The 57,671-nt window shown below is 41.6% G+C and carries 34 protein-coding genes (2 of these 34 cut by a window edge); 25 read left to right on the top strand and 9 right to left on the bottom strand.

Annotation, left to right across the window (positions count from 1 at the left end; all coding sequences use genetic code 11):
- The 3 genes from BM294_RS08430 to BM294_RS08420 all read left to right on the top strand — a co-directional run.
- Positions 1–519, top strand: partial view of a chromate transporter gene (locus BM294_RS08430; protein WP_091206888.1) — the 3' portion only. 30 nt of this gene lie to the left of the window's left edge; only the last 519 of its 549 coding nucleotides appear in the window; the start codon falls outside the window, past its left edge; its stop codon occupies positions 517–519.
- A 126-nt stretch (positions 520–645) separates the two neighbouring features.
- Positions 646–1,305, top strand: a complete 660-nt coding sequence (gene tenA / locus BM294_RS08425; RefSeq protein ID WP_091206885.1) for a thiaminase II — start codon at positions 646–648, stop codon at positions 1,303–1,305.
- Between the two features lie 233 nt (positions 1,306–1,538).
- Positions 1,539–2,648 carry a KamA family radical SAM protein gene (locus tag BM294_RS08420; protein ID WP_091206882.1) on the top strand — a complete coding sequence of 370 codons (1,110 nt, stop codon included), beginning with the start codon at positions 1,539–1,541 and terminating at the stop codon, positions 2,646–2,648.
- A 44-nt stretch (positions 2,649–2,692) separates the two neighbouring features.
- Here the strand turns inward: BM294_RS08420 and BM294_RS08415 are convergent, their stop codons facing one another.
- Complete coding sequence (locus BM294_RS08415) at positions 2,693–3,928, bottom strand: cysteine desulfurase family protein (protein WP_091206938.1); 1,236 nt, start codon at positions 3,926–3,928, stop codon at positions 2,693–2,695.
- A gap of 385 nt (positions 3,929–4,313) precedes the next feature.
- Here BM294_RS08415 and BM294_RS08405 point away from each other — a divergent pair, with 385 nt between their 5' ends.
- The 6 genes from BM294_RS08405 to BM294_RS08380 all read left to right on the top strand — a co-directional run bounded on the left by BM294_RS08405 (position 4,314) and on the right by BM294_RS08380 (position 10,296).
- Positions 4,314–5,738, top strand: a complete 1,425-nt coding sequence (locus BM294_RS08405) for a hypothetical protein (RefSeq protein ID WP_091206877.1) — start codon at positions 4,314–4,316, stop codon at positions 5,736–5,738.
- Positions 5,739–5,853: 115 nt separating this feature from the next.
- Positions 5,854–6,420 carry a hypothetical protein gene (locus BM294_RS08400; protein WP_091206874.1) on the top strand — a complete coding sequence of 189 codons (567 nt, stop codon included), beginning with the start codon at positions 5,854–5,856 and terminating at the stop codon, positions 6,418–6,420.
- 39 nt (positions 6,421–6,459) lie between these two features.
- Positions 6,460–7,002 (top strand): hypothetical protein, encoded by a 543-nt coding sequence (locus tag BM294_RS08395; RefSeq protein WP_091206872.1) that lies wholly within the window; start codon positions 6,460–6,462, stop codon positions 7,000–7,002.
- Positions 7,003–7,146: 144 nt separating this feature from the next.
- On the top strand, positions 7,147–8,265 hold the full coding sequence (locus BM294_RS08390) for a DUF6765 family protein (protein WP_091206870.1): 1,119 nt from the start codon (positions 7,147–7,149) through the stop codon (positions 8,263–8,265).
- Between the two features lie 25 nt (positions 8,266–8,290).
- Entirely contained in the window at positions 8,291–8,827 is a 537-nt protein-coding gene (locus tag BM294_RS08385) for a DUF308 domain-containing protein (protein WP_091206867.1), read from the top strand.
- Positions 8,828–8,952: 125 nt separating this feature from the next.
- Positions 8,953–10,296 (top strand): metallophosphoesterase family protein, encoded by a 1,344-nt coding sequence (locus tag BM294_RS08380; RefSeq protein WP_175494602.1) that lies wholly within the window; start codon positions 8,953–8,955, stop codon positions 10,294–10,296.
- A gap of 109 nt (positions 10,297–10,405) precedes the next feature.
- Here BM294_RS08380 and BM294_RS08375 read toward each other — a convergent pair whose 3' ends face one another.
- Positions 10,406–12,490: a S41 family peptidase gene (locus BM294_RS08375; RefSeq protein ID WP_091206861.1), complete on the bottom strand. Its 2,085-nt coding sequence runs from the start codon at positions 12,488–12,490 to the stop codon at positions 10,406–10,408.
- Positions 12,491–12,854: 364 nt separating this feature from the next.
- A complete protein-coding gene (locus tag BM294_RS08370; protein WP_091206858.1) occupies positions 12,855–13,826 on the bottom strand; it encodes an AraC family transcriptional regulator in 972 nt (323 codons plus the stop codon).
- A 411-nt stretch (positions 13,827–14,237) separates the two neighbouring features.
- Here BM294_RS08370 and BM294_RS08365 point away from each other — a divergent pair, with 411 nt between their 5' ends.
- The 7 genes from BM294_RS08365 to BM294_RS08335 all read left to right on the top strand — a co-directional run bounded on the left by BM294_RS08365 (position 14,238) and on the right by BM294_RS08335 (position 22,357).
- Entirely contained in the window at positions 14,238–15,485 is a 1,248-nt protein-coding gene (locus BM294_RS08365) for an L-rhamnose isomerase (protein WP_091206855.1), read from the top strand.
- Positions 15,486–15,672: 187 nt separating this feature from the next.
- On the top strand, positions 15,673–16,530 hold the full coding sequence (gene rhaD, locus BM294_RS08360; RefSeq protein ID WP_091206853.1) for a rhamnulose-1-phosphate aldolase: 858 nt from the start codon (positions 15,673–15,675) through the stop codon (positions 16,528–16,530).
- Positions 16,531–16,706: 176 nt separating this feature from the next.
- A complete protein-coding gene (locus tag BM294_RS08355) occupies positions 16,707–18,356 on the top strand; it encodes a rhamnulokinase (protein WP_091206850.1) in 1,650 nt (549 codons plus the stop codon).
- Positions 18,357–18,505: 149 nt separating this feature from the next.
- On the top strand, positions 18,506–18,823 hold the full coding sequence (locus tag BM294_RS08350) for an L-rhamnose mutarotase (RefSeq protein WP_091206847.1): 318 nt from the start codon (positions 18,506–18,508) through the stop codon (positions 18,821–18,823).
- Positions 18,824–19,335: 512 nt separating this feature from the next.
- On the top strand, positions 19,336–20,358 hold the full coding sequence (locus BM294_RS08345; protein WP_091206845.1) for a TRAP transporter substrate-binding protein: 1,023 nt from the start codon (positions 19,336–19,338) through the stop codon (positions 20,356–20,358).
- 194 nt (positions 20,359–20,552) lie between these two features.
- Entirely contained in the window at positions 20,553–21,047 is a 495-nt protein-coding gene (locus BM294_RS08340) for a TRAP transporter small permease (protein WP_091206842.1), read from the top strand.
- A 2-nt stretch (positions 21,048–21,049) separates the two neighbouring features.
- Positions 21,050–22,357, top strand: a complete 1,308-nt coding sequence (locus tag BM294_RS08335; protein ID WP_091206936.1) for a TRAP transporter large permease — start codon at positions 21,050–21,052, stop codon at positions 22,355–22,357.
- 23 nt (positions 22,358–22,380) lie between these two features.
- Here the strand turns inward: BM294_RS08335 and BM294_RS08330 are convergent, their stop codons facing one another.
- Positions 22,381–23,298: an AraC family transcriptional regulator gene (locus tag BM294_RS08330; RefSeq protein WP_091206839.1), complete on the bottom strand. Its 918-nt coding sequence runs from the start codon at positions 23,296–23,298 to the stop codon at positions 22,381–22,383.
- A 345-nt stretch (positions 23,299–23,643) separates the two neighbouring features.
- Between BM294_RS08330 and BM294_RS08325 the strand changes: the two genes are divergently transcribed.
- The 3 genes from BM294_RS08325 to BM294_RS08315 all read left to right on the top strand — a co-directional run bounded on the left by BM294_RS08325 (position 23,644) and on the right by BM294_RS08315 (position 41,551).
- Positions 23,644–24,765: a glycoside hydrolase family 88/105 protein gene (locus BM294_RS08325; RefSeq protein WP_091206837.1), complete on the top strand. Its 1,122-nt coding sequence runs from the start codon at positions 23,644–23,646 to the stop codon at positions 24,763–24,765.
- A gap of 247 nt (positions 24,766–25,012) precedes the next feature.
- The gene (locus BM294_RS08320) at positions 25,013–27,613 is read left to right on the top strand and encodes a bifunctional diguanylate cyclase/phosphodiesterase (RefSeq protein ID WP_091206833.1); all 2,601 of its coding nucleotides are present in this window, start codon (positions 25,013–25,015) and stop codon (positions 27,611–27,613) included.
- Positions 27,614–27,925: 312 nt separating this feature from the next.
- Complete coding sequence (locus BM294_RS08315; RefSeq protein WP_091206832.1) at positions 27,926–41,551, top strand: Cna B-type domain-containing protein; 13,626 nt, start codon at positions 27,926–27,928, stop codon at positions 41,549–41,551.
- A gap of 73 nt (positions 41,552–41,624) precedes the next feature.
- Here BM294_RS08315 and BM294_RS08310 read toward each other — a convergent pair whose 3' ends face one another.
- A complete protein-coding gene (locus BM294_RS08310) occupies positions 41,625–42,920 on the bottom strand; it encodes a TFIIB-type zinc ribbon-containing protein (protein ID WP_091206830.1) in 1,296 nt (431 codons plus the stop codon).
- Between the two features lie 356 nt (positions 42,921–43,276).
- On the opposite strand from BM294_RS08310, the gene hcp reads away from it, so the two are divergent.
- The gene (hcp, locus tag BM294_RS08305) at positions 43,277–44,911 is read left to right on the top strand and encodes a hydroxylamine reductase (protein WP_091206827.1); all 1,635 of its coding nucleotides are present in this window, start codon (positions 43,277–43,279) and stop codon (positions 44,909–44,911) included.
- A 291-nt stretch (positions 44,912–45,202) separates the two neighbouring features.
- Here the strand turns inward: hcp and BM294_RS08300 are convergent, their stop codons facing one another.
- A complete protein-coding gene (locus tag BM294_RS08300) occupies positions 45,203–46,096 on the bottom strand; it encodes an AraC family transcriptional regulator (protein WP_091206825.1) in 894 nt (297 codons plus the stop codon).
- Between the two features lie 199 nt (positions 46,097–46,295).
- Positions 46,296–47,468: a GGDEF domain-containing protein gene (locus BM294_RS08295; RefSeq protein WP_091206822.1), complete on the bottom strand. Its 1,173-nt coding sequence runs from the start codon at positions 47,466–47,468 to the stop codon at positions 46,296–46,298.
- A gap of 624 nt (positions 47,469–48,092) precedes the next feature.
- Between BM294_RS08295 and BM294_RS08290 the strand changes: the two genes are divergently transcribed.
- The 3 genes from BM294_RS08290 (at position 48,093) to BM294_RS08280 (ending at position 52,390) form a co-directional block, all read left to right on the top strand.
- A complete protein-coding gene (locus tag BM294_RS08290; RefSeq protein WP_091206819.1) occupies positions 48,093–48,383 on the top strand; it encodes an STAS domain-containing protein in 291 nt (96 codons plus the stop codon).
- A 72-nt stretch (positions 48,384–48,455) separates the two neighbouring features.
- Positions 48,456–50,471: an ATP-binding SpoIIE family protein phosphatase gene (locus tag BM294_RS08285; protein WP_091206816.1), complete on the top strand. Its 2,016-nt coding sequence runs from the start codon at positions 48,456–48,458 to the stop codon at positions 50,469–50,471.
- A 125-nt stretch (positions 50,472–50,596) separates the two neighbouring features.
- Entirely contained in the window at positions 50,597–52,390 is a 1,794-nt protein-coding gene (locus BM294_RS08280) for an MATE family efflux transporter (RefSeq protein WP_091206813.1), read from the top strand.
- A 116-nt stretch (positions 52,391–52,506) separates the two neighbouring features.
- Here BM294_RS08280 and BM294_RS08275 read toward each other — a convergent pair whose 3' ends face one another.
- Both BM294_RS08275 and BM294_RS08270 read right to left on the bottom strand, forming a co-directional pair.
- Positions 52,507–53,571 (bottom strand): sensor histidine kinase, encoded by a 1,065-nt coding sequence (locus BM294_RS08275; RefSeq protein ID WP_091206810.1) that lies wholly within the window; start codon positions 53,569–53,571, stop codon positions 52,507–52,509.
- Positions 53,572–53,575: 4 nt separating this feature from the next.
- Complete coding sequence (locus BM294_RS08270; protein ID WP_091206809.1) at positions 53,576–54,259, bottom strand: response regulator transcription factor; 684 nt, start codon at positions 54,257–54,259, stop codon at positions 53,576–53,578.
- 281 nt (positions 54,260–54,540) lie between these two features.
- Between BM294_RS08270 and BM294_RS08265 the strand changes: the two genes are divergently transcribed.
- Entirely contained in the window at positions 54,541–55,635 is a 1,095-nt protein-coding gene (locus tag BM294_RS08265) for an efflux RND transporter periplasmic adaptor subunit (protein WP_091206806.1), read from the top strand.
- Positions 55,622–57,671, top strand: partial view of an efflux RND transporter permease subunit gene (locus tag BM294_RS08260; RefSeq protein WP_091206803.1) — the 5' portion only. The gene runs 1,013 nt beyond the window's last position; 2,050 of the gene's 3,063 nt are visible here — the first part of the coding sequence; it begins with the start codon at positions 55,622–55,624; the stop codon falls past the right edge of the window. Before BM294_RS08265 ends, BM294_RS08260 begins: the two co-directional genes overlap by 14 nt.

The following is a 57,671-nucleotide window of genomic DNA, read 5'->3' as shown; positions in this document are numbered from 1 at the left end:
TTACAGATAGGAATATTTGCTTTTGGCGGAGCCTATGGTGCTATTCCGCTTATACGTGATGTGGTCATGACATACGGATGGCTCAGTGAAGATCAGCTCACTTACATGATAGCTGTCAGCGAAAGCACGCCTGGACCCATCATGGTGAATATGGCAACCTACATCGGAAGCAGTCAGGCCGGAATCCCCGGAGCAGTCATAGCCACAACGGCTGTTGCTGTTCCATCATTTGTCATTATTCTGATAGTATCAACCATACTGAAGAATCTTACGGATAACCCGGCCTTTCAGGCCGTGCTTAGAGGAATAAAGCCATGTATAATCGGTATAATCATAGCTACCGGACTTTATATGATCATAAATAACTGTCGAATGGATAGCGGCCTGAATCCGGTGAATATACTGATAACGATCATACTCATAGTGTTTATGCTTATACATAAGCGCTTTCTCAAAAGAAAAGCGTCACCGATACATCTGATTATTTTTGCGGCAGTTTTGGGAATTATATTCGGTTAAACCGGAAATGCCTGTTTTCATGGCTTGATTCACTTGCGGCAGTGTCCGGAAATGAAGTCGTGTGAAAATGTAGCAGCATTATCGGAAACAATCCTGATTCACTGGGGATAGAGGAGGAAATAACGCATGAGTACAGTAGAAAAACTTCTTGATGCAACGAAAGATATATGGGCATGTTATTACAAACATCCTTTTGTCATGGGTATACAAAACGGAACACTTGATAGAGATAAGTTCCGCTTTTATATCATTCAGGACTATCTTTATCTCGAAGAATATGCCAAGACATATGCCATAGGTGTAGCCAAATCCAAAAATATAAAGATCGCGCAGATGTTCGCCAAAAGCATTGAAATCATGAATGGTGAAATGGATGTTCACAGTGGCTATATGGGTAAATTCGGTGTATCTCAGGAGGAGGCTGATTCAACAAAACGTTCTCTTGATAATCTATCCTATACATCCTATATGCTGCGGGTTGCCTACGAAGAAGGTGAAGCAGAGATAATCGCTGCAATTCTTTCCTGCGGATACAGCTACGAATTAATAGCAAAAAATATGATAAAAAACCGTCCGGAATGCATCAATGACGAGTTTTACGGAGACTGGATAAAGGGATATGCCTCCGAAGAATATGCTGAAAGCAACAGGATACTTTTCAGGGAGCTTGAGGAACTGACCGCGAATTATTCAGAGAAACAGATAAATCATTTGATAGATATATTTACTGTATGTTCAAGATATGAGCTTCTGTTCTGGGAAATGGCCTGGAATAAAAGCATCTGACATATTGAGAATCTGACAAGTCATAAAGCCTCCGGCGCCGGGGCACGAAATTTTAAAGAAAATATATGCGCGCGTTGAAAAAACAGTCAGGGAAACGCTTTAATCAGAGCTTTTTCTGTATAATACAGAATTTTAATTTATCCTCAATGAAAACCGTTCTCACAATTTACCTTCACTGATATAATCTTTCATAGGAGCAAAAGTGCGTGAAAGTTTACGAAAGGGGTATGAGAATGGAATGGCAGAAAGAACTGAAAAACTGTATCACAAATGCTGAAGAACTATGCGATAAGCTTGAACTTCCTGCTGAAGAGCGTGAGAAATATGAGAAGATCATATCGAAATTTCCCATGATGATCACGCCGTACTATTTCTCTCTCATTGATGTGAATGATCCTGACGACCCGATTGCAAAAATGTGTATACCGTCCGAAGCAGAGCTTTTGCAGGAGGGAAGTTTCGATACCAGTGGCGAAGGTGAAAACACAAAGTGGGAGGGTGTGCAGCATAAGTACACTCAGACGGCACTTATCCTTTCGACTAATGTGTGTGCCATGTACTGTCGTCACTGTTTCAGAAAGCGTCTTGTGGGGCTGTCAGATGCTGAACTTAATAAGAAAGTAGATGAAGCGGCGGCTTATGTAAAGGAGCATCCTGAGGTCACCAATGTTCTGATCACAGGCGGAGATGCCCTTATGAATCCTAATGCCATCATTTCCCGCTATCTTTCTGAGTTTACAGAGATAGAGAATCTCGATTTTATACGTTTCGGTTCCCGTGTTCCGGTGACGTTCCCTCAGAGAATATATGAGGATAATGAACTGCTTGATTTATTTGAAAAGTATGCGTCGGTAAAACCGATTTATGTTGTAACGCAGTTCAATCATCCAAGGGAAATTACACCGGAATCTATTCGTGCAGTAAAAGAACTTCAATCAAGAGGCATACAGGTAAGAAATCAGTCAGTGCTTCTCAAGGGAGTAAATGACGATCCGAATGTATTGGGAGAGTTATTACGTGGCCTCACAAGGCTGGAAGTGGTGCCTTATTACATTTTCCAATGTCGTCCGGTGACTGGGGTCAAGGGACACTTCCAGGTACCGCTCCGTAAGGGAGTAAAGATCGTGGACGAGGCAAAAGCATTGCAAAACGGGCTAGGTAAGAGCGTGCGATATGTCATGAGTCATCCACGGGGAAAGATTGAGATCCTTGGAGAATCAGAGGCAGACAAAATGCTTTTCAAGTTTCATCAGAATAAATATCCGGCGGATCGATCAAAGATTTTCATCACGGATATCAAAGATGATGCGACCTGGCTTGATTATGAACTTAATCCGGTATAAAAAAATTCCGGGGAAATACTTATCTAATGAGATGATTCGTGGACTCATCTCAAGCGTTCAACCAGCTCCTTCAAAACATCAACCACATGGTCGGCATCATCGAGACTTGTATCCTTACTGATGGTGAGCCTCAGACTTGATTTGGCTGCCTTGTTGTCAAGGCCTATAGCGCTCAGCACATGGCTTGGCTCAAGTGAACCGCTGGCACAGGCGGAGCCTGCACTGGCGTAAATGTTTCTTTCATTCAGGAGAAGCAGCAGGGTTTCGCTGTCGATGTCACGGAAGGAAACATTTATATTGTTAGGAAGTCTCCGGCTAATGTCACCGTTCAACGTAGTATCTGCGATTTCAGTTGTCAGTCTCTCTATCATATGATTTCTGATGGACAGCTCTTTTTCTGCAGTTTCGTTCATGTTGGCACAGGCAAGTTCTGCCGCTTTTGCAAATCCCACAACAGCTGAAACATTCTCGGTTCCTGCACGTTTTCCGCGCTCCTGAGCACCTCCGTGAATAAATGAAGGAAGCAATACACCCCGACGGACGAAGAGAAAACCGATGCCCTTCGGCCCGTTAAGTTTGTGTGCGCTTACAGACATGAGATCGAGATTAAGCTCCTCTACGCTTATCGGGATATGTCCGTAGGCCTGAACAGCATCTGAGTGGAACAGTATCTGTTGGCCGCTTTCTTTTCTGAAATCTCTGAGTCTTTCTCCGATTTCTTTTATGGGCTGCAAAGTGCCCACTTCATTGTTGGCAGTCATGATGCTGACAAGGAATGTATCGGGGCGGATCGCGGCAAAAACATCATCCGGATTCACAAGACCATTTTTATCCACATCAAGATATGTGATATCGACACCTTTTGCCTCCAGATATTCACAGGTATTCAATATGGCATGGTGCTCGATTCCGGTGGTGATGATGTGCCCCGGATTACTTTTTTCCGAAGTCGTATCGCTATACAGTTTTGGCTGTGAATCTGTATAGGCAGTTTTTTTAGAGCTCTGATGAAGAGAATCATATATTTCTTTACTGCCGACAAGTGCCCAGTTGTCGGATTCCGAACCTCCGCTTGTGAAATATATCTCCGAAGGTTTTGCGCCTATGGTGGCGGCTATGGTTCTTCTGCTTTTTTCGATTGCGCTTTTTGCATGCTGACCGATGGTGTATATGGCGGAGGCATTACCGAAATCATCTGTGAGAAAAGGCATCATGGCCTCAAATGCTTCCTTTGAAAGCGGTGTGGTGGCCGCATTATCCATGTAATAATAATCTTTCATTTCGTACTCTTTCTGAATAGTCATATGATGTAAGGATTCCTGCTCTATGCACACGAATGTGTGCGTTAGCGCTAATCAGTGAGTGGCAAATACTTATGGCACTTGTATCATTATATCAAAAACCTAGCAAAAGACTAGGAAATAAAACATTGTTTTTTAGATAAACCTATGAAGCCGGAACTATGAAGAGGCAAATCAAAAAATCTATGGAATCGGACCTTATTCTTATAGACGAACTTCAATCTGCCGATGAAATAAGTAGTGTGGATGATATAAGGTTATCTGCGCGTCGACGCTCCGCGCTTTCGGCAGATAATAAGGCATTCACCGTATGTAAGTTAAGGATTGAAGTATTTACATATAGTCAGGGATAGGATGGAGTGTTATGAAAAGGATTTCAGGTAAAGAACAGGTTTCCGGAGTGATACGTGGTGTTCTGCCACTTTTGATATTTACATTTCTCGTTTTCAATCTCTCAGGATGCGATCATAATGAAAATATTTCAGGCAAGGATGAGGGCCATGGAAGGATAGAGGCCAAAGGTGACGGGAAGGGAGTAAAGCTTTCGGCCTCGGAGGAGACTTTGGCAGAAGAGTTTTCGTCTAAATTAAAAACCATCCCCGGCATGGGAGAGTTCGAGCTCAGTGCTGAAAAAATCAGGGGCAGTTCAAATGATTTTGTACTCAGGGTTAAGAATAGAAACAGCTTTCCTGCGGGAGCATTTATTCTCTGTGTATTTAGAGATTCAGAAGGGAATGCTCTTGCTGCGGTATCCCGTGAAACGGAGATACTTATGGAAGGCGCAGAGGATATCCTTGGATTCAGCTTCGAAGATGATGCGCTTAAAGACAGCTATGAAAACCTTGAGATAACAGCCTATGCAAGAGAAAAATCTCATAATACAGTCATGATGATCGATAACTTCCCATCGTCAAAGATAAAACTCTATTCCGGAGAACCGGAAAAGGGAGGAATGTATGATGGCTGGCAGAAGGTGGACGTTAAGGTTGGTGCAACGGATACAGACATAGGGGATGTACACTCATTTTTCTATGACGTTGATGATCATCTGATCTACTATAGTCCGGTCTGGACCAGAGAAAATGAGTTTTCGGCATACTGCCCTGAGAATTTCGATCACTGTGAGATCCTGATTGAGAAGCTTGTGGATGGTGCGGTGAACCTTCCTGACAGTGTATATGATTCTTACAAATCAGAAGGATGTATCACAAACTGTGATGGAAGTGAAGTCTATGAAAGTCCGGAAGGAAAAGTGCAGTACGACTTTTTCAAAGCTGCAGATGGAACTATTCTTCTCCATGCTGTAAACATTTCAAATGAGAATGTGGACTGGAATATTAACAGTGCCATCATTTTCAGCGGCAGCAGGAATAATTCGGTTTATGATCTTTTCCTTGAACCGGGGGAAGAGATCATCTGGGATCCGGAATTTGAAAATGATACAGAATTCTGGCTTATGCCACCTGCGGCATGGACGACGGAAGGACGACTTCTCACAGCACCTGAAATTGTCATGAAGGACACAGAAACAGGCAGAGTACTGGAAGCGGATGCATCGGGAACCATGAACGGTCCCGGATTTGATGAATATAACACTGTAAGCTGCAGTGCTACGGTTGTTTATCGTAAAGGCGAAAAGACAGTCGGAGCTGAAGAGGTTTCTTTCAGTGAGGGAATGTTTAAGGATACACAGAAGGACTCAGCGAAACTGAAATTCGATGGTAAGTTTGATTCCTGTGATATCTATATTCAGTATGATCAGGTCAGATTCATGCAGGAAGGGTATTGATTTCCTTATAGTGACTGTACAAAACGTCGAGATAAGATAGTAGGGCTTCCACGTTAAATGACATGGGATCCCGGGCAAAGACACCCGCTTATATATGAAAAGGAGGTATCGTATCATGAAGAAGCTTTTGGCAGTAATGCTTACTTTCTGCATGCTGATGTGTAACATTGTTGCATTTGCGGATGAGGTTGTGGAGCTGAACTGGTCTGATGTTGTGGCACTGGATGAAGAGTCCGGTGATGATATCATTTCCAAGGGAAGATTCGTGAATTTTGATGAAGTTGACTGTAAGATGTGGATTCCCAACAGCATTAAAGAAGTAGAGTTGACAGCCGATGATAAGGAGGATGGATACATAGGGTACTATGAGTCTAAGAATCAGGATTGTGCTGTTGCAGTGGTATATGTGAATACCGGTCTTGATCTTGAAGAATACCTGGAGGCGCTGAAAAAGACTGATGGTGTTGAGTATGCAAACTATATTAAAGTGAATGGCAATACCGCAATCTCATATGATATGCCCGATGATGATACATCCTGTCTGGCGTTTGAAACAGAAAACGGATATATTCTGGAATTTTCTTTTGCACCTACAACAGGAGATAAGGTTCTTGAGACTATTGGATATATGGGATGCTCTATCATGCCGGGTGATGGAGATACTACAGGAAAGTCAAAATAGGCAGCATAGTCGTTTGCAGTGTATATTGATAGGAGGGCTGTGGCCGGTGCCACAGCCTTAAGTCTTTGGGCGAAGCGTAGAGATATGGAAGAGATTACAGTTAAAATCAGAAGATATAAAAAGAATATCGAGGTTAGCGGCAGAGCGATGCTTGCATTTGCAATCTGGTCAGTGCTGAAAGGAGTCATAACCATAGCACTGGGTGGAAAGACAGTCTGGGAACTGATGGAGGTCAGTGAAGCGGATAAAGAAGAGCTTGGGATGCTGCTTTTGATTGTGTATTTTATATTGATTTTGATCGCCTTCCTTTTGTTTGTGTATATTGGACGAAGAGCCATATCTTATGCAAGAGATAAACACAGAAAGAAAGGATTTCTCATTGCAGCGGCAATCCTTTTGATTCTGGATTTCATTGGCATTCCGGGATATTTCACAACGACAAAAGGCCTGGAAAATATTGATACGGCTATTGCTTCAGCGCTGGTAGACATCACCACCTGTTTTGCACTTTTCGATATGATCTATTCTGCGATACGGATCGAAAAACTGAGGGCAGATAATAAAGTGACAGATACGGTTTAATTGAAGTGAGTAATGTGAGACTGGTGACAGTGACAAAGGAACTTCCACGAAGTTTAAATACGGAGCATTCGGATATGGATTTGGACATGCGTATAAAGGAAATGCAGGTCTGTTTTACGGAGAAGAAAGAATAGAGTTACTGATATGCAGGAAGATTTTCATTATTATGCCACATATTGCGCGGCTTTTCTCGCCGGTTTTTCCCATGAAGAGAGTCTGGATATTTGCTATAGCGCCCAGTTTGTTGATCTTTGCTCACGGACACTTCTTTCGAAGATAGGTGGGCCTCTCAATGCTGCGACGACACAGCTTCAGCTTGAAATGATGGATGCCAGGACAGATATCATTGGTCTTCAGGATATAACGAGGATCTGGGCATCTTTTCATTTTCTGCCTGCGGATCTGTATGCGAAGAAGGAAAAACGCACGAAGAGATACATGGATAGATACAGGCTGATATGCGGCCCGAACGGAGACCTTCTGGTAAAAACGGTTGAGATTGCAAAGGGAAATGGCCTTCAGCATATAGGCATTGCCATGCATGTTCTTGCGGATACCTGGGCTCACAGATATTTCGCAGGGACCCCGTCCCTTGTGATAAACAATACAGATGATCATTTTTATGAGTTACGTGATGAATGGAGAAAGGTGAAGTTCAGACATAATCCTTCCGCACCGGATGATATTGAGAATGGACTTTACAGTAACAGTCTGTTTCAGAGCAGGGAAAACTCCATCATGAATCTGGGACACGGTCGGGCGGGACATTTCCCGGATTATTCATTTGCAACATACAAGTATCTTCCGGCATGGGGCGAGTATCAGGAAATCATAAAGGACAATCCTTCTGATTATAAAAAGGCTTTTTCGCAGATGATTTATGCCATGAAATATCTGAAGGGAAGCATCGATACATTTGAAAAGGGCAGATATGAAGATTCGGTGTTTGAAAAGTACGGAGACCGGATAGACAGTATATTGAGAAAGAGGCAGCTTAATGCGTGCAGTGACTGGAAGGCATTTGGAGAAGAACTGTCCGGTCATGAAATAGAGGATTTTGATATCGAAAAGTATCAGGAAGAGTATCAAAAGGCCGGGAAGAAAGAAAAAGACGGAACATATATCGGCGGATTCATAGTAGCTGCAAAGGCTCAGAAGGCAATGGTTACGGGAGAAATATTTAAATCCGGAAACAGACTTGCAGGTTTATCAAAAATTATTTCAAAGGGAAAGGGAATCCTGAAGCTTCTGAAGATTAAGTGATAGTGTATAGCGGAAAGAGGTTCTTATGACACAGTTTCAAAGAGTGAAAAGCATATTGTACGGGATCCTGCTGATCAGTATCGCCATTCTGATAATGAGTTTTCCTGCTGAATCATATACTTTTATACTTGCCTTGATCGGAACGGGATTTTTTCTGTCGGGTGTGAGTACACTGGTATACTATTTCACCATGTCCAGGTTCATGGTCGGGGGAAAAAGATCCCTTTACACCGGTGCTATCATGATTGATTTCGCACTTCTTACTTTGTCATTTAATGATGTTCCCAGGGTATATGTCCTTTTATATTTTGCAGTATTGCACGCCTTTACGGGACTCATAGAGATACTTAGGGCGAACGAGACCAGAAGAAACGGTTCAAAACATTTTAAACTGAAACTGAGCCATGGAATCATGGATGTCATGCTTGCACTAATCTGCATCATTTTTATAAAGGATACCATCATTGCGGTATTTATATATGGTTTCGGACTTGTGTATTCGGGGATAATGCATTTCATATCGGCATTCAGAAGAACAACCATGCTGCAGTATATACCGTGAGATTTTATGATGTAAGGGTCAAAAGTACCAAATCACGTGCTTGCACGTTGATTTGAGACTTTATGACCCGGCCACCGTTTCTTAAGAATCTCAAGGAGGAGATGATGAGATATAGAAGGATGACAATGAGAATCAGGTCTGAAGAAGCAATAAATGAATCATCTTTTCCCGGGAGTATTCTGCCGGTGAATCGTCTGGATAAGAACTTATCTGTTATAGTGAGATTTTTTGTGTTGGCGGTAATGTCAGCCATGCTTTTAACTGCCTGTGGATCAAACGGTGTTAGCGGACAGAATGTTTCAGGCAATGTTTCTGATTCGGTAGGCGATGCCTCTTTACACATGGGTTCTGACGAACCGCTTTTGAAGCAGGATTCATTATGGTCTGACGGGAACAGTCTTAAGGCTATGATCATATCGGATCTTCACTATACCGAATATAAAGAGGTGGATCATAAGAGTGTGCCCGGCATGGCGGTGGCAGAGGAGATTGCGGATACAATAGTTCAGGAAGTCATATCGAAACATCCTGATGTGTTCATAATGACAGGGGACAATACAAACAGCGGTTATTCCGGAGATGTTTCAGGGCTGATCGCTAAACTCAGGAAAATAAAGGACAGCGGGATTCCTGTTATTGTGACCACCGGCAATCATGACTTTGATCTGATGAATGAAGCAGAATATGAGGAGGCATATTCTGAACTGCCGGATCCTGTTGACAGAGATCCTTCATCACTTAGCTATACAGCGATAGTAAAGGATGTGGTATTTCTTGCCATGGACGATAAGGCTCTTCACATTGGAGCACAGGGAGAATTTTCAGATGAGACAATGAAGTGGCTAAGAGCAATGCTTGAAAAATATAAAGGCCGTAAGGTGGTATTCCTCTCACATCACAATGTCCTCTATGGAACAGGTGAAAAGGGTGAAGAGTCTCATGTGATACACAATAAAGAGCTTCCTCAGGTTCTCAGGGATGGAGGAGTTAAGCTGGTAATCACAGGTCATATGCATTCACAGTACATAACGGAAGCGGACGGACTGTGGGAGATCCTGAGCGGAATGCCGTATTCAGGAAAGCATCTCATGGGAAATCTGGCAGTTGGAGATGACCGGATGGTTTATTATGCAGAGCCTATAGATTTTGATACTTACGGGAGTTCGGTTGAGCCTGAACTTCAAAAGCTTGAAGCGGAAAGCTCGGATTTTCTGAAAGAGACATTGTCCGGTCTTTTAGAGGGTGAAGGTCTTCAGGGAGTGAAGAAGGAAAATGTTCTTAAGCTTATTGAGCGTTTCTTCCTTTACTACGAAGAAGGGTCTATAGCTGAACATAAAGAGGATCTAAAGAAAGATCCCAATTACAAAGATATGCTGAAAGCTCTCTGGAATCATAATTACGGGCCATGGATGGAATCCATGATTGAAAATACAAAGCACAGTGGACGGGAACTGGAAATAGTAATGTGAAAAGGTAGTTCCCGAACTATCTGTAAATATTAAAGGGCGGTTTCTGCAAAAGAACCGCCCATTAACATTTGATAAATCTTTTTTACATTTTAGAATGGCAAGAAGTTATTTAGAACAACCCGTTGATATACTTTGTAAGAGCCTTTCTGTCATAGAAATTCTTTTCGTCATCTATATAGAAATCAGGCTCTGCGCCCTGGTCGATGTCATAGAAGCTTCCGTTCTTCGTAAACGCCATACGAAGCGGGCCTGAAACCTGGAAAACAGTTCCCGTAGCTGACATACAGGGCAATACCATGCAGGAACCACCACCTGATGTCTGTCCCAAAAGAGTAACCTTATGAGAATTCTTGAAGACACTTGGAACCAGATTTCCGCATGAGAAACTATTGAAGGATTCCAGACAGTAAAGCTTATATCCCTGGAGAGAATCCTTTTCGTCAAACTTGTGATCAAGATTCAGATCCACATGAACATAGTCTGTCATCATAGCCCCTGTCATAGTGTTATGAATTGAGTACATTCCTGTGCCTAAAAATGTTCCGAGTACAAAACTTGCAGCATTGGAATCACCGCCGCCGTTGTTTGAAAGATCAAGAACAACATTCTCTATAGGACTACCGTCTCTTGTTATCTGTGCATAGGAATACAACATGAGACCGACAGTATCATCAGGATCTGCTTCTTTAGGAGGATTCTTGTAGTAGTCGGCATCTTCAGGAATAGGCTTGAATCCGTCAAAAGTGATATAGGCTGTGTTTCCAACTTCTTCATATCCGGGACAGCCATCAGGATAAGCTTCAGCCCTTGCAAGACCGAAGCGTTTCACTTCATCAATCATTATCGCTATTGAGCTTCCGTAACTATTCTCGATTTCAGCGTCTACACCGCTTTCGTAAGATGGCAGAATGAATCCGCTGTGTCCGTCATCCAGATTCTTATTGATAAATTCAGCAAGTGCACTGTCGCTAACCTTAGGGTCAGTGCTTAACAAACTGTACTTGGTTCCGGTCTGAAGGAACATACGGTCAAAAGAACTGATTCCATGAGTTTCCTTTAATCCATAATTATAATCCAGCATCATACACAGTTCATTATAATTAAAAACTGCCATGGAAGGGCTTATCTCTCCTGTATCGCCGGCATAATACAGTTCACCTATATCAGTGAGACTTCCATCCTCATTCTGAGATCCGCCATTTGTGAAAAGAATCTTGTTCTGAAGTCCGCCATATGTAAAAAGAATCACACTCTTGCCATTATAAACGAGCGGAATATAGAACCTGGTAAGGATAAAATCATTGATTATGGCAAGGGGCATATAATATTTATCCTTGTCTCTTATGAGATCAATTCCATAATCATCAAGATTCAGTATGAGAACATCTCCGTAACGTTCATAGGAATCACCGGTATGCTCAAACAGATCTCTTGATGATTCACTTGCCAATGCACGTTCGGATACAACATCCATCAGTGAATCCATATTAGAAGCTTTCAGGAAATCGTCATGATCCAGGAATGTGATGGTATTCTCATCGAAATCCAGCTTCATCCAGGTTCCGCTTTCTCTTGTCAATGTTGCAGTACGGCCGTCACTGGTGAGTTTAAGCTTATAATCTTTATCCTTTGCCTGAATAAGGTAAGCATTTTCAAGTACCATAGGAACATCTTCAAGAGAGATGTATGGCACGGACTCATCCGGATCAAAGAATGCCAGGGTTATCTTTTCCTTGGATTCAGCGGAATTGAAATAGATCGGTACTTCCTTAGTCTTCAGGTCACCTGCTTCGAATGCCTTTTGGAGAGGTCCGCCCTCTCTCAATCTTGTCAACTCACTTTCAAGCCATTCATTTAACTGTTCACTGTCAGCTTCAGATAAACCGGCTGTATCTTTATTATCGTTTTCGGCATTTTTGGAATCCGAATCGGATTTGTTGGATTCCTTTGAGTCAGCTTCTTTTGAGTCACCTGATTCTTCAGTTTCGGCAGAACTGGTTTCCTCCGCTTTTTCAGTTTCAACCGCACTGGTTTCTTCATTGGCGGATTCTGTGGCAGTTGCTTCGTCGGTTGCTTGGGTTTCAGTTGCTCCTCCTGAACCTATCTCAGGTGTTGAAGTAGCATTACATCCAGCCAGTATCATACTTGCTGTGATAACTGAAGCTAAAATACCATTGAACTTTGTTCTCTTCATTCATGACCTCCTTGAAGTTTTCACCATCAATTTGTAATGCGGAAAAAAGCAAAATATGATATAGCACATTGCACACGAATGTGTGCGTTGGCGCCAATCGGTGAGTGGCAAAGACTTTGACCCTCACGTCAAAATATCACTTAAGATTTTTTCACGTATATTTACATATTTCGACCACTTCAAACTGCTACATAACAGAAAAATGTCTTATTCATTACATTTTGATTACGAAAAGTATTGGCCTGTATTTTTGAGATTATGTTGTTTGGAAAAAGTAAAACCTTGATAATATAGTAATGACACCCAAAATTGATCCGTTTACCAGAACTCCGTGGTGATGACTAAAGTTCCGGGTGGTTCTCATTCACCCGGAAATCCTGAACTCTCTCGGGGACATTCCGTAAGTTTCCTTAAACAGACGGTGGAAATACGATGTGTTTTCATAACCCACATTATATGAGATGTCAACGGTTGAAAGTGCCGTATTCCTCAAAAGATAAGCAGCGGTTTTCATACGCTTATCCATAAGAAGGTCTTTAAATGTTTTACCCGTGTTTTTTTTGATGATGCGGCCCATAGTATAGATGTCGATGCTGTTCTTTTCGATAAATTCGGAGAGGGCAGCATTTTTATATTCTGTTTCAATGTAGTTAAAGAGCTTTATCATGAGTTCCTGTTCAAAGGAATTTTCCGGAAGGCAAATGTTTACATCCTGTGAAACCAGATGCTCGAAAAGCAGCGCCATAGACTGTTGGGCCAGGTTTCGTTTCTGTTCGGGATTTTTCAACATCAGCCAGATAAGGTTCTCCATGAGATTCTGAACCGGCAGCAGGTCATGCACCTGAAAATAAAGATAGTTTCCGCCCATGTCCTTGTCAGTGAGACAGCTTATAAGAAAATCTCTCAGAGGGTTGTGATCCCCCGACAATTTCGGAAGCACCGAATCAAAAAACTCAGGACGTATCATGAAGTTCACCGCTATATCATCTCTGGATGCAGGAAATATCTCCTGTGTGGCATGCTGGTTCATGAAAAGAAGATCTCCTTCCCGGAGAGTGATATCCTGTCCGTCAATGACATGCCTGGTAGAGCCCTCACACATATATACGAATTCGATATAGTTGTGACTGTGCTTCGGAAAATGTACAAATCTTGTGTGTGGGCGAATGTCAATGAGTTTTCCGTTATCCAGCACCTTTCGGTGGTCGATGACGGAATTTTTTTCGCCCTTTTCCGGAGCATAGTAAAGGGAACGGTCTATAGTCTGATGGCCGTTCAGCAGTTCCATTTCTTCCGATGTCAGATAAGAAAGCTGTTCAAGTATTTCAGGGTTCATAAATCTCCTTTTGACTGACTATATATATAACGGTTCAGCCGGTACACGTTTGAAGAGTCGGAGGGTAGCCATTCACGAACGGCTGCCCTCCGATTCTTCTCTGCATATGCTGCTGAACTATTACCTTAATATCTCTCAACAGTATACGATGACATGACTCACTTTGCAAATCAGGACGTAAAACACTTCAATTCATGACCTTAAACTGCAAATATGAACTATATATACTATACACATAAATGATGACGTTGGTTCTGAAAGCAATATTCGGATTAACTGATGGTTATAAGGTATTTATCAGAAAACAGATTACGGAATATTACATTACCGTTGATGCGATTCGAACTAAAAACTTGTTGAAATGAAGAAAACATAATTCAAAAAACGTCAATTGAGGGGAGATATAAGACAATGGATCAGAGATTTGAAACAGCAAAAGCAAAATATGAAGCGGTGGGAGTTGATGTGGAGAAGGCCATGAAGGAAGCCGAAAGGATAACATTATCCATGCACTGCTGGCAGGGGGATGATGTACGTGGATTCGATCAGAAGGGACCTCTTTCCGGAGGAATCCAGACAACAGGAAACTATCCTTACAGCGCACGTACACCGGAGGAGCTTTTTCAGGATATAGAGAAGGTTTTAAGCTACGTTCCGGGTAAGCAGCATAAGCTGAATCTTCACGCATGCTATGCGATCTTCGAGGATGGCGAGTGGGCAGACAGAAACAGACTTGAGCCGAAGCATTTCAAGAAGTGGGTTGAGCTTGCAAAGAAAAACGGACTTGGTCTTGATTTCAATCCTACATTCTTCAGTCATCCGCTTGCAGAAAGCGCAACTCTTTCTTCTGAAAATGAAGAAGTACGAAAGTTCTGGATTCAGCACGGCATACAGTCTCTTAAGATTTCTGAGTATCTGGCAACCGAGACAGGTATGCCTTGTCTCATGAACATCTGGATTCCTGATGGATTCAAGGACATCCCGGCTGACAGAAAGGGTCCTCGCGCAAGACTTAAGGACTCTCTCGATCAGATCCTCAGCACTCCTTATGACAAGGATAAGGTTAAGGTTTCCGTTGAGTCAAAGGTTTTCGGCATCGGAATGGAGTCAATGACAGTAGGTTCTCATGAGTTCTATATGAACTATGCATCACGTAATGACATCTACTGCCTCATCGATACCGGACACTTCCATCCTACAGAAAATGTTGCAGACAAGCTTTCATCAATGCTTCTTTTCGATGACAAGGTAGCACTTCACGTTTCCCGTCCTGTTCGCTGGGATTCAGATCATGTTGTTCTGTTCAATGATGACCTTCGTGAACTTGCACTTGAGATCGTACGTAACGGTGCTGAGAAGTTCTTCATCGGAATGGACTACTTTGATGCATCTATCAACAGAGTTTCAGCCTGGACAAACGGTATGAGAAATATGGAGAAGGCGCTTCTCTATGCTTGCCTTACCCCGAATGAGAAGCTTAAGGAGCTTCAGGATAAGCGTAACTTTACAGAACTTATGAGCCTTAGAGAAAGAGTGAAGACTCTTCCTTTTGGAGATATCTGGGACTGCTACTGCGAGAAGCAGGGGGTACTTAAAGAGGATGAGTGGTTCGAGGACTGCAGGAAATACGAATCTGAGGTTCTTTCAAAGAGAGGATGATTCGATTGGAAATAATGCCTGGCACCTTTGGCTTTTAATTTAAGGTACCGGGTGACTATGTGCTGATTTAAGAATAATGGCTTTTGTGGAGATATAAGTTTGAAAGTGAACGAACTTTCAAAGTTTGTAGGTGGGTCAGATACGGGCTCAGATGAATCCGGCTCGTGCCTGACCCAAGGAGGTAAAAATGAAAGTAACAGATTCAAAATTATTAAAAGGTTTCACAAGAATGTGTCAGGATGGATTCGATCAGGGCTGGCATGAGAGAAACGGCGGAAACTTAAGCTACAGAATGAAAGAGGAAGAAGTGAAGGCTCTTGAGGGTGAATTCAGTTTTGATGCAGAGTGGAAGGAACTTGGTACAGAGGTACCGGCTCTTAAGAATGAATACTTCATGGTTACAGGATCAGGAAAGTATATGAGAAACATGGAGACTTTTCCGGAGGAGAACCTTTGCATTATCCGTCTCGATGAAACCGGAACAAAGTATCAGATAGTCTGGGGTCTTGTGGATGGAGGAAAGCCGACTTCCGAGCTGCCGACACATCTCATGAATCTTGAAGTTTGCAAGAAGAGAGATGAGAACATCAGAGTAGTTTATCATTGCCATCCGACCAATGTCATCGCTCTTACCTATGTGCTTCCTCTCAACGACAGAGTGTTCACCAGAGAGATATTTGAGATGGCTACCGAGTGCCCTGTTGTGTTCCCTAAGGGAATCGGCGTCATCCCATGGCTTCTCTGCGGCGGAAAGCTCATTGGTGAGGCTACCGCGAAGGTTATGGAGACAAAGGACTTTGCGGTTTGGGCACATCACGGAGCATTTGCATGCGGAACGGACTTTGACATTACTTTCGGTCTCATGCATACGGTTGAGAAGGCTGCGGAGGTACTTGTAAAGGTAATGTCTATGACGGACAGAAAATTAAACACCATTACACCTCAACAGTTCAGAGAGCTCAATGAGCCCTTCGGAATTGAGATTGACGAGCAGTTCCTGTATGAGAGAAAGACCGGATTTATCGGAGAAATGCCGCAGGATTAAATCAGGTTAATGCAAACTTGGCGTTGGCTCCCTATTGATCCCGGAGCCGACGTTTTTTGATATATCGGGAGATACACAAAGACTTACGAAAAACCTGAAAGTAAGCATCAGAACGAATAATGTGTCAGATACGAGTCCGGATGAATATGACTTGTGCCTGGCTCATGGAGGTGAAAATGAACGAAGAAAGAATTTACTATCTGGCGGTGGACATCGGTGCTTCCAGCGGAAGACATATCCTTGCCCATCTTGAAGACGGAAAGATAGTGCTGGAAGAGATATACAGATTCCTGAACGGCATGGATGAAGAGAATGGACATAAGGTATGGGATACGGAAAGACTTTTCCGTGAGATAAAGACCGGTATGAAGAAGTGCTGTGAGGCAGGAAAGATTCCTTATTCCATGGCCATCGATACATGGGCGGTGGACTATGTGCTTCTCGATGAAAACAACGAAAAACTTGGTCCCTGTTTTGCCTATAGAGACAGTCGTACCGAGGGACAGGATTCGGAAGTGTATAAAGTGATTTCCGAAAAAGAGCTTTATGATCGCACAGGCATACAGAAGGCCACATTCAATACCATCTATCAGCTTAATGCGGTTAAAGAACAGCGTCCTGAATGGCTCCGGAAGGCCGGTAGTTTTCTCATGGTGCCGGATTATCTAAACTTCCTTCTTACGGGCGTAAAGAAGCAGGAGTATACCAATGCTTCAACCACTCAGCTTTTGGATGCCGTTAGCTGTGACTGGGACAGGGAGCTGATAAAGAAGCTGGGATTTCCTGATAAGCTGTTCGGTGAACTGTCCATGCCGGGAACTGTTGTAAAGGAGAAGTCTCGTGATCAGTCCGGGGAGACAACATGTGTAGGCACCGGAAATCTGAAAGAAACACCTGATTCCGAAAGCCGGGGAAAGTGTGGATGTCTTCTTCCGGAAGTCATCGAAGAGGTTGGCTTTGACTGTAAGGTCATCCTTCCTGCCACTCACGACACCGGTTCAGCTGTTATGAGCGTGCCTTCAACTTCTGAAGATGTGCTTTATATCTCATCAGGAACCTGGTCACTTCTCGGAACAGAACTTCTCAGTCCTGAACGTTCTCACGAGGCTCATGATGCCAACTTCACCAACGAAGGCGGCTTCGATCACAGATTCCGTTTCCTTAAAAACATCATGGGACTTTGGATGATACAGTCAGTTCAGAAAGAGCTGATTGCTGATTACGATTTATATATTGAAAAAGCTTATGAGGTATCAGACCCTAAGATGCAGGATAAGCGGGAGACCGCAGGAGAATCCCATAAGTCGGACGATATATGCGGAGAAACAGAAGAAATAAACATAGAAGATGCAAAGAAATATTTCAGCTTTGCAAATCTATGCTCAAAAGCCAAAGAGGCTTCCATCAACTCTGTAGTCGATGCCAATGACTCAAGATTCCTTGCCCCCAAATCTATGATAGAAGAGGTGAAAGCGGCCTGCCGTGAGTCAGGGCAGCAGGTGCCGGAAACCCCATGGGAGATTGCCAGAGTCATATATCATTCACTCGCTGTCTGCTACAGAAAGGCAGTACAGGAAATTGAAGGTATAACAAAAAAACGGTATGAGACTATTCATATCGTAGGTGGCGGTTCCAATGCAGAGTGGCTGAATGAGCTTACTGCAAAAGAGACCAGACTTAAGGTAATTGCAGGTCCCGGAGAGGCCACAGCCATCGGAAATATCGGAGCCCAAATGATAGCGGCAGGGGTATATGAAGACCTCTGGATGTTTAGAAAAGCTGTGTCAGAATCATTTGATGTAAAGTGTTACAAACCGGAAGAATGAAATACTGACGGGGAATTTCAGCACCTTAAAAGTATAGAATTTAAAAATTGAAATAAAAGTATAAATCAACGTTAATACCGGACGCAGAACACATGTTGTTGTATCTATGTCCGGATATAAGCATTTGCATAAAACAGAAAGGTGAAAAAATGGAAAGAATGGCATGGCGAGGCCGCATCAAACCGGGATGCAAGGCAGAATATATAAAGAGACACAACGAAATCTGGCCGGAGATGGTGGAGGTTCTGAAGAAAGCAGGAATCGTAAACTACACCATATTTGCAGACGGAGACGAACTTTTCGGATACTATGAGTGCGAAAAAGGGGTAACCTACGCCGAGAAGACCCAGGCGGAAAGTGCTGTGGTTGACAGATGGAACGAGTATATGAAGGATATCCTCGAATTGGTCATGGATCCTGTTACCGGTGCACAACCAAAGCTTGAACCGGTATTCAGGCTGGATTGAGTTCTGATCAGAACCAGAGGGCATCAATAAAAACGTTAAGCTAGGGCTTAAAAAATCAAAAAAGCTCCCCTTAGAACAACTTGGAGATTTTATCCTTGATCCCATCGGCAATTCTGAGTTTTCATCAGGAAAACTCAGAAACTGCCGATGGCGTAGTGGTTCTTAGGGGGCTTTTTCGGATTTTTTTGCCGAAGCGCCCCGTTTTTTGATTGATGCCCTCTGGTGGAAACTAACACAATCCCTGCCTGAACTGCTACCGCAATTTTGTTTGAAAAATCATCAAAATTTGCAATTAAAAAAGATTAATCAAAATGCAAAAATGCTACTATATCTACAGTTAAAAGAAGCAACGAAACAACAGAATTTAATATGAGGATGTGCTGCATTGAACATATAAGTGCATACGGCGCATCATTAGTAAGCGGCAAATACATGTGCTCCTTACATCATAGAATTGGCCAATCAAAATCTGTAATATTTCGTATCAATTGTTTTCTGCCAGGAGGTAGTTTATGAAAAAGATTGTCGGTCGCATAGGAGCTGCATTTACAGCCTGTGCGCTTGTGGTGGCAGGCGGAACCTTCATAAGTGTGAAGGCTTCGGACTTTAGCGGAAATACTCAGCTTAAACTTGCTCATAATCAGCAGGACGGTTCCGAGATTGCGGATACCATTGCAAAATTCAGTGATTTTACAGAAAAAGATTCAGGCGGAGACCTCAGCATCAAGATATATCCAAGCGGACAGCTGGGATCCGAGACGGAAGAGGTTGAGATGGTTCAGGCAGGAATTCTTGATATGGCGAAAGTCAGCTCCAACACTCTCGGTCAGTTCGATAACAGATATGCGATATTTGCATTACCTTATCTATTTACAAGTCAGGAACATTACTATGAGGCCATGGAAAAAAGCGAGGCTGTAAAAAAGCTTTTTGAATCCACTGCAGATCAGGGATTTATCGCTATAGGTTATTACGCAAACGGTTCAAGAAACTACTATCTCAAGAAGGATGTCTGTGTAGATGACCCTTCAGATCTTCAGGGCATGAAGATCCGTTCCATGGTCAGCACAACCTCCATGGGCATGATAGAGGCCATGGGCGCAACTCCGGTGCCCATGTCTTCCAGCGAAACCTATTCGGCTCTTCAGCAGGGAATCGTTGACGGAGCTGAAAACACAGAGCTTGCGCTCACAGTAAACGGACATGAAGATCTCGTGAGTTCATACACCTACACTGAGCACCAGTATTCTCCGGACATATACATTATCAGCACAAAGACCTGGAATTCTCTTTCAGAAGATGAACAGAAAGCTCTTCAAAAGGCACTTTCCGAGACCAATGACAACTTCAAGGCAGTTTACAATGACATGATGGATTCCGCCATTGAAGAAGCAAAGGAACATGGAGTCAATATCTACAAGGATATCGATAAGACTGCATTCATCGAAGCTGTTCAGCCTATACATGAAGAGTACAAGTCACAGGGCAGCGAATATAAAGAGCTCTACGATGATATCGAGCTTTACAGAAGCTGATATTTCTTGTGCATCCTAAGTCTGTATAGGTTCTGATTGGTCTCTATGTTCTATGGAGGCTGAAACCCGAAGAACAGAAAAAACAGCTTTTACAGAGTAAACAGAATTCCGGAAACAATTAGGCGGAATATTGAAAACGGGCTTTAGATATCGATGTAAAACAGGTCGTGATATCACGGCGGAATGGAGAAAAAATGACTAAGACAGTAAATCGGATTATCGAAACAATCATGGCTGTCCTTATAGTATGCATGGTCGGAGCCAATTTCTGGCAGATATTCACCAGATTTGTTCTTAACCACGCAGCTGACTGGACAGAGGAATTTATGAGATACGCACTTATCTGGCTCACGATGCTTGGTGTGCCTTACGCATACGGAAAGAATCAGCACATCGCAATTGAGTTCATCGTTGATACATTCTCGAAAAAAGGAAAGAAACTCAATGCTATCTTCGTGGAGACTCTGATTCTGATACTGAGCGTGTCAGTGTTTATCGTTGGTGGCATCATGGTAACACTTAATGCAAGAGGACAGTTATCAGCAGCACTTCAGATGCCTATGGAGTTCTATTATATGGGTGTTCCAGTGGCGGGCTTCCTTATGGTGTTCTATACGGTGCCGAGGATTCTCGAACTGGTCAGGCACATAAAAGATGAGTCCAATGAGACAGAAAGGAAGGCAGCGTGATGATGCAGGCACAGGCAGCGATAGTTCTATTGGTAGTGTTTTTCTTCCTTCTATTTATGAAGGTTCCGATCTCCTTCAGTATCATTTCTTCCGCACTGGTGACCATAATAATGTTTATGGACCCACGCTTTGGAATGTTTATTTCAGCTCAGAAAATGGCAAGCGGAATAGATTCCTTCTCACTTCTGGCGGTTCCTTTCTTTATCCTTGCGGGAACTCTCATGAGTAACGGCGGAATCGCACAGAGAATCATCGATCTCGCCATGCTGGTGCTTGGAAGAGTTCCGGGCTCACTGGCTCTTACAAACATCGCGGGAAACACGGTTTTCGGATCACTTTCAGGTTCAGGAATCGCGGCAGCCACTGCCATAGGAGGAGTGATGAATCCTCTTGAGAAGGAGCAGGGCTATGACGAGGCATTTGCGGCAGCAACCAATATCGCAACGGCGCCTGTCGGTCAGCTGATACCTCCGACCAATGCTTTCATCGTGTACTCGGCGGCAGCCGGCGGAACTTCTGTGGCAGCGCTTCTCATGGCAGGCTGGATACCCGGACTTCTCTGGGCAGTACTTTGCGGAGTGGTAGCATTTGCCTATGCGGCAAAGAACGGATATGTAGTCAAGAGAACAGAAAAGATCACACTTAAGGAAGCATGGAGCACATTCTGGCGCGCGGTTCCTTCACTTCTCATGATAGTTATCATCATCGGCGGTATTCTCTCCGGACTTTTCTCGCCGACTGAGGCAGCAGGTGTTGCGGTTATTTATGCATTTATACTGGCATTCTTCATTTACAGAAGCATCGGACTTAATGACATCTACAAGGTTCTCGTTGATGCCGGAACCATGACTACCATCGTTATGCTCATCATCGGAGCATCTCAGGTTCTCAGCTTCGTACTTTCTTTCACAGGACTTCCGCAGGCCATCAGTGCACTGCTTCTCTCGGTGTCAGACAACAGGATAGTGATTCTCCTCATCATAAACATTATCCTGCTCATCGTTGGAACCTTCATGGATATGGCTCCGGCCCTCATGATCTTCACACCGATATTCCTCCCGGTGGCGAAGAGTGTGGGCATGGATGAGATCCAGTTCGGCGTTATGATGGTAATGAATCTGGCCATCGGCACAGTCACTCCGCCTGTTGGAAGCGTACTTTTCGTTGGCTGCTCAGTGGCAAAACTGAAGGTGGAAAATGTCATAAAGAGACTTGTACCGTACTTTGCGGTTATCGTAACAGCGCTTTTGTTCGTGACATTTGTTCCTGCAATCTCTGAGTGGCTGCCGAAGACACTCGGACTTATCTAAAGTACATACAGTTGTCGGAATCATCATGTCAGATGATTCATCACAGGTATCATGCTGACGTAGACATTACGTTGCTTACGATACTTCAAAGGTGAGACATTCATATAGGACTTGAATATCTTCTCGAAGTGGGTTGCCGAATGGTAGCCCACCTTCGAAGCCACTGAATCAATGCTTTCATCAGTTTCTTCCAGAAGCTGCTTGGCCGCGCGGATGCGGTAAATATTTATGTATTCGCGAATGTTATAGCCCGTGACTTCACGGAAGGTGCGGCACAGGTAGTACTTACTGAGATAGAAGTTCTTTGCAAGAAAATCAAGATCGATGTCATCCCGGAAATGTTCTGAGAGATAATCTGCGATTTCGTAGGCATGCTGATAGTTTTTACTGTCATGACAGTGCTCGTCAAAAGTGTCGGTGCGTTTCAGATCTCTAGTCATATGAAGCAGCAGTTCCATAACTGCAAATTCCATGGAAAGCTGATAGTTCGGCATTTTCTCCTGATATTCCCTTTTGAATCTGTAGTAGAAATCCATGAAGTTGTTTTGCTGTTCTTCATTGAGATGATATACACCGTAGTTGGCTCTGAAAAACCGTGTCAGGTTAAGGGACGGAAATGCCGATTCAATAGACTTCATGCGATCCGGCGTGATATAGAGAATGATTCTGTTATGTCCGAAATCATCTTCGCCGGTGGATGTGGTCATATGAATGAGGTTTGAATCGATAAGAATCAGATCTCCCTTTGATGCATGATGTACACGGTTGTCGAAAAAGAAATCACGCTGCCCGTCAAGGATGTAGAAGATTTCATATTCCGGGTGGAAATGCTTAACTCTCATATCGTACTGACCGTAGCGTACTTTGTGTTCAACGGCGAGACCGTCAATGGAGCAGAAGAGAGTGAGTTTTTCGTTGGCTTCGATGATGGGTTCAAGCATGATGATTTAGTTCCTTGAATAGTGATAGAGAGTCAGAACCGGTAGAACTGATTGAAATTAATGTTCATTTGTTTCAGAAGTTCGAACTCCATCATTATTATAAAATCCACCGGGAAAACTGTAAACCGGTTTAATGATGAACAATCATATGTATTACACCAAATATAAGTTCTGAGTATCAAATACTTTTGACACTCACGTCATGACATGTGTTTGTCTTAAGTTTGCCATAAAACCACACTGTACAACCGGTATCTCACCTTTATCTAAAGGAATTTAAAAATGACGATATACTGATACAGAACTTATACAGTAAAACTAAAATAGCAGGAGAATAATTTTCAGATGGAAATCAACAAAACTGAAATAAAGAATAAACTGGAACTAGTGATTCAGAAACTAATGAATCTTGACGGACCGGATAATGAGTCCGAACTTAAGGATAAAGGAGAGTCCATCGGATACTTCAAAAGAGATTTCGGAATAAGCGAGTGGGATTGGCCGCAGGGGGTCGGTCTTTATGGACTTATCAATAAGATGGAAATAGACGGAAGCGACGAGTATACAGCATTTCTTAAGGCCTGGTTCGACAGGAATATAGAATCAGGACTTCCGTCAAGAAACATTAATACTACAACGCCGCTTCTGACTCTTTCAGAACTTAACCGGAATCTCAATGACAAGAATTACGAAAAGCTCTGCCTGAGTTGGGCAGACTGGCTCATGAACTGTCTGCCAAGGACAAAGGAGGGAGGATTCCAGCATGTCACTAGCGCAAATGGTGATCGTCAGGGAGTTCGTCTCAATGAAAATGAGATGTGGATCGACACCATCTTTATGACAGTGCTCTTCCTTAACAGGATGGGACAGAAGTATCAGAATGAAACCTGGATAAATGAGGGGATACATCAGGTACTTATGCATATAAAGTATCTCTATGATAAGAAAACAGGACTATTCTATCATGGCTGGACATTCAATGAAAACAACAATTTCGGTGAAGTGTTCTGGTGCCGTGGCAACAGCTGGTTCACATTGGGAATCCTCGACTATCTGGAGGAATTCAGGAACCCCCTCAATTCCGGTGTGAAGAGCTTCATACTTGATTGCTACAAGGCGCAGGTCTCAGCACTTAAGAATCTTCAGGCCAAAAGCGGACTTTGGCACACAGTCCTTGATGATGCAGACAGCTACGAAGAGGTTTCCGGATCTGCAGCCATTACAGCGGGTATACTCAAGGGGCTTAGACTGGGTATTCTGGATGACTCCTATAAAGCATGTGTAAAACAAGCAATCAGGGGAATACTCGACAATATCGCAGAAGATGGCACTGTGCTTAATGTCTCAGGCGGAACAGGTATGGGCATGAACAAAGATCATTACAAGAATATACTCATTGCCCCCATGGCCTATGGCCAGTCGCTTACCATACTGGCACTGGTTGAAGCACTGAGATGTTTTAAATAGTAAATAATTAGAAAGAATGGACAATTCAGCCGGTATGATAAGCAATCATGAACCTTATCATACCGGTTTCTTCGCAACTCATGTCAGAATGTATACACTACATTTGTCTTTGTATATTTTCCCTTAAATATGTATAATAACGTTATGCGCTCTGACGGTGTGGATGAGGGCGCATTTAAGTTACGTCACTTGAGTCAATCGATTGACATATATCGGGTGAAACGCTGCTTTAGGGGAGATTATTGGGATGGGACAAATATTTGAAGCCGATTTATCAAAAAGCTATCTTTTAGAAGGGCTTTCTGCTATTGATAGCGGCTTTTTTATATATAGAGCGGACAATACCGGGGAATTGGTATTTGCCAATGCTTCGGTTCTGAATATATATGACTGTGAGAGTGAAGAGGACTTTCGTGAGCTGACTGACGGTACTTTCAAGGGGATGATATTCCCTGCGGATCTGAGAATCACAGAGGCCAACATTTCGTCTCAGATGGCGGAAAAACAGGGCTTCAGCAAAGTCAGTTTCAGAATCAGAAGCCATTCCGGAATCATAAAGTACGTTGATATTCAGGGCAGGTTTTATAACTCAAAAAAAGAGGGACAGTTGGTAGTAGTAACTATGAACGTCAACAGGACAGATCTGAAGGCTGTTGATCTGGGCGTGGCAGGAATGAATCTTGAACTGTCCGGAAGAGAGTATGTGCTCAATACCATTGATCAGGCAGTGAGAGATAACTATATCAAGATCTACTATCAGCCTAAGTTCATCACAACTTCAGGGAAACTTTGCGGATATGAAGCTTTGTCCAGATGGGTGGATCCAAAGTACGGCATGCTTCTGCCGGGACAGTTTGTACCTATTCTTGAGGAATATAAGCTTACATACATTCTGGATAGATTCGTGATGAGACAGATTGCCAGAGACATCGTATCAGGCAAGATAGACTGTAGCAATAAGGCACCGATATCGTTCAATCTTTCTCACAATGATTTCCTGACCTTTGACCCTTGCGAGGAGCTTATCAGGATTACAGAGGAGTACAGTCTTCCAAGAGACTATTTCTTTATAGAGATAAGTGAGACAACATTGAACTCGGATCCTGAGCTGTTTAAACGTGAGATAAGACGTCTTAGAGACAATGGCTTCCATATTCTGATAGATGATTTCGGTAATGAGCATTCTTCACTCAATACTATGCGTGAATATGAATTCGATGGCTTGCTTATAGATATAGGATATATGGAGAACTTCGATATCAAGTCTCGAAGCATGTTGAAGCCTATTATCAATATGAGTAAAAGCCTTGGTATTCATACTCTTGCCAAGGGAATTGAGACCGAAGAACAGTTGGAATTTTTAAAGTCTGTAGGTTGCGAGATTATTCAGGGATACTACTATGATTATGGAAAGCCGTCGGATCATACGCCTGTGGAAGTATCTCACGATCTTGATGATACATACGCAGATAAGAGTACATTGGAGGCAGACGTTAGAAAATTTGATAAGTACGAAACCTTCACCGATGATGAGGACCTGACAGAAGAACAGAAAACATTTTATGCAATTTCTTCTATATATAATAGTATCTATCTGCTTGATCTTTCGACAGATAGTTATAAAGAACTTAAGACAACTTATGCGCTTCACAGATTTTTGGGAGAGTCAGGGCGCATAAGCGATGTGATGCCCGCTATTATGCGTACATTCACAACTTCAGAATATATGTCTGCCATCATGAATTTCACCAATCCGGCGACATTGATAGAACGCCTGGCGGATAAAGACTATATTGAGATGGATTTTGTGGGAGCCATGAACGGATGGACCACTGCGGCTTTCTTTACGCTGAGCCGTGATCATGATGGTCATGCGGATAAAGTTCTTTATACTACACGAATCATCGATAAGAGTAAAAAGACTGAGATGGAGTATAAGGACGTACTTTTTGATATGTCAAAGATATATTTCGGCCTTATACATATCATATTTAAGAATCATGAATTCATTCCGCTTATCATGACAGATTACATGAAGGATATGTTGGGGATGAATCAACAGCCCTATGAACTTGCCAAAGAGATGTTTATCAAGACCTACGTTTCCGAAGAATATCAGGAAAAGGTCAATCATTTCATGGACGTAGCTACTATGCCGGACAGAATGAAGGGCAATACCTTCATTTCCATGGAGTATCTGGGAAGTGACAAAAAGTGGTTCCGTATTCTTATTGCAGCATCAAAGACAGATGAGAACGGAAATGCTCTCAGAGCTTCTCTTGCGATTGAAGATATCAACAGAGAGAAGAATGAACAGGCGATACTGCAGTTTAAGATTGAACATGATGCGCTTACAGGCGTACTTAATCGTACTGCTTATGATAAGTACACTGAGATTCTGAAGAACACAGACATGGCCATAGCATATATTCTTCTTGATGTGGACAGGTTCAAACAGATTAACGATACTTACGGTCATGGCATGGGAGATCTGGTGCTGAAGTGGCTTGCATCGTATCTCAGAAAGGAATTCCGTTTGTCCGATCATATCATCCGTATGGGAGGCGATGAATTCTGTATCATCATGACAGGTATAGAAGATAAGGATACTCAGATGCTGGTGGACAAGATATGTGCTATCAATCAGGCATTGAAGAATCCGGATTCGGATATTCCAAAGGTTTCCATAAGCGCCGGTATAGCATTTTCACCACAGGGATTCACCAATGATTTGTATGAGAAAGCTGATATAGCGCTTTATCATACAAAGAATACGACAAGAGACGGATACACTATATATGATGACTGTCTTGAACCTGACTATGTATTCAGGAATGGACAGGCATGAGGAATCCGGTTCAGATAAAGAGTCAGTAATGATAAGTTAAATAAGGAAGAGTGTGGCTTAAAAACCACGCTCTTTTTTTGCGTTTTAAATAGAGCCATAAAAATCTCTATATGATAGTGATAATATCGCAAATGCTTAAAAAATTACATTTTGCTACGAAATTTAGTAATTTTGTTTACAAAAGTTTGAATTTTCCTAATTTAATTCATTAAAAATAATTGCTGCTATGATTATTTTGGTGCTAAAATTTTAACTAGTATAAGATAGTATATCTTATAGGGTATAGAATTTATTTATGAGTGGGGAAAGCAAATGAATAAGCTAACGAAGCAATTACTTTCACTGGTATTGTGCGTACTTATGGTTATTGAGTCCGGCTTTAATGCCGGTCTTTCCGGCTATGCGATGGAAAGCTCGGCAGTGCATACCATATCGAGTTACGCAGTAAAGGTATTGGCCGATCTGCCGGAGGATGTGGCATATCAGGCCGTGGAATTTGGTACGCCAAAGTCAAAGATTGAACTGCCAAAGACCATGTATGCCCTGGCCTGTGATGCAGAAGCGGAGATCGATGAAGACGCAGACGTCAATACAGAGAATGCGTCTGCGAGTGAGGTCGATGATGAAGAGATTTCAACCGCAAGTACTGCAACGAGATCAATCATAAGCAAGAGCATTGATTTCATTACAGATGATCAGAAGGAAGCGGTTAAGAAGCTTCTCTCGGGTGAAGAAAAACCATCGATCAGGGAAATAGAAGATGAAACAGGCCTTGATCTTACGGGATACACTGTTATCAAGCTCCCTCTTTCATGGGAGAGTGATGAAAGCTTCGGTGGAGAGTACAATCCGAAGGAAGCAGGTGTATATCGCTTTGCGGCTATAGTTAAGAATGAAACAAAGTATGTTCTGTTCGATTCTGAACTTCCGACAATAAGCGTAGAGGTGATGGACGAGGATGCTCAGGAGTTTTCGGCTACATGGTCAGATGATGATGTAGAGATCACCGTTAAGGCACCCGCAGGAGTATTTCCTAATGACAGTAGTCTCAAGGTTGAGAAGATCACAAAGGACAGTAACAACTTAAAGATCGATGAAGCAGTTGGAAAGGCTCTCGATGATAACAAGATCATCGACAATACTTTTTCATATGACATCAAGGTTGTGAATGCTGATAATGAGGAACTTGATCCTGTTACCGAAGGCGACAGAAAAGTAAATATCACTTTTAAGTCAAAAGCGATCCTCGATGTTGCTGAGTCAGAGGACAAGTATGTATCTGTATATCACTTCAAGGATATTGATAAGGAAGATGTCGAAAAGGCAGCCAAGGCTGATGACGATAAGGATACATGGATAGAGAATGTAGTTGATTCGATGGCTTCTTTCTTCGGACAGGATGAGTCAGAGGAGAAGCTTGAGGTTCCTGAGCTTATCAAGGCAGAAGAACCTGACGAGGCATCTGTCGTTGATGAGAAGCCTGAAGACGCTCCTGAGTCAGATGACAGTATCAATGTATCAGCTGACGGTGAACTCAGTGTAAACACAGAGGACTTCTCTGTATATACGATTGCTTTCTATTCAGATAAAGCTAATGTAAAGGGATACTATGTAGATCTCTCAAGTGAATCATTTAGCGTTCAGGATGGAGATTTACTTACAGTAGAGCTTTCTGATTCCAACGGTTCAATTGAGGACGTAAGAATCGCTGCAAAGAATCTTGATATTGATGAGGACCAGTTCAAGAGTTATGTAGATACTCTTTCGGGTAACAGAGCAGAGCTTGAAGCATTTTTAACTTCAAACAAGAAAGATTCTGCAAATTTTGATGTTCCGGCTGATACAGCACTTGGTCTTGTTTCGGATTCAGACGGAATATCTCTTTCAGTAAATAAGCTTAAGAGAAACGGAAAAGAGTACAGTGTATCATCAACTATTGAGGATGGTGAAAAAAGTGAAAACGCAACGCATAAGAGCGTATATTGGTCACTTAATGATACTTTCTATGTTGAGCAGACAACAACAGACCTTACCGGCGATGTTACATATGAGCTTTCAGGATTTGGAAGCAATGGTGGTAAGGCTACTATCGTCATCACTGATAAGGATGGCAATGCAAGTGAGCCGCTTATCATTACTTCAGAGAATGATGAAAAGAAGGAATTCAGCGTTGCTGCCAGCGCTAAGTCATTTACAGTAGTATCAACTGACATTCTGTCCATCAGTCCTAAGGAATACCAAAATCCGGATTATACAATCGTCTCTGATACAGGTGATGTAGCAGGACAGGTTATGTCCAATATTTCTACTGCTCCTACAAAGTTTGATATCACTAACGTAAAGACATATGCATACAGTGTTGGTCAGAACATAACAAAGGGTGGAGAAACTTTTGTACCTGCTGACAATGATGATATCGTTTATTCATTAGAAGGCCTTAATGCTAACGAACAGGTTATCGTTAGAACAGAGGACGGAGATAATCCATACCCTGCTAACGATAAAGGTGAAGTGGACATCACAGTTCCTGCTAAGATTGCAAGCTTTAGTATCATCACAAAGAGTGAGGAGGCTAAGATTGCAAGCGCAGCTGCTGATAAGGAAGTTAATAACATAGTCCTTGCAACAGACATCACAGATGAAAAAAATCTTTCAGCTGATCAGAAGCTTAATGTTGACTATATTGTTCCGGCTTTAACTGTAAAGATAATTGATGAAAAGGGTAAGGATATTGAAGAGTACACTTCTAATAACGTAAGTCTTAATGATCCTGATAATCCTGTTTCGGTATCCGGACTTTATAATGTAAACGGACACAGATATATAAAAGCAAGTTTAAAGATAGGCAACCAAACAGTTGAGGATGTAAGTCTAATCAGTGACTTTAATTATAAGACAACTGATGGTACAGGTGCAGAACTAACAGGTGATGCTGAGCTTATACTAGTTTATGCAGAGATGATCTCATATCCTATATATCTTAAGGTGGAGAATGTTGCTGCAAATCAGTATATAAAGTTCAAGGTAGATGGACTTGACACCAATAAGGTTCTTGAGGCATATCTTCTTGATTCAAAGGGAACAGAATCTAAAAGAGATGTAGGAAGCAAGAACACATTTACTGTAAAGGTTAAGGCAGATCAGACTGATTACTATCTTGTTGTCAAGTCCGATGATGAAGATCTGAGCATGTACATCGTTGCAGATGGGACAAAGTATCAGATCAGAACAGGTATCGGTGTTGATAATGCTGTTAACCTTTTAAGAAAACAGGAAAATTCTGATAAGAAAGAAAATCAGTACTATGTAGAAGGCAGATCTACAAACGAAACCGTTAAAAAGCTTTGGGAAGACGGCGGAGAGACTTATGACGAGAAAAAGAAAGTCGTAGACGGGCAAGATGTACATAGCCTTATGTATCTTGAGTACTATCTCGATGATGCTGAGATACCGGGTGGACGTACATGGAAAAAGCTTGATTCTGATGCAATGCAGACAGTACTTGGATATACTGCAGCACAGTCTGTAACAGTTCCGGCACCTTCAGCGACAAATGCTAACACTTCAAGTCCGACAGAATACATTTACACCTTTGCAAGCGATTTATTTGCAAACTATGTTGAAGTAAAAGTAAGAGACGGCGGTAAGGGTAGTGAGATAGGTAAGACAGTGCCTATCAAGTATCGTCTGGCTGAAGAGGATGAACTTAAGAAGCATTACTTCAGTAGGTATGAGGATGAGAATGGAAACGAGGATTCAAATGGAACGATTCTTCGTAACTATAAGATCCAAACCTTCACTGCAACAATACAGTGGAATGATATAGATGCACTTAAGGATGAAGGTGGTAACAACGTCGACAGACCATCTATTGATAAGTGGTACGATTACGTAGAACTTTACAAGGTAGTAAAGGGAGACGACAAACATCCTGCAACTTTGTCATTTATCTGGAAAGATAAAGAAGAAACCGATTATGTGGTTACAGACTTTGAGGAAACAGCGGCTTCAGTTGTAGATAATCACAATGGAACATGGACCATCAAGGTAAAGGGTTATGCATACTCTGATGGCAATTACAATGTTCATTACTATTTAAAGCAGAAAAATATTGAGCTTCTTGCAGAAGACGTAGGTGTAGATGGAAATACAATAACCAATCGTCGTTATGAGCCTATATATAATAATGTAGGAAATGCTTCCAACAAGATCAATGGTGTGTACGATGGTGGAACGCTCGTAAACATTCTTGCCGGTGATACACAGTATGTTATGTATAAGTTGTGGAAGGATGAAGCAACTGATGAAATCATCAATAACAGACCTACACCTAGTGTTCTCATCTACAGATATGCGAGAACCAATGAAGACAGATGGACCTACAGAGCGCCTATCCAGGATCAGGTCTATGAAGTGATTTCTGAGCAGATTGGAGAAGGTGATGACGAATATAAGCAAGCTCTTCTCGCAAGCGGAGCACTTGCTGCTTATGATAACGATGTAACAAACAGAGTTTACAAACTCGTTCTACCAAAGAGCGGAGTACTGTCAGCTTATAACGGTGACGGTGTTCAGCTTGTTTATATAGGTAAAGAACACACAGAGGGTGGTTCTAACAGATATGTAAGAAGTCTTATCAGAAGAGCTAATAGTGAGAATCCAAACGATACTAAGCTCCATGGCGGACAGTTCATACTTAATGGTGAGACTCTTATAAACCTCATCACGGATCAGGTTACTGTTAAGGCGACCAAGACATGGCAGGCGACTGCAAGACAGGATGTTGATGCGGAGGTTGAACTTAAACTTTACAGCACATTAAATTCTGAAGTTTGTCAGAGATGTGATGCAGATGATCCGTCTGTTAATCTGGTAGCGACTGAAGTTCTCAAGGGATTCTCATCGGAGCAGAAGTCAAGGAGCCATAGTTGGTCTATGGATAAGTATGATGCAGAAGGCAGAAGACTTTATTACTTCGTAAAAGAGGGTTTTGTAAGAACCAAGGTTGGTAGTGATTTCGAGAATGCCACTGAGGAAAAACCGAAGGTGGACGGCCCGACATATTATCTGACTGATGATGGATACAGATATGTGCAGGAGGTTACAACAAATCAAAATACTGATGGCAATGTAGATATCAGCATCACTAACAGACTTGTTGGTAATGCGCAGATTAAGGTAACCAAGAGATTCAAAGGCGGTATTTCACAAATAGATGCTGATAATGGTGAAGCTAAGGTTAATTTTGATGTATTCCAAAATAACAATAAAATAGGTGTTATCAGTAAAACATATAAAGAGGGAAGTGTTATATGCAGAATTGGTGATGATGGTCAGATGATCTACACGCCGATAACAGACCTCGCTCAGTTAAAAACAGATTTTACTGATGTAATCATTGTTGACAGGTATGATGATGACAATGATGCCATGACGCTTACTCAAGATTTCAGTTCATTTACAGATCTGCTTCCCAGATATGATCCTAATGGAGCAGAATATACATACTCTGTATTTGAGCATCGTGATGAAGCCGAGGCTCATGGATATTATCCGACATATCAGAATAAGATCACTGAAGCGGTTTATACAACTGAGACAAGTGACACTGATATTCGTCCGCATATAAAAGGAAGAGATAAATACCTTATAGACGAAATTAAGATAGAGAACGGTACCGGAGCAGATAATTACATCACGGTATATAAGGAATGGCTTGATGGAGAAGAGTCTGAGAAGAGACAATCTGTAAGTTTTGTTCTCCAGCATAAGAAAGAAGGAGAAAATGCTTGGGTAACAGTAAGTACACCATCAACCATTGACCCGACTGCTAAGGAATATTCCAAGTATTCGTTCATGGAGATACCTGAGTCGGTGAAGAAAGAATTCATTGATTGGAGAGGAGATAACAGAAAGGAAGGAGAAAAATACAGTCCATATAATGGATCAGGTGATTTCCGCGTTATAGAAACTCACGTGGGAAAAAATGAGGTGCATTATTATACTGGAAAAGTTAAAAATACTGTTGTCGATGACGTTATTGAAAACTGCGATAATGACCGTGAGAAATATTCGTTAGATTACGAAGACTACTACTTAGGGCATGACTGGAATCAATATAATGGCGTTAAAGCTTCATTTTCAGATCTTCAGAAAGTTGTAGATGAAGACGGCAATAAGTATGAAGACGATGACTACGGTTTCGTACAGGGTGACTACTTTGATTACGATGTACTGATCTGTAACAGTAAGTCGGCTAAAGGCAGATATGTTAACTATCAGTACACTGAAGATGGCAATGTCATCGGAAACAGAAACTTTGACTTTGCAATCTCTAATGTAAGAGTCGGTGTTATATACATCGATATCGAGAAGGAATGGGTTGACGGTCGTATGGCAGGAACTGCAAGACCTGATTCCTTAAAGCTTCAGATCAAGATCGGAGAGAAAACTAAGTACGAAGAAACAAAGACAGTAGAATTGACTTCTCCTGCTACCGGTTCCAATATTTGGACAGCCAAACTCGGACCATTACGTAAATACGATGAGAAGGGAAAACTAATAAACTATAATCCTCATCTTGTTGCGAACTCGGGTAAGTATGAGGAATTCATTTACAATGCAGGCAGAGAGGAGGAAAGAGACAAGTACACAAACGCTTATGTAATGAGCGGTGATACTACAGCTGAATTTAAACCTGGACATGATCACCATACGGGTGACAGATATTCATTCGCAATCAAGAATACTCTCGCAGGAACTATAACTCCGATAGTTAACAAGTTCTGGGAGGACTATGATTACGATGAAAATGATAATTACAAACAGAATAAAAGGCCTGATATCTATGTAAATCTCTATCGTAGATATACAGATGGTAGTAAGGATAGTAATGGTAATCCAATATGGCATTGTGAAACTCTTGATAAGGTTAGTTACATCGACTATGACTGGGAGACTATATTTGATATAAAGACTCATAACTGGTGGCAGGTAAGATATAATCCTCAGTCAAGATTTACATCTGACTTCTATGAGTATGAATACTATATCGGTGAGACCTATGCTTCAGAGAATACCAACGAATATGCAGAGATAGGTGCATTCCAGGGATCGCCAAAGTATACAGATGATACACACAATGTGGCTATTTTCCCATATGAGGATGAGGATCATCGTTTTAAGCCTGTTGAGATTGATGGCAAGACTGTAGTTGCAGCCAGGGTTGCTCTTGATGAGGATAATGCGGGAACACTTGTAAACAGACCTAGAAACAAGCGTACAGTCAAGGGCGTTAAGATCTATGAGCTTCTTCCTACGGGATACAGCAATAAGAATCTTCCTGATATAGAGCTTGAACTTTGGAGAAGACCTTATGGAGAACCTAAAGGAAGCAATAAGGAAGAGAAGGTTCCTGAGTATGACATAACAACAGATCTTATGGGTCAGGAGGATCTTGAAAAGAAGGAAGGCACAAACCTTGTAGCTGTACTTAAGGGTGCTAACGAACTTTATAAGAGAAACTTCACATTCTATAAAGGAAACAAAACGGAAGATGATTCCGATAAGGTTCAGGCTTATGTACCGAAGTATGATGATACCGGACGTCCGTATACATATTTTGTAAAGGAAGCGGATACATATTCCATACTCGGCGCGAAAGGAGATGCAGATACAGAAGAAAGAATAAAGGTATTACATGCGACATACGACTTTGAAGTAGTACCTGATGATACATTGACAAACGGTATCAAGGCTGTAAATAAGTACAAGGAGACCAGAAACTACTCAGTCAAGTTCTATAAGAAGTGGGATGGATTTGATCCTGAAAACGACTATGACAAGAAGTATTTGAATGCTGTACACGGTAATGAGAAGCCTCAAATTATAGTCCGTCTCTATAGATACCTTCAGGATTCTGATGGCAATATTATAAATGGTACAGGAGAACTTATTGATGAAGATGGAGTTCTTGTTAATAAGAATCTCAAGAGAGTGGATGAAAATGGAAAAGAGATAGGAGATTATACAGAGAAGACATTATATTATGATTCTAATAAACTGACAGAACAAGATTGGTCTAATCTGGTTTACTACGCACCAAACCTTAATCCATATAAGTATGTGGTATCTGAAAAGGCAGAGGAAGAATATATTAGTAATCCAAAGGAATTTCCGTATACGAGACCTTATGATGTATATAGAGCAACAGTGGAAACTAATGGTAGTAGTGTAGACCTTAAAGAGGCTAAGATAAATAGTCAGGACGACAAACCTAAACCTATAAAAACTGGAGAGAAACCGAAGGTAACCTTTGATGATACAACTACTAAGGATGGTAAGAGTACCATGGATCAGAGAACGGTTGTTCGGCATGATTCAAAATGGTATGGATATGATGTCGAGGTAGATGGAAGCTATAATTTAGTTACTCATCAAGGCAACGGCAATGCAGGTATCATTAATAAATACAGAAAAGATCGTTTTCCTCTTAAAATTTTAAAGGTTTGGTCACCAGAAAAGAGCGATTATGATGGAATCGAGATCATTCCGAATGAAATCGAGTTTACTCTTTATCGCTTATATGATAAGGGAAGTCTTTCAGATAAAGAGAAAATACATACATTTAAGCTTAAAGGCGACGAATGGATTGCTACTACGAGCCAGCTGCTAAAGTATGAACCAACAAGAGGCTTGTACTATAGATACTACGTTGAGGAAGAAAAACGAAGTTCATGGAATGGAATTGAGCCGTTTGTTATTGAAACAGAGGATAATCATTTCTGGAATAGTGGTAAGTCGAAGGATGGTTCAAAGAAGGGAGTCGTATATCCTGATGGTGGTGTTGATGGAACAAATCCGAAAAGTGGTGTTTTTGTTGATGAGAATAACAATGTAATCACAGTTACCGGTCGAAAGAACGTATTCAAGACCATTGATCTTCATGCGGTCAAGAAATTCAAGAACGGTAATAACGGTGAAGAGATTTCTCCGGATAATCTTAAGGATCTTTATAAGAAAAATGCGATTCCGAAATCTATCACATACCGAATTTATTATCAGATTCAGGATGGTAAACAAACCGGTTGGACATTGCTTACAAAGGGTGGAACACCGGTAAGTATGGATTCAGATTCTTTATTTAATCCGGATGATGGAACATACAGTCTTGCAACTAAGACCGGACTTTTACCGTATGCCTATGACAGTGAAAACGATACTTATCGTGAGATAAAGTATCGTGCTGTAGAGTATTCGGTTAAGTATCCGGGTGGTGAAGAGATTACAAGAACTGAACCGAGCATTGCCAATGAGTTGAGCGGTAAGATTGACAAGACAACAGGCTTTAGCGAATTCAGTAAGATTGAATCTGTTTATGATGTAAAGGGAGATATCAAGGATAAAGATGGTAAGATCGTTGAAAAGAATCCTTATTACTTCGAAACAACCGTAACCAACACACTTGATCTTGCAAGACTTGACGTTACAAAGGTTTGGGATAAGGAAGTTCGCGGATTTAATACAAAGGTTAATTCTGTCACATTCAAGCTTCAGAGAAAGACCGATGAAGTAAATGCAAAGTGGGAAGATGTTTACAGCGGAACAAGTCTTATGGAACAGACCATAGAACATGACGCTACTGAACATACTGCATCATTTACCTACTTACCTGCTAAGGATAAGAAGGGTAATGCATACACCTACAGAGCAGTGGAAACAAAGGTTACTTTGAAGAACGGAACAGTGAAGGATGTTAGCTCGGATACTACTGCTGACGGAATCAACCAGACCGGTGGAATGGTATCTTACAAGTACACCGCAGTAAACGGTACGGATAAAGCCGAAGGAGTATATTCGGAAGTCATTACAACAAAGGCTACCAATACATACAGACTCGGAAATATTTCCGTAACTAAGAACTGGGAGGATACAAATAATAAGTACAAGATGAGACCTAAAGAGATTTGGGTTAAGCTTATTGCATCGGTTCCTATGAAGGACGATGGTGGTAATCTGAACCAGAACTCAGAGGGTTATACACTTGAGTCGATGCCTCTTAACAAGACAAATAACTGGAAGGCATCCTGGAGTGAGCTTCCAATCTGTGATGCAGATGGCGGCAAGATCACTTACACCTTGAAGGAGTATGTGATTGATAAAAACAACCAGGAAGTTATTATCAATTCTTATGATGCAACCAGCCTTATCGAGGTTGAAGGCGAAACAGAGAAGCAAGGTAATGAGTCAAATCCGGTAACTGTTGTTGAGGATGGTACAACGCAGGTTAAGTTTACAAATACAATCGCCACAACATCATATCTGGTAGAGAAGTACTGGGATACAGACGTTACTGATCCGACCAGAGCATTTGATGATGGAGTGAAGAGAAAAGTAACTGTAGCACTTAATAAGTATCAGAAGGGACAAGGTACACTTGATGATCCGGATTGGGTTCAGGTATGTACTTATACAGACGATGACACAAATGGCACACCTGTAACTGCTGTCCTTGAAGAAAGCAATAAGTACAAGTATGAGTGGACTGATCTTCCTGCAAGAAATGAAGACGGATCTCTCTGCAGATACAAGGCAGTTGAGCAGATAGTTGATCTGATAGCAACATCTAGCACACTGTGTTATGTAGCAAACAGGGCTGTCAATGAAATCGATGGTATAAAATTTAAGGAAACCGGTGTAGTAGGAGGATTCAATTACGAAGCCGAGGAACTTAAAACAGAAAATAAGTCAGTTCTCAAGAACATTCTCAAGAAGGGAGACTTCTCCGTTACAAAGATGTGGGATGATGACAAGAACCGTGACGGCATCCGTCCGGATAAGGTGACATTCCACTTACAGCGTAAGCTTAAGTCAGATCCAAATGAGGAAAAGTACTGGGTAACATTACCTGAGAAGACATTCGACAGAACTATAGAAAATCAGTTACAGGCCGGTGAGGGAAACTGGACAACAGCAACCTGGTCAAACCTTCCTGTACAAAATGCTTATGGCGAGAATTTTGTTTACAGAGTGGTGGAAGACAATGCCGATGGATACGTTCTGAGACTCTACAATGGAGAGTACAGCGTGGTTCAGAGGATAATCAATGCGATTAAGGAATTCACAGAACCTGTAAGAGCATTCTTCTACAAGCTGATAACAGGAAAGGATATGGCGGATTATGTTGACAAGGGAACCGAACTTACGGAAGGTGAAGCTGTTAATGTTAAGTACGTAAACATCCATGATCTTGAAACCGTAGATGCGGAAGTATCCAAGGTTTGGACGGATCAGAATGATAAGTACGGAGAGAGACCTCTTACACTTGAGGTTACTCTTTATGCCGAGTATCTGAATCCTGATACAAAGGCAACAGAAAGCGAAATCGTTAAGAGCTTTGAACTTGCCGATGGAAAGACAGTGAAACTTGATAATCCGGTTACACTTAATGAGAAAAACGGCTGGAAGGCTTCCTGGAGCAATCTTCCAAAGTATAAGCGCGGATTTAGACAGACAGAGATTACATATGTTGTTAAGGAAAGGAAGGTGAACGGATACACCGAAGAGAAGTCTGAGACAGTTCCTGTTAATGTGAATACAGAGACTGGTAAGACAGTAAGATTCGATACTCTGATAGAGAATAAGGTATCTACAACTTCTGTCATTGCCAGAAAGTACTGGGATACAGATGAAACAGATAAGACTGACGCAAACAGTGAGTTTAAGCGTTTCGTCAATGTTGCACTTCAGTACACAAGCGATGGAAATAATTGGAAGGCTGTTAAGAACTATCTTGTTGACGGTAAGCGTGTAAGCTCCGGAACAGATATGACAGCAGTTCTTTCAAAGGACAATGACTACAGCTTCCTTTGGGATGATCTTCCTGTATACGATAAGGATGGCAAGAAACTTACTTACAGAGCAGTTGAGACATCTATCGAGACAGTTAAGATTGTAGACGGAAAGGAAGTCAGAAAAGTAAACAAGCTTGATGCAGAGACACATGTGGTCGGTGGTTATAACTACCACTTCGAACCGATAACTGCAGAGAATGGAACATTTGTTGCATCTCTCAGCAATATCCTTAAGAAGGGTGATTACACCATCACAAAGGTATGGGATGATGACGATGACCGTGACAATGATCGTCCGGATACAGTTACATTCCACCTGCAGCGTAAGATTGATTCAGATGCGGACTGGAAGACATTGGATACAAACAAGTTTGACAGAACCATCAAAAATCAGAAGGGAGTAAAGACAGGAGCATGGTCAATCGCGACCTGGTCAGATCTTCCTGTTGAGAATGCAGAGGGCGATGCATACAGCTACAGAGCAGTTGAGGATGCGGTAACATTCTATACACCTGGCGTACATGATGCAGCTACCGGAAAGGTTGTGGATGCAGCTAACGACAAGGGTACAAATCTTTCAGAGAAGAATACAGTTATCAGCACTTACTCCAACATTCACAAGCTTCGTACAGTGGATATCACTGCTGCAAAGAAGTGGGATGATTCGGATGATAAGTATGGTGACAGACCTAAGAACGTAACAGTTACTCTTTATGCAAGATATACCGGCGCAGACGGTAAGGCGGTTGAAGAGGCTGTTAAGAACATTGAGCTTGCAGACGGTAATGACGTTAAGTTCAATAACGATGTAGTTCTCAGTGCTTCGAACAACTGGACAGTGACATGGACAGGACTTCCGGAGTACAAGAGAGGCCTTAAGGGCGCTAAGATAACTTACGTTGTTAAGGAGAAGGCAGTAGACGGATACACAGTAAGTATCGCAGATAAGCATACAGATGGTGTTTACGGCAAGACTCCTTCGAAGTTCGAGTTCGTTATCACAAACAAGCTTAATCCTGTAGACATCGTCGTACGTAAGAACTGGGCGAACGAGTTTGCCGGAATCGGAAAGGGCGTAACAGGAGCCGAAGTTGTTCTCCAGAGAAAGACCGGAGCAACTGACTGGACAAATGTTTACGAGACTGTCAATGGACAGAGTTCACTGATGATCCATGTGATCAACAAGACAGATTCAAGCTGGACCGTAACGGATCTTCCTCAGTATGACAGTGACGGCAATAAGTACAGCTATCGTGCAGTTGAGAGCAGAATCATTCTCGCTGACGGAAGCAGAGTTAATGTAAATGATGATAATCTTGTTAAGGGAACCGTAGGTGGTTATGTTTATACATCAACTACTGAAGCAACCAATACAGGATTCCGTACAGATATCACAAACCGTATGGAAACTGCATCACTCAAGGTTTCAAAGATCTGGGATGATGAGAATAACAAGAGCGGCAAGCGTCCGAATGAAATCAAGGTAAATCTCAAGACATTGATTGTTGTTAACGGCAATACAAAGGAGATAAGCATTGATGGAATCGTGACAAATGTAACATTATCAGCAAACAATAACTGGACGGATACAACAACATGGGCTGATGTTCCGGTATTCACAGCAGAAGGAAAGCGTATTTACTATGTTCTTTCCGAGGAGAATATAAGCGGCTACAATGCTTCATATTCATCAAAGACCTATGGTCAGAGTGCTATCACCGGAAGTGGAATCGAAGCAACAAGCGTATATCTTGAAAGCGGACAGACATCAGAGGTTGAGTTTACGAACTACAACAGAACAGGCGGCGGAAACAGCGGTGGAGGAAGCAGCAGAAGCAGCAGTAGTGGCGGCTCTGATTCTTCAAACGACTCTACACCACCTGATGATGGAAGAGTTCTCGGTGTTGACAGAGATGCTCCTGATGGACCGGATGAACCTAGAGTTCTCGGAGCCAACAGAACACCTGCGAAGACCGGAGACATGTCCAACATGATGATTTACGGAATTGTTTCCATCTTCTCACTTGCAGTACTTGGTGTTTGGTATCATGTCTACAAGAAAAAGGAAAAGCATAATACGGTTTAAACCGTGAAAAGGAACAAGGTCATGAGCAATTGCTCATGACCTTGTTTAATGCTAATGGCATTTGCATTAGCTGCTATTTCTTTGTCGTTTTCTCTTTCTTTTCTGTTTTATGATAAAGGAAGAGGTCAAGCTTGTTGCCAAACTTTAAGGAGTTGTCTTTCATATAGCCTGCAGCGGTTTTCTTTATGGCGATGGTATTCATTGCGCTCTTGAGACTGTTTGCGTAGATCCATCCGATAAGAAGTGAGATACCGGCTGCAATCAGTTCGCCCTTTAGTGTGATACCTCCGGAGATAAACAGGAAAGACAATGCTGAGAGAATGATAAATGCTATCACAAATGCAATTGTCATGTATTTATAATATTTACCTTTATCTATCGGAAGGCTTCCGACCATTTTGCCGGTCTGGCCGTTTATGCCGAAGGTATAGGAGTTTCCCTCATATTTTGTTGTCATCATCCATACCGGCAGCATGGCGTATTCAGCTTTGGCATCAGATAGTTTGATACTCTCGCTTTTCTGGGAAACCTCTGTATAGCCGGTCACAGCATCACGCATTTTGTTTCGGAAAGTATTCTGGACTCTTTCATTGGCTCTTGGCTGAGCGTCACTTTCCTGTACATCATATCTGTCAGCAAGATATCCTGAGAAGTAAGCAGCATCATATTCGGTCGCTTTACCGAAATCAAACGGTTCCAATGAGTCCATAGTGGCATCATCCATTTGCGTTGAGGCATCTACAGGAATTCTGTTGAAGTCCATCTCGCCGGATCTTGTGATATGGTAATAGTCCTTTTTTACATAGGTGTAGTTGGCATCTTCCCAGGTTTTTGACTTTACTCCTTCAAAGGAAACAGAACCTTTTGCGTGACAACTGTAGAGCCAGAATGGTACATAGATTCCCGTGATCTTGTCTATACGATTTCCTGCTGTAAAGGAATCCGGAAGGAGTTTCTTTCCTTTAGTGAATTCCTTGAGTTTCTCGCATGCCTGATTTTTGCCTATGGCAAACGGGATCATCAGATTCGGACGATACAAGCCTTCAAAGGATTGCGGTATGATGGATGGATTACCGCAATACGGACATTCGGTTGCCGCAGTGTGTTCGTCAGCAACCATTTCGGCTCCGCAGGATTGACATCTGTAACCCTGTACTTTTCCGTTTTCGTCGCTGATAATCTGCTGATTTGGAGTATTCCATACCAGATTATTGCCCCCGGCATCTTCTTTTAGAGATTCCTCAGCGGCTTTTACCTGCTCCATGCTGAATTGTGAACCGCAATACTCACATGCCATTTCCTGTACCTGTCCGCTGTAGACCAGCTTCGCGCCACAGCATGGACACTTAAAGTTCATTACATTACCCATATACACCCCTCTTTCATAGGTTTTGTTAATGCTTATAGTTTCACAGTTTTAAATGATACCGGATCGCTTTAAAACAAAGCGTTCCGTATCAGATTTCACAGACTTGTCTATATCTAATTGTATTATTTTTTCTCTGAATGAGGAATAAATTTGAAGAAAAAACGTGAAGGAAAAATTTGAAATAATGAGTAATAAATAAAAATACGTGTAAATTCAAAAATCTGCGAATGGATTTCCTGAAGACAAGATGTTAATTATACATATCAAATATTGTTGCGTTCGCAACAGTATTTTGATGCTTTCTGCATTATTATCTTCCTCGAACAACATTAAAGTTTCGTTTAGGAGGTTTTACCATGGATAATAAAATGTTCTGCTATCAGTGTCAGGAAACAGCAGGTTGCAAGGGATGCACAATGGTTGGTGTATGCGGTAAAAAGCCTGAGGTTGCAAATCTTCAGGATCTTCTCGTATATGTAACAAAAGGAATCAGTGCTGTTACCACACAGCTTCGTAAGGAAGGCAAAAAGGTTAATGAGGATATAAATCATCTTATTACCGTAAATCTTTTCTCCACCATAACAAATGCAAATTTTGATTATGAAAAGATTGCGGGCAGAATTGAAGAGACTCTCAAAGTAAAGGCAGAGATCATTGATCAGGTTTCAGCAAAGGAAGATCTTCCGGAAGCATCTCTTTGGAACGGAGCCAGATGCGACTATGATGAAAATGCAAAGCATGTTGGCGTTCTTTCAACAGAGAATGAGGATATCAGATCTCTCAGAGAGCTGATCACATACGGACTTAAGGGTCTTGCGGCATACTCAAAGCATGCCAATGCTCTTCTTAAGAATAATGAAGCAGTAGACAGTTTTCTTCAGTACGCACTTGCAAAATCCCTTGATGATTCACTTTCTGTTGATGATTATGTAGCTCTTACTCTTGAAACCGGAAGGTACGGAGTAGACGGAATGGCTCTTCTTGATGAGGCCAATACTTCCGCGTATGGCAATCCTGAAATCTCAAAGGTTGATATCGGTGTAAGAAATAATCCGGGAATTCTCATTTCAGGTCATGACTTAAAAGACCTTGAGATGCTTCTTGAGCAGACACAGGGAACAGGAGTAGATGTTTATACTCATTCAGAAATGTTACCTGCTCACTATTATCCATTCTTTAAAAAGTATGATAACTTTGCCGGTAACTATGGTAATGCATGGTGGAAGCAGAAGGAAGAGTTTGAAAGCTTTAACGGACCTATCCTTATGACAACCAACTGTATCGTTCCTCCTGCTGAGTCATATAAGAACAGACTCTTCACAACAGGTGCGACAGGATATCCGGGATGCAGACATATCGATGGAAAGTACGGAGAGAAGAAGGATTTCTCTGAGATTATCGAACTTGCAAAGACATGTAAGGCACCTACAGAGATTGAGAAGGGTGAAATCGTAGGAGGTTTTGCTCATGCACAGGTATTTGCATTGGCAGACAAGGTTGTTGATGCTGTTAAATCCGGAGCTATAAAGAAGTTTGTTGTTATGGCCGGTTGTGACGGACGTGCAAAGTCAAGAGAGTACTATACAGAATTTGCCAAGGCACTTCCAAAGGATACTGTGATTCTGACAGCAGGCTGCGCTAAGTATAAGTACAATAAGCTGAATCTCGGAGACATCGACGGAATCCCAAGAGTTCTTGATGCCGGTCAGTGTAATGATTCATATTCGCTTGCGCTCATCGCTCTTAAACTCAAGGAGGCATTTGGCCTTGATGATATAAATGAGTTGCCGATAGTTTACAACATTTCCTGGTATGAGCAGAAAGCGGTTATCGTACTTCTTGCACTTCTTTATCTTGGAGTCAAGAACATACATCTCGGACCTACACTTCCTGCATTCCTTTCACCGAATGTAGCAAAGGTGCTTGTAGACAGTTTCGGTATAGGTTCCATCACTAATGTAGATGATGATATAAAGATGTTTTTCAATTAATCTTTTAGACGGTTAGTCAATTGGCTTCTGTTAACAGAAACAGTGTTTGTATATTCCTTGTAAGTTTTTTAGGATACAGCTGTGATAATTCCGCCTGAACCGGCTTGTCGTCAATTGGATATCGCAGAAATCAAATAACCACTGATGGGTGATCATCAATCCTGTCAGTGGTTTTTAAATTTGGTCTTTTGATAAAGATAGGATGGAGAAATCTGTTTTAGTGTTCAAATTGAAGTAACTGCTATAAATTCAATAGATGCTTAGGGAAATGCTGATATAATCAGTGTTTCCTCAGTTTTTTCTCTTTACCGGAATCCAGATTGCGCTGTGGTAATCCGGGTCAGACATTTTTCCGTTAACACAGTCATACCACTCTGCTGTAGCATTTCCGCAGAGTTCATACTCCGGATTGCCAGGGAGCCATTCCTTAAAGATGCGCGTATTCACGTTTTGCAGGGCTTCGGGGACAGGGCCTATACAGTCGAAAACCGCCCAGTCACCTCTTGGAAATTCATATACCACCATCCCTTCCGGAACTTCGCCACCTGTGTATTTACCTGCCACCATATAACGGAACTTCCCTGATCCGATATCATCGATGCAGACTCCGTACTCACCGATGCAGTTATCTACGATGGCTCTTTCATAGGCATTGACCGGCTCATTTCCGGCATAAACATTGGCAGCATACTTCTCGATGATCTCATTCCAGAACTTCGGTATCTCCTGATAAGCGGTTTCATCATCGAATATCTTCTGAAAACCTATAACCTTGAATTGAAACATAGGTGTTATCTTTACATCCATCTGATCGCCTCCCTGAATCTGAACTTTGATAGTCAAAGGAAGAAATGTCCTTACAGGAGCTCCGTCACGAGCCTCTGTCGGGGTTACTCCATGGAAACGTGAAAATGCTTTTGAGAAGCTTTCCGGTGTTTCATAGCAATATGTGCAGGCTATATCTATAACCTTTGCATCCGTATTCTTCAGGTCCATCGCTGCATTATAAAGCCTTCTGTTTCTGATATACTCCCCGATGCCATAACCGGTCATCAGAGAGAATCCCTTCTGAAGAAAAAATGATGAGAGATACACATGTTCCGCCACATCCTGCGCACTGATGTCATCGGTCAGATGCTTCTCCATATAATCAATTGCTTTTCGTACACCGGTTATCCACTCCATGTTAATGTTTCCTTCCTTTGATTCTTGCACTTACATCATAAATGTTCAGGAAAGAATCATCATGTCATTTTCTGCTCGGATTTGTCCAAATGATATATTTTCTTTTATTGTAACAGTTCTGCCGGAAATTTGAATGCTCAGAACTGAAGGGCGTTCTCCGGTTCTTAGTAAAACTTATTTCCGGCACACGGCGAAACAATTACCTCTGATTAAGATTCATTGCCTGGCTTTTTCCCGCCTTCTTTTCTATGTACATGGCTTCATCGGCTCTGGACAGCAGATCTTTAAGGCTTTCACCGGCTTCTGCTTTTGCAACTCCTATGCTTACGGTTAGCTCAAAAGGAATACTTTTTTTAGAGGATAGTTCTTTAAGCTTATCATTTATGGTATTCTTCAGCATGTTACTTTCATATTCACTGTTTCCCGGAACAAGAATCACAAATTCATCACCGCCAAATCTGGCGATCACGGTACCCTTGTCCATTCCCTTGCAGGCGGCTTTTAATGTCTCTGCAATGATCTTAAGCGCCTTATCACCCTGCAGATGTCCAAAAGTATCATTTATCTGTTTAAAGTGATTTACATCTATGAGATAAAGCCAGATACTATCGTGTTCTCCTGCGCTTTTTGACAGGCTTTCAAAGCCATGCGTAAGCTGTTTGCGATTATTGAGTCCGGTCAGTGGATCAAGTGATATTAACTGATCGATCCATGTGAGATACAGGAAAAATGTAGAAAGCGAAATCGCTACACATGCAACAGGAATTCTTGGCTGCACAAACTGCAGAATCCCGGATATTCCGGGACCGATAGGGAAAAGACATAGTTTTATGAGAAACTCTTTATTACTTTCATCGGTTTCTTTAAAAATGTTGATCATGGCTCTGATGAAAGCTATCACAACATAGCTATATGAGAGTACATATGTAAGTATAAAGAGAGGTCCTCTGTGATATTCTCCACCGGCATCAAAATAAAAGAGAGATTTTCCTATGGGATTTGTCAAAAGAAGAATCACCAGCAGCCACAGTAAAGATGTGGAATACATGACGTGATTTCGCTTCTTTACAAAAGTGGTTTCCCTGAGATATTCAAAATAGAGAAACCAGAAAAAACACATAAGCTCGGTTGACAGGAAGTAGAGCTCTTTACATGTCATCAGCACAAATCTGCCGCCCGGAAGTATCCCTTCATATATCAGCACAAACAACGTGTCGGAGGCAAAGAACACCATTTCCGCAATTATGGATATGGCAAAATGTGTTTGTGCCACCATCTTCGAAAGACCTCTGGTCTTGAAGAGGATGATTCCTATAAGTATAAGAGAAAAGAGATTTATCTCAAAATAAAGAATTGCATATTCATTCGGCATTGTATAAAACCCCGGTTCAAAAACTGTAACTATATTAAAGATGGGAGTGTAAAATGTATTGCCCCCACTGATTAACGTCAGCGCACTCACGTTATTATATGACGTGAGTGTCAAAAGTATTTGCCACTCACTGATGATGCGCAGCACGCACACATTCGTGTGCAATGTGCTGCTGAACACTCATAACTCACGTCCTTTTGCTATGCAAAACGACTACGTTATTCGTGTTCGGGCGGGTCATAAAGTCTCAAATCAACGTGCAAGCACGTGATTTGGTACTTTTGACCCTTGCATCATTATATCAAAGGTCGAAACCTTTTTGACGGCAATGTTCATGATAGTCTTTTTAGTTCTTATTAAATCTTTGTTTTTTACATCGACATATTTTATTCTTTCATGAGATATTTTCTTAGAGTGAAGATGTAACGATAAAGTTGTAAGGGTTTACAGCTCATTCGTATGACAAGGGCCACTTTGTGATATAATGATAGCAGCATATTACACACGAATGTGTGCGTTAGCGCTAATTAGTGAGTGGCAAATACTTTTGACACTCACGTCATTATATAGTGTCTTATTTTCTATGAGTTTTCGGGATTTATTCATTGTTACAGGAGGGGAAACATGGATATAAAAAAGATCGTTGAGGGTGATACCGTTACTTTAGAGTTGAAGGGATGGCTTGATACACAGTCTGCGCCTGAACTGGCAGCGGTATTGGACGAAATCGGAAGTGATATTGCTTCCATAGTTTTTGACTTTAAGGAACTGGAGTACATTTCATCCTCAGGTATAAGACAAATCGTGTCAGCTTACAAAAAGATGAGTGGAAACGTTACGCTTAAATCCGTTTCGGGAGAAGTATTTGAAGTCCTGAATATGACCGGTATAACCAAGAGAGTAAATATCGAATGATTTTTTGTATATGTCGGGATTGAATAAATGGGACAATGCTGACGATACATATGTGACAGTTTGGGAAGAACGATGGCGAAAAAAAGAAAAAAACTCAGGATATCCATACTGAAAAGAATCGCTCTTTTGTTTACGATTTCACTGATTTTATCATCATTACTCACAGTTGGAATACAGTATATCTATAGCCTCAATGAAGTTCAGAAACAGGGAACCGCTACAGCTGGAATAGTAGGTTCCACCGTTAAGACAGCCCTTGATTATGAGGGTAGCATAGATGCACTTCAGGAGGATGAACAGTACAGAGTAAGGATTCATGATACATTAAGACATTTATGTTTGGGTTTCGGTTTAAGATTTATCAGTTTATATACCATAGATAAGGAACTGAACAGGCATTACATCATAATTGCGGCCAACAATCAGGATGATGATGCACGTATGAATGAAGATTACGGCTATGAAAGCGGCAATATATACAGTGTGCCATTGCATAATGCAGAGAAAAATGTTCTGAACGGCACTTCAAAACAGGACTTTGAATTGATAAGCAATCAATACGGAGATATCTATCTGCACATTTCTCCTATAACTGATCAGGATGATGATATTGTTGCTTTGATAGGAGTTGGTGTTGACATAGATTCAATAATGAAGCTTGCCTATGAGTATCTGATACATACTTTTGCGCAGGAAATGTTCGTCATCGGACTTACATTCCTGATAGCCCTTATGCTCATAAGGAAGATGGTGATTCGACCTATAAAAACATTATCCTGGAAGATGAAGCATTTTGTTAAGGACAGAGATGCAGAGATATACTCACCGGGCAGAAAAACCTTTTTCGAAGATGAAGTGACGGATATAGAGGCGTCCTTCGATGAAATGGCTGTAGATATATCTGAATATGTCAATGATATCGAAAAGCTTACGATGGAAAAAGTCCAGGTTGGAACACAGCTTGATATTGCAAGAAAGATACAGTGCGGTATTGTTCCTTTTGAACATGGTCTTTCGGGTAATGGATATGAAGTATTCGGATATGAACATCCGGCAAGAGAGGTAGGCGGTGATTTTTACGATATCTTCAATCTGGATAAGGATAATGTCTGCATCGTCGTTGGAGACAGTTCCGGTAAAGGTATTTCGGCGGCACTTTTTATGGTTATGGTAAAGACCACCATAAGAGAAAATCTGAGAATGGGGTCTTCCCTTTCGGAAACACTTAACTTTGTTAACGGAGAAATCTGTATGGCCAATCCTGAGAATATGTTTGCTACAGTATTGGCGGCAAAGCTTAACACAAAAACAGGCATTCTAACCCTTGCAAATGCCGGACATACTCCGCCGATTCTTCTTGGCAGAGTTCCGTCATATATCGATGTAGACACCGGCATGGCGCTTGGGATTTTTGATGATGCGGATATAAAGGAAGAAGAGATAACCCTAAAGGATGGAGAAGGTGTTCTCATATATACTGACGGTGTAACAGAAACATTAAATACAGAAAAAGTCCAGTATGGTGAGAGAAAACTTGTTGAGATAATTAAAAAGAATTATCAGCAGGATGGATTTTCCGGTGCGCATATACTTGTCCATTCCATAGTGGATTCGGTAAAGCGTTTTTCCGAAGGTCTTGAACAGTTCGATGACATTACATGCACAGCTGCCATATATAAAAATAATGAGATGAACAGCAATTATCTTACTCCGGAAATGGAGTCATTTAAAACAGTTAAGCAAACTATTTTGACATCTCTTGGCGAAAACGAAATTTCTAGGAAAATTCTGCTGGCATGTGAGGAGATTTTTTCGAATATTGTGAATTATTCCGAAGCCGGTAATGTCAGTTTTTCCTGCGAAAGGATAGGTAATATCTATTCAGTGACATTTTTTGATGATGGAATTCCGTTTGATCCGGTGAAAACATCTGTCAATAAAAAAGAATTTGAAGAACTTGATAAGGGGGGAATCGGTTTAATGATGGCCCGCAAAAATTCAAAGGAAATGATTTATAACCGAATCGAAGACAGGAATATACTTACACTCAAGTTTGACGTAACACCCCTTACAGAAGATTATGAATGATGCAGCACATTGTTGGTGCTAATCAGTGAGTGTCATGCACTTTTGACACCCACGTCATATGAATAGAAAATGTTTCATTTAATGTATTCGACAACACATTCTAAGGGGTAGATATTAAACAAATCATGAGTAGAGGAATAGTTATACAAGAGAGCAGGATAATCAGAGATACATTTTATGCTCAGTTAATGGCGTTTTTTTTGTCTGAACTGACACATATGCTGGGAAATCTCATAGACGGTGTGATCATCGGACGATGTCTGGGAGTGGATTCAATGGCCGCATTTGGTATCGTTAGTCCGCTGATGACGTGTTTTGCCCTTTTCGGAACAGTGATATCCACAGGTTCCAGAAACCGGTTCACAAGACTTATAGGAGAAGGAAAACTTAAGGAGGCGCAGGGGATTTTTTCGCTGGCCATCACAGTTACGGTTGGAATTGCCACCTTGTTGATGTTGATTCTGATTCCTTTTTCAGCTCATATAGCAAGAGTACTTGGCGCCACCGGCAATGCTTCTGCGCTTTTACCCAAGGCAAGGGCATATCTCCTTGGAATTTCTTTTGGACTTCCGGCTATGAATGCCATGAGGATATTAAATGGTTATTATCCCATTGATAATGACAGAAATCTTCCGGTTATAGCATCCATAGTACTTACGGTAACAGATGTACTAATGGACTTTATCGTGGCATTTGTGATTCACGGAGACACTTTTGGTATGGGACTGGCTACCAGTATCAGCTATTATATGGCACTTGCGGTTCTCCTGTTGCATTTCAGAAAAAAGGAGGCCATACTCCGATATTCCTTCAAGTATATCAGGCTGAGTGAGCTGAAAGGCATAGTATCACAGGGGATACCTGTCGGTGTGTTCAGAATAGGATTCACACTGCGTACGGCATTTATGAACAGACTTCTTGCGTTGGTGGCATCTTCATCGGCTATAGCAGCATACTCTGTTTATCAGCAGGCGGATGATATACTTTGCAGTCTGACGATCGGTATGGCAGATACTGTTGCCATCATGGCAGGAATCCTCATGGGAGAGGAGGATCGTCCAAGGATGAAGCGATTACTTTTCACTTCATTACAGGCAACTTTGATGATTACATTGGGAGTTGCTGTCTTTACATGGATATTTGCACCGCAGTTTGCATCGCTCTATATCAAGGAACACTCTGAGGCCCTGAGTCTGGCAACAGTGGCAGTTCGTTCATATGCAATCGGGATGCCATTTTATGGACTAAGCCTGATTTACTTTAATTATTTTCAGGGTATCGGAAGAAGTCGGTTATCTTCCGTTTCCGGATTTTTGTCCGAATCGGGATTTTTGATGCTTTCAGCAGGTCTGCTTTCATTCCGGTTCAAAGCCAATGCAGTATGGTTTGCATTTCCGGCAACCCAGCTGCTCATGTATATTTATTATGTGATTTTGATTAATGTTAAGAGCCGGATGATGGGAATAGGAGATAAGGGGATTTTGGATAAGATTTTGCTGCTTCCCGATACCTTTGATGTTCCGGAGGAAGACTGCATTGACTTAAGCACCGATTCCATGAAGGATGTGACCAGGCTCACGAGGGCGGTCTGGAAGTTCTGCGAAGAACATGGCTGTGATACATATCGCAGATATCATATGGCACTTGCTGTTGAGGAAATGGCCGGAAATATCATAGAGCATGGATTCAGCAAGGATAAAAGGGCGCATAGCATAGATGTTCGCGTCCTGAAAAAAGGAGATGACTATATCCTCCGAATCAGGGATAACTGTCTCATATTTGACCCTGTAAAGCAGCTGGAAATGTATTCTGAAAATGATATCATGCATCATCCCGGAATAAGAATCATCATTGGTTTATCAAAAGAATTCCGGTATACATGTATATTAAAACTGAATAATCTTTTGGTCAGGATATGAACATACTTGTATGATAGAGAAGTGGGTGAAAGAGAAGAAGTTCTAATGAATTCTAAAGTGCGTGTCTGATATCTTATCGCACATAACCTTGAATGATACACTAAGTGTGATGCCTGCTATTTTTGTGGTAGGATTGAGTATGGAAGAAAAACTACAAATTCTGATCCTTTCCCCAGTGTACTTTGAACCTGTATGCTTCCTCCCGAAAGCTTCAGGATTGAAGCGCAGATTGCGAGCCCCAGACCGTTTCCCTCGGATTTATGAGCAGTATCGGCCTGAAAGAATTTATCAAATATGTGATGGATCTGTTCCTCGGTCATTCCTATACCCTGATCCCTGATACTTACTTTTATGACATTATCTTCCTTTTCAATGAGGGTAGTGATAGTGGAGTTGTCAGGTGAGAACTTTATGGCATTAGAATAGATATTGGTCCAGACCTGAAAAAGTAAATTTTGATAATTCATGATATTGACCTCCGGAAGTTCCATTTCAAGGTCAATATTTTTTTGTGTCCATTTCTGCTCCAGCATAAGTATGGATTCGCGAATCTGTTCATCCAAAGAATATAAAACGGGAGTCTCATTGATGGTTCCGGTGTTTAGTCTTGAAAGAGCCAGTATGTTACCTGTCAGTGAGGATAGCTGTTTGGTACTGGTCATAATCTTTTTTGCATATACCTGAAGTTCATCTTTGGATATATCCGGCGCAAGCATGAGGGAAGCATACCCCTCTATGGAAGAAAGAGGAGTTTTAAACTCGTGAGAAACATTGGATACGAAGTCATTCCTCAGGGTTTCAGTATTGGAAAGTTCCTTAGCCATTCGATTGAAATTTTTATTCATATTTCGGAATTCCTGAAGTCCGGAATTCTCATCAAGTTTAACTTCAAAATCTCCCTGGGATATCTTTTGCAGGGCATCAACAAGGTTATTCAGTGGCTTGATTATGATGAAGGAAATAAATCTCATAAAGATGAGAGTCAGTATAAGCACGCTTATCAGATAAGGTGTCAGTGGATTTTTTATGAAGCCAAAAGAATCTGAGAGATCATACTTGTACAGTAAGAACCCAACCATGACGCCGGCCAAAATAGACAGGAGTAAACCTATAAATGAAAGAGCATAGGTTAAAAGCCATAATTTATGTTTTTTAAATATTTTAGACAAATATTGTTTCATTAATTCACCTCGTGTGATCCGGAATAGTGACTTTGTAGCCCAGGCCTCGAATGGTCTTTATGCTGAAGTCGGGATTAGCTTCAAAAAGTTTTCTCAGTTTACTGATATGCACATCTACGGTTCGTGCATCGGATTCTGCTTCTACTCCCCATATCTCGTCCATAAGCTGCTGTCTGGTATGAATCTTATTTGGAGTTGATATCAATTTATATAGAAGATAGAACTCTTTTTTTGAAAGATCATAGCTTAAATCATTTCGGGTTACTGACAGAGCATCCAGATCCAGCACGGTTTCACCTATTGTCTGCTTCCGTTCATGAACTATCTTTGAACGTCTGAGAAGGGCTTCGACACGAAGACATAGTTCATTTACATCTATTGGTTTCACCATATAGTCATCTGTGCCCAGATGATACCCTTCCTGTTTGGAAGAGAAATCATCCTTAGCGGTGATAATGATTATAGGTATCTCTTTGTTGAAAGACCGTAAGTATTTGACAAACTCATATCTATTCATGTTTGGCATCATGATATCTGTTATGACCATGTCAACAAAATTCTGTTCCAAAAGCTGTGATGCCGTGACGCCATCTGATGCTGATAATGTCTCATACCCCTGCTTTCTTAAAGCAAGAGAATAGAGATTTCTAAGTTCATCATTATCTTCAATTACTAAAATCGTAAACATATATACTCCTGTGAAAAAATCTGATGCTATAAACCTAAAGGCGGGCTTGCTATTTACTCTATATCGTACAGCTTACAACCGAAATGTTAAGTAAGTATTGACTTTCAAAAGGATTTAGAAAAATTTCAGCGGATTTCTTTGCGGTATTTTTCACGATTTAACATTCAGTTAACATTGGCTTAAAACTTGTTAAAAAAAAGGCACCTAGAATATGGGCGTTATGATGACAATAAAAGCTAAGCCTAAATAGTGTTTCGGCTTATGTTTAAAAGGAGATCAGTATGAAAAAACGTTCAATGGTGGTCATGGGCCTTATAGTCCTTGTTTTAGGCGCAGCAGTTTACAGAAAGCTGAGTAATCAGGAGGTGTTTGCGCAAGGCGTTTCTGCTCCGATGGTAGAAGTTATTAATCCCGGACTTTCCGCTATAAGCAGTGAAACTTCTCTTATTGGTTCTATTGAGAACAGTGATACGGTCTATGTTTACGCCAAAGTAGGCGGAGATGTAACTTCACTTAATGTTTCTGCCGGAGATATGGTGAAGGCCGGAGATACCATCTGCACTATAGATACAAAACAGGTTGCCGGTGCAAAAGCATCTGTTGAATCAGCACAGATAAATCTTCAGAAAGCACAGCAGGATCTTTCAAGAATGCAGCCTCTTTATGCAACGGGAGATATAAGCGCGTCAGACTATGAATCCTATGTAAATGCCTTAAGATCCGCAGAGGTTCAGTATCAGTCGGCAAAGACTTCTTACGATACACAGCAGGAGTATGCCAATGTAAAAGCAAAAATCGATGGAATGATAGAGATAGTGAACATAAAAGCGAATGACACAGTAAATGCAGGAACCCAGTTGTGTGTCATTACGGGTAACGGCCATAAGGTTGTTTCTTTTTCTGTAACTGAACGTATACGTAACGGATTAAACACAGGCGACGCCATAAGGGTTGAAAAAGAGGGCAGGACTTTTACCGGCCACATCACAGAAATCAGCACCATGGCTGAGGATTCAACCGGACTTTACACTGTTAAGGCAGATCTTTTGTATGGTGATGCCGACACCGTTTCTTCAGATATTTCCGCGCTCCCCACAGGATCAAAAGTGAAACTCTACGTTGTTTCAAGTCATGCAGAAAATGTTCTGACTCTTCCGAAAGATTGTATCTACAGTGAAAGTGCCGGATCTTTCGTATATGTAAGCAGGGATCATATACTCTCAAAGGTCAAGGTAGTTACCGGAATAGAGGATGAAAATAATGTTCAGATACTTAGTGGTGTTGATGCCAAAGATCAGGTGGTTTCTACATGGAGTTCAGAACTCAGTGACGGTACAGAAGTAAGGATCAAGGGGGAAAATAATGGGAATAACTAAATTGGTTTTAAAGAGACCTGTCTCGGCTGTACTGGCAATCCTATGCCTTATAGTTTTTGGTATATCATCAGTTTTCAATACTACCCTTGAACTTACGCCTGATATGGATATGTCCATGATGGTTATAATGACATATTATTCCGGAGCCAGCCCGGAGGATGTTGCGGAACTTGTGACAAAGCCTATAGAAGACAATATCAGCGCTCTTTCCGGTCTTGATAACATAACATCAAAATCAAGTGAAGGATCTTCCATGATCATGCTTTCATATGATTACGGAACGGATATGGATAAGGCGTATGATGATCTCAAAAAGAAGGTTGATCAGGTTTCGAGAGAGCTTCCGGATGGCTGCAAGACACCATCCATATTTGAGATGAATATGAACTCAGGTTCGGATATGACTCTCATGATACAGAACAAAAAGGAGTCAGCAAATCTATACAATTATGTGGAAAATAAACTGTCTCCGGAATTCGAAAAGATACCTGAGGTAGCTGATATAAAGATAAATGGAGGAAACAAACAGTATATCTCTATAGAATTAAATGAAGAAAAAATGCTTCAGTACGGAGTAACTATGTCATCCATAGCCGGAGACATTTCAGCAGCGGATGCGACCATCCCGGCCGGGAGTACTCTGGATGGAAGTCAGGAGCTTTCGGTCTCCACCAGAATGAAATATGATTCCTTTGAAGCTCTCGGGGATATTCCGCTTACAACCAAAAACCAGAATGATGTTGTATATCTTCAGGATGTGGCAACAGTTAATTATGCTAATGAAAAGAATGACAGTATTGCAAAATATGATGGAGAGGATACCATAACCATCTCTATATCAAGGCAGCAAAGTGCGTCTTCAATGAAACTTTCAGAGAAAGTAAGGAACACCATAGACACGCTTTCAAAAAAGGATAATGCCCTTGAAATTACCGTAATCAGCGATACCTCCGAAAATATAACTGACTCAATCAATGATGTGGTAAAGACACTTATCCTTGCCATAGTCATTTCCATGATCATCATATATCTGTTTTTCGGAGATATAAAGGCATCCCTCATTGTAGGAAGTTCTATACCTGCATCCATACTGGCTGCACTGATACTTATGAGTTCGATGGGGTATTCCCTCAATATGATCACCCTCTCCGCGCTGACTCTGGGAGTCGGTATGATGGTAGATAACTCCATAGTAGTGCTGGAGAGTTGTTTCAGAGTTACTGCTAAAAATAAAGAAAAACAGGGACTTTTGGAATACGCACGTGATGCTTTGGATGGAACAGGAATAGTGGCTATGTCGGTTATAGCCTCAACCATAACCACCTGTGTAGTATTTCTGCCTCTGGGACTGCTTTCCGGTATGACAGGTCAGATGTTCGGACCTTTGGGATTCACCATTGTTTTCTGTATGTCTGCATCGCTTATCTCTGCTATCACAGTAGTTCCTCTTTGCTACATGATGTATAAGCCTGAGGAAAAAACAAAGGCAATGCTTAACGACTCTGTGAAGGAACTTCAGGACGGCTATAGAGTTTTGATGCAGAAGATCCTTCCGAAGAAAAAAACAGTTATGATTACCTCTGTGCTGCTTCTCGTTGGTTCCCTTTTACTTGCGACAACACTTACCATTGAACTCATGCCATCAGATGATCAGGGTGAGATAAGCATTACTGTGAATACAAGACCCGGTACGGAAATAAAGAAGATAGAACCTGCATTAGATGAAATAGAAGAAATCATTAAACAGGATCCGGATCTGGAACATTACAGGACAGAGTTTACCGGTGGAAGCGGAAATTCTGAGGCGACTATCGCTGCAACTCTAAAAGATGACAGAAGCATGGAAACAAAGGATGTCGTAAACAAATGGAAGAAGGAGCTTTCGGATGTTACGAATTGTGATATTTCCGTGGAAATGAAATCTTCCATGAGTATGATGAGTTCTTCCGGAGATAACTATGAAGTAATGATTCAGGGGGCGGACTATGATGAGGTGAAAGAAGTCGTAAATGAAATAGTATCAGACATTGAAACAC

Origin of the sequence: Oribacterium sp. WCC10 (genome assembly GCF_900113415.1) — a bacterium.
GTDB lineage: Bacteria > Bacillota > Clostridia > Lachnospirales > Lachnospiraceae > Oribacterium.
Note: the sequence above shows the minus strand (reverse complement) of the source record. Positions and strands in the feature narration are given on the sequence as shown.

Coding starts and splice junctions, on each gene's coding strand:
- tenA (WP_091206885.1), top strand. CDS start 646: ATGAGTACAGTAGAAAAACTTCTTGATGCAACGAAAGATATATGGGCA.
- BM294_RS08420 (WP_091206882.1), top strand. CDS start 1,539: ATGGAATGGCAGAAAGAACTGAAAAACTGTATCACAAATGCTGAAGAA.
- BM294_RS08415 (WP_091206938.1), bottom strand. CDS start 3,928: ATGAAAGATTATTATTACATGGATAATGCGGCCACCACACCGCTTTCA.
- BM294_RS08405 (WP_091206877.1), top strand. CDS start 4,314: ATGAAAAGGATTTCAGGTAAAGAACAGGTTTCCGGAGTGATACGTGGT.
- BM294_RS08400 (WP_091206874.1), top strand. CDS start 5,854: ATGAAGAAGCTTTTGGCAGTAATGCTTACTTTCTGCATGCTGATGTGT.
- BM294_RS08390 (WP_091206870.1), top strand. CDS start 7,147: ATGCAGGAAGATTTTCATTATTATGCCACATATTGCGCGGCTTTTCTC.
- BM294_RS08385 (WP_091206867.1), top strand. CDS start 8,291: ATGACACAGTTTCAAAGAGTGAAAAGCATATTGTACGGGATCCTGCTG.
- BM294_RS08380 (WP_175494602.1), top strand. CDS start 8,953: ATGAGAATCAGGTCTGAAGAAGCAATAAATGAATCATCTTTTCCCGGG.
- BM294_RS08375 (WP_091206861.1), bottom strand. CDS start 12,490: ATGAAGAGAACAAAGTTCAATGGTATTTTAGCTTCAGTTATCACAGCA.
- BM294_RS08370 (WP_091206858.1), bottom strand. CDS start 13,826: ATGAACCCTGAAATACTTGAACAGCTTTCTTATCTGACATCGGAAGAA.
- BM294_RS08365 (WP_091206855.1), top strand. CDS start 14,238: ATGGATCAGAGATTTGAAACAGCAAAAGCAAAATATGAAGCGGTGGGA.
- rhaD (WP_091206853.1), top strand. CDS start 15,673: ATGAAAGTAACAGATTCAAAATTATTAAAAGGTTTCACAAGAATGTGT.
- BM294_RS08355 (WP_091206850.1), top strand. CDS start 16,707: ATGAACGAAGAAAGAATTTACTATCTGGCGGTGGACATCGGTGCTTCC.
- BM294_RS08350 (WP_091206847.1), top strand. CDS start 18,506: ATGGAAAGAATGGCATGGCGAGGCCGCATCAAACCGGGATGCAAGGCA.
- BM294_RS08345 (WP_091206845.1), top strand. CDS start 19,336: ATGAAAAAGATTGTCGGTCGCATAGGAGCTGCATTTACAGCCTGTGCG.
- BM294_RS08340 (WP_091206842.1), top strand. CDS start 20,553: ATGACTAAGACAGTAAATCGGATTATCGAAACAATCATGGCTGTCCTT.
- BM294_RS08335 (WP_091206936.1), top strand. CDS start 21,050: ATGCAGGCACAGGCAGCGATAGTTCTATTGGTAGTGTTTTTCTTCCTT.
- BM294_RS08330 (WP_091206839.1), bottom strand. CDS start 23,298: ATGCTTGAACCCATCATCGAAGCCAACGAAAAACTCACTCTCTTCTGC.
- BM294_RS08325 (WP_091206837.1), top strand. CDS start 23,644: ATGGAAATCAACAAAACTGAAATAAAGAATAAACTGGAACTAGTGATT.
- BM294_RS08320 (WP_091206833.1), top strand. CDS start 25,013: ATGGGACAAATATTTGAAGCCGATTTATCAAAAAGCTATCTTTTAGAA.
- BM294_RS08315 (WP_091206832.1), top strand. CDS start 27,926: ATGAATAAGCTAACGAAGCAATTACTTTCACTGGTATTGTGCGTACTT.
- BM294_RS08310 (WP_091206830.1), bottom strand. CDS start 42,920: ATGGGTAATGTAATGAACTTTAAGTGTCCATGCTGTGGCGCGAAGCTG.
- hcp (WP_091206827.1), top strand. CDS start 43,277: ATGGATAATAAAATGTTCTGCTATCAGTGTCAGGAAACAGCAGGTTGC.
- BM294_RS08300 (WP_091206825.1), bottom strand. CDS start 46,096: ATGGAGTGGATAACCGGTGTACGAAAAGCAATTGATTATATGGAGAAG.
- BM294_RS08295 (WP_091206822.1), bottom strand. CDS start 47,468: ATGCCGAATGAATATGCAATTCTTTATTTTGAGATAAATCTCTTTTCT.
- BM294_RS08290 (WP_091206819.1), top strand. CDS start 48,093: ATGGATATAAAAAAGATCGTTGAGGGTGATACCGTTACTTTAGAGTTG.
- BM294_RS08285 (WP_091206816.1), top strand. CDS start 48,456: ATGGCGAAAAAAAGAAAAAAACTCAGGATATCCATACTGAAAAGAATC.
- BM294_RS08280 (WP_091206813.1), top strand. CDS start 50,597: ATGAGTAGAGGAATAGTTATACAAGAGAGCAGGATAATCAGAGATACA.
- BM294_RS08275 (WP_091206810.1), bottom strand. CDS start 53,571: ATGAAACAATATTTGTCTAAAATATTTAAAAAACATAAATTATGGCTT.
- BM294_RS08270 (WP_091206809.1), bottom strand. CDS start 54,259: ATGTTTACGATTTTAGTAATTGAAGATAATGATGAACTTAGAAATCTC.
- BM294_RS08265 (WP_091206806.1), top strand. CDS start 54,541: ATGAAAAAACGTTCAATGGTGGTCATGGGCCTTATAGTCCTTGTTTTA.